We start from the raw sequence: 56992 nt of genomic DNA, 5'->3' as shown, positions 1-56992 counted from the left end.
CAGCTGCTCAGCGTGCGGAGTACCCGACCATCCCCCCGTGCATTCCCGCCATGCATCCACACGCCACCCGCTAGACTCCGCGACTCCGCGATCACGAGGGGCCACCGAATGCACCGAGGTCATCTGAAGCAGGCGCTGCTGCCGCTGCTCTGCGCACTGCCATTGGCCGTGCAGGCCCAGGCCGTGGATGAGGTGGCGTCGCCCACATCGCCCGAAGCCTGCGTCGCCATAGAGACCGCCGCCGAGCGCCTGGCCTGCTACGACAAGGCCATGCAGCGCGTCGGACCGTCGCCCGAGGACGCGGATGCGGCGGCCGCCCAGGCCCGGGTTGAGGTGCGCGACGCCACCCGTTCCCGCGGCGACACCAGCAGTGACGTGTTTCCCCACGACAACGACCCGCGCCGCGCGCTGGCCAATGCCGGCCGCGGTTCGCTGCTCGACAGCCGCTGGGAGCTGGCGCGCGACTCGAAACTGGGCACGTTCAACATGCGTGCGTACAAGCCCGTGTACCTGCTGCCGGCGTTCTGGAGCAGCAGCCCGAACACCACGCCGACGTCCTCGGCGGACGGCCAGGAGTTGCAGCTGCAGGGCGTGGACGACGTCGAGACCAAGTTCCAGCTCAGCTTCAAGACCAAGGCGGTGGAGAACCTGTTCGGCGACAACGGCGACATCTGGCTGGGCTACACCCAGAGCTCGCGCTGGCAGGTCTACAACACCGAGGATTCGCGGCCGTTCCGGGAAACGAATTACGAGCCCGAGGTGTTGCTGGTATTCCGCAACAACTACAGCATCGGCGGCTGGAAGGGGCGCATGGCCGCAGTGGGCATCAACCACCAGTCCAACGGCCGCGGCGATCCGCTGTCACGCAGCTGGAACCGGGTGATGTTCAACGTCGGCCTCGACCGCGAGGACTGGGCGATCACGTTCCGGCCCTGGATCCGCCTCTCCGACGGCAGCGATGACGACAACCCCGGCATCGAGGACTACCTGGGCCGTGGCGACGTCACCCTGGTGCACACCCGCGGCGACCAGACCTTCGCCCTGATGGCACGGCACTCCCTGCGCAGCGGCGACCGCTCCCACGGCGCCCTGCAGTTCGACTGGGGCTTCCCGCTCAGCAGCCACCTCCACGGCCACCTGCAGCTGTTCAGCGGTTACGGCGAGAGCATGCTCGACTACGACCACAAGGCGACCTACGTCGGCTTCGGCATCTCGGTCCTCGACTGGTTCTGACCGGTCCGGCTTCACGCGCCGCTGAATGCGCCTGCGGCACAGTGCGACCTCCGGCGCCTTGACGCCGAGGATCCCGATGAGCCGCAGAACCTGGAGCCGAAAGCGCATGGCGTGGACGATCGTGCTGACTGCCGCCATCACGGCGCTGGCCGTGGTGCTGGCGATGAACTTCTCCACGCCCGAGAAGAAGATCGAGCGCAAGATCGCGCACCGGCACGCGATCGCGGACCCGCAGTTCCGGCGCGAGATGTCGGTGCTGCTCGGCCCGGCCATCCTGCCCGGCAACCACGTCGTCGACTATGAGAACGGCGACGAAATCTTCCCGGCGATGCTCGAAGCCATCGCCTCGGCGCAGCAGACGATCACCTTCGAAACCTATATCTACTGGTCGGGCGACATCGGCCAGCGCTTCGCCGATGCGCTGTCCGAGCGCGCGCGCGCCGGCGTGGCCGTGCACCTGATGATCGACTGGGTGGGCAGCATCAAGATGGACGACGAGATGCTGGACGAGATGAAGGACGCCGGCGTGCTGGTCGAGCGTTATCGCCCGCTGCACTGGTACAACCTCGGCCGCATGAACAACCGCACCCACCGCAAGCTGCTGGTCATCGACGGCCGCGTCGGCTTCACCGGCGGCGTCGGCATCGCCGACCAGTGGACCGGCCACGCCCAGGATCCCGATCACTGGCGCGAGGCGCACTTCCGCATCGAGGGGCCGGCCGTGGCGCAGATGCAGTCGGCCTTCAACGACAACTGGATCAAGACCACCGGCACCCTGCTCAACGGCCCAGCCTATTTTCCGCCGCTGGAACCCGCCGGCGACATGGATGCGCACCTCTTCATTGCATCGCCCGCGGGCGGCAGCGAGAGCATGCATCTCATGTACCTGAGCGCGATCGCCGCTGCCGACCACACGATCGACCTCGCTGCTTCGTACTTCGTCCCCGACGAATTGATCACCAAGGCGCTGATCGCAGCACGCCAGCGCGGCGTCAAGGTACGGGTGGTGCTACCGGGCGAGCACATCGACTCCGAGACGGTGCGCCTGTCGTCGAAGGCCAGCTGGGGTCCGCTGCTGCAGGCGGGCATCGAGATCCACGAGTACGAGCCGACGATGCTGCACGTGAAGTTGCTGATCGTGGATGGTGAACTGGTCTCCCTCGGCTCCACCAACTTCGACATCCGCTCCTTCCGTCTCAACGACGAGGCCAGCCTCAACGTCTACAACCGCGACTTCGCGGCGCGCATGACCGAGGTCTTCGAGGCCGACCTCGAGCACGCAAAGCAGTATTCGTACGAGATGTGGGAACAGCGTCCGTTGCGCGAGAAACTCGCCGAGAAGTTCGTTCGGCCGCTTCGCTCCCAACTGTAGTTGGGCTTGGCGCTGTGGCGTGCGTCGGGGCCGCGACTGCGACGCGAAGCGTCGCCAACCCGCCCAACGGCCGCAGCGGGGGGGCGTGGGGTGCGCAACCGGCATAAGGACCACCACTGTGGTCAGCCGGCGGAGTACCCCACGCACTCTCCGCCGCCCGAAGCCCCAGCCGTAATAGCCTCCGCCGCCGTAGCCAGGCGGCTCAGGCGGTTTCGACCACCGTCAAAGGAATCATCCCGATGCGCGACTGCCACTCCCGCGGCCCGGTCTCGTGCACGGACTCGCCCGTGGAATCCACCGCCACCGTCACCGGCATGTCCTGCACCGTGAATTCGTAGATGGCCTCCATCCCCAGGTCTTCGAATGCGAGCACCTTTGCCGCCTTGATCGCCTTGGACACCAGGTAGGCCGAACCGCCCACCGCCATCAGGTAGGCCGACCTGTGCTTGCGGATCGCCTCGATCGCCGCCGGGCCGCGTTCGGCCTTGCCGACCATGCCGAACAGACCGGTTTCCGACAGGATCTGCTCGGTGAACTTGTCCATGCGCGTGGCCGTGGTCGGGCCGGCGGGGCCGACGACCTCACCCGCGACCGGGTCGACCGGACCAACGTAGTAGATGAAGCGGCCGGCCAGATCCACCGGCAGCGCCTCGCCCTTGTCGAGCATCTCGACCATGCGCTTGTGGGCGGCGTCGCGGCCGGTCAGGAGCCGGCCGTTGAGGAGCAGGGTCTCGCCCGGTTTCCACGAGGCGACCTCCTCGCGGGTGACCGTGTCGAGGTCGACGCGGCGGCCCTTGGAGGCGTCGTATGTGATCTGCGGCCAGTCTTCCAGCGAGGGCGGGTCCAGCATCACCGGGCCGCTGCCGTCCAGGGTGAAGTGTGCGTGGCGGGTTGCGGCGCAGTTGGGGATCATCGCCACCGGCAAGTTGGCGGCGTGGGTCGGGTAGTCCTTGATCTTGATGTCGAGCACCGTGGTCAGGCCGCCCAGGCCCTGGGCTCCGATGCCGAGCGCGTTGACACCCTCGAAGATCTCCAGGCGCATTTCTTCCAGCCGGTTCGACGGGCCGCGCGCCTTGAGGTCGACGATGTCGATCGGCTCCATCAGCGACTCCTTTGCCAGCAGCATCGCTTTCTCGGCGGTGCCGCCGATGCCGATTCCGAGCATGCCCGGCGGGCACCAGCCGGCGCCCATGGTCGGCACCGTCTTCAACACCCAGTCGACGACGGAGTCGGAAGGGTTGAGCATGGCGAACTTGGACTTCGCCTCCGAGCCGCCGCCCTTGGCGGCCACGATCACGTCGACCTTGGCGCCGGGCACTACCTTCACGTTGACGATCGCCGGGGTGTTGTCGCCGGTGTTGCGGCGCTTGCCGGCGGGGTCCGCCAGCACCGAGGCGCGCAGCTTGTTCTCGGGCAGGTTGTAGGCGCGACGCACGCCCTCGTTGACCATGTCTTCGACGCCCATGGTGGCATCCGACCAGCGCACGTCCATGCCGATCTCGAGGAAGACGGTGACGATGCCGGTGTCCTGGCAGATCGGGCGGTGGCCCTCGGCGCACATGCGCGAGTTGATCAGGATCTGCGCCATCGCATCCTTCGCGGCCGGGGATTCCTCGCGTTCGTACGCGGCCGCGAGGTTCCGGATGTAGTCCACCGGGTGGTAGTAGCTGATGTACTGCAGGGCGTCGGCGACGCTCTGGATGAAGTCCTGCTGGCGGATCTCGGTCACGGCGGGCTCGGAGTGCGGGCGTAGGCGCCCATTTTAAGCCGCGCCGGCCCGGGTGCTTAAACCTTTTGCCGCGACGCTGCATCCGACTGGGTATGCTCGATGCCGCCATGACCGATAGCCCGCAAGCCCCGGCCTCCGATGCCGGGGACGGCGACCACGCCCTGGCGCTGGCGGCAGCCGCCGGTGATACCGATGCCTTCGAGGCGCTCTACCGCCGCCATGCCGGCCGCGTTCACGGCGTGGTGTTGCGCCTGGCGGGCTGGCAGCGTGCCCGCGCCGAGGACCTGGTGCAGGAGGCCTTCCTGCGCGCCTGGCAGGCGCTGCCGCAGTGGCGCGGCGAAGCGGCCTTCGGCACCTGGCTGCATCGGCTGGCGGTGAACACCGCGCTGATGGACCTGCGTGCGCGGCGCGTGCGGCCGACGCTCGATGGCGATGACGACGCAGCGCTGGACGCCCTGCCCTCTACCGATGTCTCCGGCCACGGCACCGCCACGGCCATGGACCTCGGCAAGGCCGTCGCCACCCTGCCGCCCCGCGCGCGCGCCGTACTGGTGCTGCACGACATCGAAGGCTGGACCCACGGCGAGATCGCCGCCGCGCTGGACATGGCGGTCGGCAGCTCGAAGGCCCAGCTGCACCGCGCGCGCGGGCTGCTTCGCGCGCGACTTGGAGAGACCCCATGACCAGCGGCTCCCCCCGCCCCGACCACGACGACACGCCCCTGCCCCCGGACCTGGCTGCCGATCTCCGCGCCCTTCGTGGCGAGGTCCAGCCCACCCACGACCTGTGGCCGCGGATTGCCGCCCGCATAGCGCCGCGGGCGGACGCGTCAACATCCAGGTCCACGCCCCGGCCCGGAAAGGGGACTGGAACCGGGCCCGGATCCACGATCGCGGCGTCGGCCGGCCCGGCACGCCCGATTGCCGCGCGTCGCGACTGGCGCCGTTATTTCCGCCGCCGCAATGCCGGCTATGCCGCTGCGGCGACGGTAGTCCTGGCCGTCGCCGGCACCTGGCAGTTGCTGCCCGTGAAGACCGCGGTCGACCCCGCCGCCGACCCCACCAACGTGGTCGCCACCGCCGCCACGGCTGCCGGGGAAGCGCCGCTGCTGCGCGCCGCCGATGCCCTGGCCCGCGAATACCAGGGCGCCCTGCGCGAGGTCCAGGCCACGACGGGCAGCAGCACGGCGCGCGCCAGCGATGACCACGCGACCGCCGCGACGATGCCCGACGGGCTCGACGCCGAACTTGAACGCAGCGCCGTCGAAGTCCGCGCCGCGCTCGCCCGCGATCCCGATGCGCTGCACCTGTTCCACCGGCTGCAGCGCATCTATGCCCACCGCCTGGCGCTCAGCCTGCGCCAGGCCTGACCCGAGGAGTCATCCATGAACCGCCATCTCATCGGCCTTGCCCTTGCCGGCCTCGCCTTCCCCGCATTGGCCGCGACGCCGATCAACGAAACCCGCCCGCTCGACGCCCGCGGCGAAGTCGAGGTTTCCAACCTCAAGGGCCACATCGAAGTCCGCACATGGGACCGCAACGAGGTGCGCATCACCGGCAGCCTGGGCGAGGGCGTCGAGCGCCTGGAGATCGGGGACGGTGGAGCCAAGCTGGTGGTCCGCGCGCGCTACCCGCGAAACAGCCGCAACAGTGAACCGACCTCGCTGATCCTCGAGATCCCCCGCCACGCAAGCCTTGACGTCGATTCGGTCGCGGCCAACGTCGACGTGCAGGGCGTGGCCGGTGCCGAGCTGGAGATCGAAAGCGTCAGCGGCGACGTGGTCGCGGTCGGGGCGCCGCACAAGGCCAGCATCGACAGCGTCAGCGGCGACCTGAAGCTGACGCTCAACAGCCGCGACGTCGACATCGAGAGCGTCAGTGGCACGGTGTCGCTGCGCGGGCGCATCGCCGGCAGCATCCAGGCGGAGACCGTGTCCGGGAACATGGACATCGATACCCGTGGCGAGCGCCTGGCGCGGCTGGAGGTCAGCACCGTGTCCGGCGACACCGGTGTCCGCGGCGGCATCGCCGATGGCGCCCGCTTCAGCTTTGAATCCGTGAGCGGCGACATCCGCCTGGCACTCCCCGCCGACGCCTCCGCACGCGTGGAAGCCACCACCTTCAGCGGCGACATCGACGCCCCCGGTGCCAACGTGGTGCGCAAGCGCTACGGGCCGGGTGCCAGCCTCGAGCACAGCTACGGCACCGGCAGCGGCTCGATCGCCATCGAGACCTTTTCCGGCAGCGTGAAGCTGCTGCTTGACTGAGCTCCGCGAGGCCCGCGGCCAGGCGCCGCGGGCCGGGTAGTCGCGTCCTGCACGACAGTCGCGGCATGATGGCCCGATGTCGACCGCCACCCGCGCTGCAGCCGCCCCCGATCCGCAGGCAGGACGCCCCTCGTTCCGAGAGCGCCTGAACGCCCTTCGCAACCTGCCCCCGTTCCTGCGTGAGATCTGGCGCACCAGCCGCCCGCTCACGGTCGCCACCCTGGGCCTCCGCCTGATCCGGGCGCTGCTGCCGGTGGCGATGCTGTACCTGGGCAAGCTGATCATCGACGAAGCGATCCGCCTGGTCGGCACCGGCGTGATCGGCGACGGCTTCGCCCAGGCATGGGCCAGCGGCCAGCTCGACCACCTGGCGTGGCTGCTGGCGGCCGAGTTCGGGCTGGCGATCCTGTCCGACCTGCTCGGCCGCGTGGTGGCCTATTGCGACCAGGTGCTGTCGGAGATGTTCACCAACGCCGCCAGCGTGCGCCTGATGGAACACGCGGCCACGCTCGACCTCGAGGACTTCGAGGATCCCGAGCTGCAGGACAAGCTCGACCGGGCCCGCCGCCAGACCATGGGGCGCATGAACCTGATGGGGCAGCTGTTCGGCCAGGCCCAGGACATCGTCACCATCATCAGCTTCTCGGCCGGCCTGCTGGTCTATGCGCCATGGCTGATCCTGCTGCTTGCCATCGCGCTGATCCCCGCCTTCATCGGCGAGTCGCACTTCAACGCCCTGAACTACTCGCTCAACTTCCAGTGGACGGCGGAGCGGCGCCAGCTCGAATACCTGCGCCAGACCGGCGCCAGCGTCGACACCGCCAAGGAAGTGAAGATCTTCGGCCTGCACCACTTCCTGGTGGAGCGTTTCCGCACGCTGTCACAGGCCTTCCTGGTCGCGAACCGCAAGCTGGCGCGCAAGCGCGCCTTCTGGGGCACCCTGCTCGCTGCGCTGGGCACGGCGGGCTATTACGTGGCCTATGCCTATATCGCCTGGCGCACCGTGCACGGCGATTTCAGCATCGGCGACCTGACCTTCCTGGCCGGCAGCTTCCGGCGCCTGCGCCAGCTGCTGGAAGGCCTGCTGGTGGGCCTGTCGCAAGTCGCCGGCCAAGCGATGTTCTTGGACGACCTGTACTCGTTCTTCGAGATCCAGCCTGAAATCGTGTCGAAACCGGGCGCCGCGGCGATCCCGCGCCCGATCGCCACCGGCTTCGTGTTCGAAAACGTCGGCTTCCGCTATCCCGAGGCCACGCGCTGGGCGCTGCGCGGTGTCGACCTCGAGCTGCGCGCGGGCGAGGTGTTGGCCCTGGTCGGCGAGAACGGCGCCGGCAAGACCACGCTGGTGAAGCTGCTGGCGCGCCTGTACGACCCCGACGAAGGCCGGATCCTGCTCGACGGCCGCGACCTGCGCGACTACGACCTCGACGACCTGCGCGCCAACATCGGCGTGATCTTCCAGGACTTCGTGCGCTTCCACATGACTGCCGCCGAGAACATCGGTGTCGGCCAGATCGAAGCCATGGACGACCGCGCCCGCATCCAGGCCGCCGCCCGCCGCGCCATGGCCGAAGAAGTCATCGCCGGCCTGCCCGCCGGCTACGACCAAGTGATCGGCCGCCGCTTCAAGACCGGCGTGGACCTCTCCGGCGGCCAGTGGCAGAAGATCGCCATCGCCCGCGCCTACATGCGCGAGGCCCAGGTGATGATCCTCGACGAACCCACCGCCGCGCTGGACGCGCGCAGCGAGTACGAAGTGTTCCAGCGCTTCCGCGAGCTCTCCGACAACCGCACCGCGATCCTGATTTCCCACCGCTTCTCGAGCGTGCGCATGGCCGACCGCATCCTGGTGATGGCCGACGGCCGGATCGAGGCCAGCGGCACCCACACCGAGCTGATGGCCGCCAGCGGCCGCTACGCCGAACTCTTCGAACTCCAGGCCGCCGGCTACCGGTAGCTCCCGCGGCGTACAATAGGCAGGTTTCCCTCCCCGACCAAGATCGCCGCATGTCCTCCGCGTTTGGCACCGAGACGGTGCTGGACGTCCGTCACTGGACGGACGACTACTTCAGCTTCACCACCACCCGTGACGACGGTTTCCGTTTCGACAACGGCCAGTTCGTCATGATCGGACTGGACCTGCCGCGCCCCGAGGGCGGCAGCAAACCGCTGATGCGCGCGTACTCGATCGCCTCCGCGAACTGGGAAGAGCAGCTCGAGTTCTTCAGCATCAAGGTCGCCGAAGGCGCCCTGACCTCGCGCCTGCAGCATGTCAAACCGGGCGACGAAGTGCTGATCGGCCGCAAGCCCACCGGCACCCTGCTGATCAGCGACCTCCATCCCGGCCGCAACCTGTACCTGCTGGGCACCGGGACCGGCCTGGCGCCGTGGATGTCGATCATCAAGGACCCGGAGACCTACGAACGCTTCGAGCGCGTGGTGCTCTGCCATGGCGTGCGCCGCGAGGCCGACCTCTGCTACCGCGACTACATCGTCAACGAACTGCCGCGCCACGAACTGCTTGGCGACATCCTCGGCGAGCGCCTGCTGTACTACCCGGCAGTGACCCGCGAGGACTTCGTGTTCGACGGCCGCCCGCACCGCGGCCGCCTCACCGACCTGATGGCCAGCGGCCAGATGATGGCCGACCTCGGCCTGGAACCGCTGGATCCGGCCCGCGACCGCGCCATGGTCTGCGGCAGCCCGGCCATGCTCGCCGACTTCCGCACCCTGCTCGACGGCCGCGGTTTCACCCCGTCGATGCGCATCGGCGTGGTCGGCGACTATGTCTTCGAGCGCGCCTTCGTCGAGAAGTAAGCCCGCGCGCGCCGCGCCCGCGGGCCGGCCACCGCGTAGAATCCCGTGTTTACGCACCGAGTTGAGGACACCTGCATGAAGATCCTGGTCGCCGTCGACGGCAGTGAGATCAGCGTCCGCGCCGCCAAGCACGCCAACGTACTCGCCAGGAGTCTCGCCAAGCCGGCGAAGATCTTCCTGGTCGCGGTGGACGCGGCACCGTTCCCGGGCGTGGTGAGCAAGATCGGCAAGGAAACGATGGACAGGATCCACGCCGAGAACCACCAGCGCATGCTGGCGCCGGTGCGCAAGGCGCTCGCCCGCAGCAAGGCCGACGTGCGCGAACTGGCCGTGGTCGGCGAACCGGCCGAAGCCATCCTCGCCGCCGCACGCGACAACAAGGCGGACATCGTGGTGATGGGTTCCCACGGCCGAGGCTCGGTGAAGGGTCTCCTCCTGGGCTCGGTGTCGAGCAAGGTCATCGCCCAGACCGAACTGCCGGTCACCATCGTCCGCTGAAGAAACACGCCCATGCCATTCGTCACGGGAGGCCTCCGCCCGGGCGGGGTACCCTAGGGGACTCAGTCCTGCTAGGAACCACCCGATGAAGCATCCGCTGACGCTCGCCCTGGCCGTCGCCCTCGCCGGCGCCATGTCGCCCGCCCTTGCCCAGTCCACCCCCGATGCGGAGCCGGCCATGTCCGCCAGTGCCGACGCCCTCAAGGGCAATCCGTTCGCGGTCGAAAGCACGCTGCCGCTGCAGTACCCCCATTTCGACCGCATCCGCGACGAACACTTCGCCCCGGCCTTCGACGCCGGCATGGCGGAGCAGCTGGCCGAAGTGCGTGCGATTGCCGACAACCCCGAGCCGCCGACCTTCGAGAACACCATCCTGCCGCTGGAAACCAACGGCAAGACGCTGGGCCGCGCGATGCGCGTGTTCTTCAACCTGGTGGGCACCGACACCAACGACGCGCGCAAGAAGCTGCAGGCCGACTATTCGGCGAAGTTCGCCGCCCACCGCGACGCGATCTCGCTGGACCCGAAGCTGTTCGCGCGCATCAAGACGCTGCATGACAACCGTGCCGACCTGGGCCTGGACGCCGAAGGCGTGCGCCTGGTCGAGGAGTACTACAAGGACCTGGTGCGTGCCGGCGCCGCGCTGGACGAAACCCAAAAGGCGCGCCTGAAGGAGATCAACGGCGAGCTCGCGCAGCTCGGCACGACCTTCAGCCAGAACGTGCTGGCCGAGGTCAACGATTCCGCCGTGGTGGTCGATACCGCGGCCGAACTCGACGGCCTGACGCCCGAGCAGATCGAAGTCGCGGCCAATGCCGCCAAGGCCCGTGGCCACGAGGGCAAGTACGTCATCACCCTGCTCAACACCACCGGCCAGCCGCCGCTGCCGCAGCTGAACAACCGCGAGCTGCGCCAGCGCATCCACGAGGCCTCGGTCGTGCGCGGCGCGCGCGGCAACCAGTGGGACAACCGCGAGATCGTGGCCACCGTGCTGAAGCTGCGCGCCGAGCGCGCGAAGATGCTGGGCTTCGACACCTACGCCGATTACGTGCTCGACGGTGAAACCGCCAAGACCACGGACGCCGTGAACGCCATGCTCGGCCAGCTGGCCCCGGCCGCGGTGGCCAACGCCCGCAGCGAGGCCGCCAAGCTGCAGGCGATGATCGACGCCGAGCAGGCCGCCAAGGGCAAGCCGACCTTCCAGCTCGAAGCCTGGGACTGGGCCTACTACACCGAGAAGGTGCGCAAGGCCGAGTACGACTTCGACGAATCGCAGCTCAAGCCCTACCTGGAGATGAGGAACGTGCTGGAGAACGGCGTGTTCTTCGCCGCCACCCAGCTGTACGGCATCACCTTCAAGGAACGCACCGACCTGCCGAAGTACCACGCCGACACCTGGGTGTACGACGTGTTCAACGCCGACGGGAGCCCGCTGTCGATCTTCATCTTCGATCCCTACGCGCGCGACTCCAAGCGCGGCGGCGCCTGGATGAACTCCTACGTGTCGCAGTCGGGCCTCGAGGACACCCTGCCGGTGGTGGCCAACCACCAGAACATCCCGAAGCCGCAGGCTGGCCCGACCCTGCTGACCTGGGACGAGGTCACCACGATGTTCCACGAGTTCGGCCATGCGCTGCACGGCATGTTCTCCGACGTGAAGTACCCGTACTTCAGCGGCACCAGCGTGCCGCGCGACTTCGTCGAGTTCCCGTCGCAGGTCAACGAGATGTGGGCTGACTGGCCGTCGATCCTGGCCAACTACGCCAAGCACCACGAGACCGGCGAACCGATGCCGCAGGCGCTGCTGGACAAGGTGGTCGCGACCGCCAAGTTCAACCAGGGCTTCGCCACCACCGAGTACCTGGGCGCGGCGATGCTCGACCAGTACCTGCACCAGCTGCCGGCCGACAAGCTGCCCGCCGCAAAGGACGTGCTGGCGACCGAAGCCGCGGCGCTCGAGGCCGCTGGCCTGGACTTCGCCGCGGTGCCGCCGCGCTACCGCACCACGTACTTCAGCCACATCATGGGCGGCTACGCGGCCGGCTATTACGCCTACATCTGGTCCGAGGTGCTGGACGCCAACACCGTGGCCTGGATCGAGGAGAACGGCGGCCTGACGCGCGCCAACGGCGACCGCTTCCGCGCCACGCTGCTGTCGCAGGGCGGCAGCAAGGACGCGCTGCAGCTGTTCACGGACTTCTCGGGCAAGGATCCGGACATCCAGCCGCTGCTGGTGAAGCGGGGCCTGGACGGCGCCGTCGAGGACGGCGCGCCCCCGGCCGGGGCCACCCAGTCCGAGTAACAACGAGCCACATATCCTTCCCCCGCTCCGGCGGGGGAAGTTTTTCGGGGCCTGCAGTCATCAGCCTGCCGCGGGGCCGGCTTCAGCTGCTGGTGAACAGGGCCCGGTATTCCGGCGCCAGATGCGGCAGCAGCACGGCCGCCGGCACTTCGACCGTCTGCACGCCGTCCGAGTACGGCCCCACCTGGTAGGGCGGGAACACGAAGCGCAGCCCACGCAGGCGGCCACCGGTGCTCGGCACCGGCTCGAAGTGCGCGAAGTTCCCGGCCTCGGGCGCGGTGCCCTCGTCGATCATCCGGGCACCGGTACGCATCAGGCGGACGCGATCCTGCGGGTCGATGTCGTCCGCGTCCAGGCGTTGGGACAACGCCGCGTGCAGCGATTCGCGCACGAAGGCGGAAATGTCGTCCCAGCCCCCCTGCCCTTGGAACAAGGCCTCGGCCCGGAGCATCTCTCCGCGGGTGGGCAGCCAGGTGAAGCGCGCCACCAGGGGGTTGCCATGCGCACCACCGGTGTAGCTGGTGCCGGTGGCCTGCACGGCCACGATCTCGGGCGTCTCCATCACCATGTCGAAGGGCAGCGCGAGGTCATAGGGGGCAGCGGCGGCATCGGTCGACGTGGGTTCCCGCGCTTCCACCGCCTCCATGAGGTCGGTGCGTGCGGCGTCGGCATACCGCTGGAGTTCAGCGGCCAGTTCCGGATAGCGGTTGATCCCCGGCGGATAGCTGATGCCGATGATGTAGCGCGGGTCGGACTCCATCACGTCGTCAAGCACCACGGGGGAGTCCGCCTTCGAATCCGCGGAAGGCGGCGCTTGCGCGCTGCCGTCGACGGCATCGCCGGGCACCTCGGCCTCGCGGCGGCAGCCGGCAAGCGCGAGCGCCACCAGCAGCGCCAGCGGCACGATGCGATAGCGGATACGGCTCATCCGGGAACTCCCCCTGTCCAGTGCACGAGGCGCACAGGCTAGCGGCCCGCGCGTGATGCCGACGCTCACGCAACGGCCCGCGCGCCGCACACGAAAAAGCCCCGGACGTTGCCGTCCGGGGCTCTTGGTCCAGCGGTGCGAGCCTTACTCGGGCTGCACTTCGTCGGCCTGCAGGCCCTTCTGGCCCTGCACAACCTTGAACGAAACCTTCTGGCCTTCCTGCAGCGACTTGAAGCCGGTGCCCTGGATCGAACGGAAGTGGACGAAGAGGTCCTGGCCGCTCTCGGGGGTGATGAAGCCGAAGCCCTTGGCGTCGTTGAACCACTTGACGGTGCCGGTCTGACGATCGGACATGGTGTTACTCCTTGGAACAGTTTTTGAAATGGCACGGTCCGCCCGGCGGATCCGAGACTGCGAAGCAAGGGGTAACACAGGAACGATGGAGCGGATCGTCGGACGCAGCCGTTGCCGGCCTTGAAACCTTTGATCTACCGCACCGGAGCCACGATGTACCGTGATCCCGCTTTGAACAGTGGGCGAACCATACCCTACTTTCCATTGCAAATGTGAATTGCCGCCGGCCGTTCATCGGCAGCCCGGGCCATTCAGTCCCCTACCACCCCTCGTGGCGTGGCAGCAGGGCGGCCAGTTCGGCGTCGCCCAAGTTGCGCCAGCCCCCCGGCTTGAGGTGCCCCAGCTTGACCGGACCGATGCGGACCCGGACCAGCCGCTTCACCCGATAGCCGAAATGCGCGGCCATCAGGCGGACCTGGCGGTTGAGCCCCTGCACCAGGGTGACCCGGACTCCATAGCGGCCGAGCTTGCCGGTCCGGCATGGCAGGGTGAGCTCGCCGTGCACCGGCACCCCGCGGGCCATGCCGCGCACGAACTCGTCGGTGACGGGGTTGTTCACCGCCACCAGGTACTCCTTCTCGAGCTTGTTTTCCGCGCGCAGGATGGCGTTGACGATGTCGCCGTTGCTGGTCAGCAGGATCAGGCCTTCGGAATCCTTGTCCAGGCGGCCGATCGGGAAGATCCGCTCCTGGTGGTCGACGAAGTCGGTGATGTTCCCCGCGACACCGGTGTCGGTGGTGCAGGTGATGCCGACCGGCTTGTACAGCGCGATATAGACGTGGCGGCGCTTGCCGGGCGCGGCGCTTCGCGCGCGCAGGGGACGGCCGTCGAGGAGGACCTCGTCGCCCTCGCCCACCTCGGCGCCGATCCCGGCGCGCTGGCCGTTGACCGTCACCCGGCCCTCGCCGATGAGGCGGTCGGCCTCGCGACGCGAGCATGCGCCGGTCTCGCTGATGTGCTTGTTCAGGCGCATGGGTGGCAGATAGACCTCGAAAAGGGGCGCAAGTCTGCCAGATTGCGCGCCCGGCCGTTCACTCCAGCAGGTCGGCGTACTCCGCGTGCCGCTTCACCCAGGCCTCGGCATAGTTGCACAGCGGCCGGACCTTCCAGCCCTCCGCCCTGGCGTGGTGGAAGGCCGCCTCGACCAGCTTTCCGGCAATCCCGCGCCCGCCGATCGCCTCGGGCACATGGGTGTGGGTGATGTGCATGATGCCGTCGGCCATCTCGTAATCGAGGTTGGCGACGTGGCCCTCGACCTCGGTCACGAAGCGACCCGGGATGCCGTGGTGGGTGATATCGGGTCCGCTCATCTGCGTGTCTCCTTACTCGCTGCCGCCATTGCGATGGTCGCGCTTGCCCTGGTTGCGGCGATCTCGCGTGGAGATGCTGCCATGGATCGGGACCAGCCGCGCCTCGCCCGCGTGCAGTTCCTTGGCCTTGCTGGCGGCCTGCGGCGACTGGTAGCCGGGTTCCGGGGTGTGGTCGGCGACGGGGTCCAGCGACTGCCACGGCTGCGGCGTGCGGTCGCGCTCATGCTTGGCCTCGAGCAGGCTGCGGGTGTTCTCGAGCGCCCGCTCCGGGGTCAGGGCGCGGCGCGAGGCGCGCTTTTTCGCCGGTATCTTTTTCACGGCGGGCTTTCTGGTGGTGGCCTCCTTCGTGGCGGCCCCGGCCCCGGTCGCGGCCTTCCTGGCCACCACCTTCTTCGACGCGGACTTGCCGGACGCAGCTTTCGCAGCCTTCGCAGCCACCGTCGCCTTCTTTGCAGGCGCGTTCTTTGCAGCGGCCTTCTTCGTGGCGGCCCCGGTTCCTGTCGCGGCCTTCCCGGCCACCTTCGCGGGCGCCTTCTTTGCGGGTGCCTTCGTCGCCTTCTTCGCCGCCTTCTTCGCCATCACCGCCGGTGCGTCGCGGCGCGCCTCGACGAATCGCTGCAGCAGTTCGACCAGCAGCGCCTCCTTGCGGGCCGTGCGCGCGGCGATGCCGTCGGCCTTGCCCTCGCCACGCTTGCGCGCCGCCAGCCGCTGGCGCTTCAGCAGGTCGCGCGCCCGGTCGCGCGCGGCCCGCGTGCGTTCGACCCGCCCGGCCAGCGCAGGGCGATCCAGGCGGCGCAGGGCGTTGGCGCGGCTGTCGTCGAACAACGCCATCTCCGACTTGTTGAGCAGGGCGCTCGCTTGGGCACGGGTGAAGGCCATCTGCACTCTCCATATTGGGGATGTGCCAATGGGTATCACGGCAGGGATTCAGGCGCGGTGAGCGGCGCCAACCCGCGTCGATTGCCGCCGGACGGTGCGCGCGACTGACCAAACGCGTCACCCGCCGCCCTTGGACCGACGGCCCCGGAGCGGTTGGCACGCTTGATGCATGCACTACGGGCACGCACCCAACGTATGGAGACCACCATGCCGCCCATCGCCGACACCAGCGCCGGACACGAGGCCGTCACCCGCCTGTTCGACCTCGTCCGTTCCGGGGACGTGGACAACGTCGAATTCAACCAGCTCGACTCACTGGTCTATTCGCGCCTGCTCGAGACCTACGCCTGCGACCAGGGCGGGCTGGGCTGCGGCGGCGAGTCGATCTCCTGAGTCAGGACATCGGGGACATGAGCCGCGCGAGGAAGACACTGACCACGCGCGGCTCCATCATCACCGTGAAAAGCAGGCCGTAGCCCGCGCCCCAGAGATGGGCGCTGTGGTTGATGTTGTCGCCGCCCCGGCGATCCATCCAGATCGAGTAGCCGACGTACAGCACGGCATAGACGATCGCCGGCACCGGGATGAAGAACACGAAGATCAGTGCCCAGGGCTGCACCAGGATGAAGGCGAACAGCACCGCCGATACCGCGCCCGACGCGCCCAGGCTGCGGTAGTTCGGATCGCGGCGGTGGCGCAGGTACGTCGGCAGGATCGCCACGACGATCGCCGACAGGTAGAACAACGCGAAGCCGATCGGGCCGATATAGGGCGCGAACATCCGTTCGACATGGCGCCCGAAGAAGTACAGCGTGATCATGTTGAACAACAGGTGCTGCCAGTCGGCGTGCACGAAGCCGTGCGTGACCAGGCGGTCGTACTGGCGATGCCGTTCGATCGCCGGCGGCCACAACAGCAGCCGGTCGAGCAGGCGCCGGTTGCCAAAGGCCTGCCACGAGACCAGCACAGTCAGCGCCAGGATCGCCAGGGTGACCATGCCCCCGCCGCTCATGCCGCCACTCCGCCGGAGACGCGGTAGTTGTCCTGCATCGGGTATCTGCGCGCATAGGCCGCGAACGCCAGCGCCGCCACGAACGCGAACAGTGCGAAGAAGAACATCAGGAACGCGTTCTCGCTGAGCCCCGTGGAGGCGATAGCCGACGTCACCGCATCGTTGCGCACACCGGCATTGGTCAGCAGCACCCAGAGGCTGCCGAAGGTGCTGGTGAGGTACCAGAACGCCATGATCACGCCCTTCATCGCGTGCGGCGCCTGGCTATAGGCGAACTCCAGCGCGGTGGCCGAGACCAGCACCTCGCCGAAGGTCAGCAGCAGGTAGGGCAGGCTCTGCCATGCCAGCGAGACCTCGGCGCCGCCGTCGAGCCACAGCTGCAGCACGCCGGCGGCGATCCAGGCGACGCCCGAGAACACGATGCCCCAGCCCATCCGGCGCAGCGCGGTGACGGTAAAGCCCATCCGGCGCAGCAGCGGGTACAGCACCAGGTTGTTGAACGGGATCAGCAGCATGACCAGCAGCGGGTTCAGCGCCTGCATCTGCGCCGCTTCCTTCACCAGCCAGCTCGGCCACCACCAGGCGGCGTGCGGGATCAGCATCGCGTTGCCCTGGATGATCCAGGTCGATGCCTTCTGGTCGAACAGCGACCAGAACGGCGTCACCAGCGCGAACACGATCAGGATCCGCAGCACCGCTCGCACGCCGTCGACCGCCGCGTCGGGGTGCAGGCCCCGCGCGCGCTCGAGCTGGAGCGACGCGCCCCAGCCGACGCAAGCGATCACCACGCCCAGCGCCAGGCACGCGGTGATGACGAAGCCGAAGGAGTCCGGCCAGGGCAGCGGCACGCCAATCGCGTCCAGCGCCCACAGGGCCAGCATCAGCACCGCGAGCGTGATGCCCGCGCGCGCGATCAGCGTGCCGGAGCCGCCCTGCCCTGCGCTGCCCCGCAGCGCGGTGCGCACGACGTTGAGGAAGGAATCGGGATCGCGCCCAGACGGCGGCACGTTGACGTACTCCTTGCGGCCCAGCCAGAACACGACGGTGGCAATGAGCATCAGAACGCCCGGCACGCCGAAGGCCACCGCCGGCCCGTAGCTGCGCAGCAGCAGCGGCGCCAGCAGCGAGGCGAAGAACGAGCCGAAGTTGATGATCCAGTAGAAGGCGTCGAAGACCACCTTCGCCTTCGACTTGTTGGTCTGGTCGAACTGGTCGCCGCAGAACGAGACCACCAGCGGCTTGATGCCGCCCGAGCCCAGCGCGATCAGGAACAGGCCGGTGTAGAAGCCGTTGCGGCTGTCCTCGAACAGCGCCAGGCAGGCGTGGCCCGCGACGTAGATCAGCGAGAACCACAGCACGGTGTTGTACTTGCCGAAGTAGCGATCCGACAGCCAGCCGCCGAGCAGCGGGAAAAAATACACGCCGATGACGAAGCTGTGGAAGATGTCCTTGGCGGCGCCCTCGCGCTCCGGGCCCGCGGGCAGGTAGGCCAGCAGCATCGAGCTGATCAGGAACGGGATGAGGATGTTCCTCATGCCGTAGAAGCTGAAGCGCTCGCAGGCTTCGTTGCCGATGATGTAGGCGATCTGGCGCGGCATCCTGCCGGCGTCGGGGGCAACGGGTGCTGTGCTCATGCGGGTCGGCTGTCTTGCGGTCGAAAGCGTGAAGGCTAGCGTATCCATGGCCCCCGCGCTTTGGCCGGAAGCCATGGGCCGGGCATCATGGGCGACCTTGCCGCCCTCCGATGCCCACGCCATGTCGCGATCCCTCGTTGCCGCCCTGCCCCTGGTCCTGCTGCTGGCCGTCGCGGTCGCACCCCTGGCCGCTGCCCATCAGGCACCCGCCCCGTCCGCCAAGAGCCCGCCGCCGTTGTCCACGATCGCGGAACGCTCGGGATTCCTACGCACCGGCCGCTACGAGGAGGTCGCCAACCTCTGCACCACGTTCGCGCAGCGCTACCCCGATGCGGTCCGCTGCATCGACTTCGGCACCACCCCCGAGGGGCGACCGATGAAGGCCCTGGTGGCTTCGCGCAGCGGCGCGCTGACGCCCGAAGCCGCGCGCGCGGCGGGGCTGCCGGTGCTGCTGGTCCAGGGCGGCATCCATGCCGGCGAGGTGGACGGCAAGGACGCCGGCTTCCTGGCCCTGCGCCAGGCGCTCGATGGCGAGGCCGCCGCCGGCACGCTGGAGAAGCTGGTGCTGGTCTTCGTGCCGGTGTTCAACGTCGACGGCCACGAGCGCTTCGGGGCCTGGAACCGCCCCAACCAGCGCGGCCCCGAGAAGATGGGCTGGCGCACCACGGCGCAGAACTACAACCTCAACCGCGACTACCTGAAGGCCGACGCACCGGAGATGCGGGCAATGCTCGCCCTGGTGGAGGCCTGGGATCCGATCGCGACCGTCGACCTGCACGCCACCAACGGCGCCCAGTTCGAGCACGACATCTCGGTCCAGATCGAGCCCCTGCACTCCGGAGACGCGGAGCTGGCCGGCGCCGGCCTGGCACTGCGCGACGCGCTGCTCGCCGATCTCGCCGCACAGGGCTCGCTGCCGCTGCCTTTCTACCCCTCGTTCGAAACCTATGACGACCCCGCCTCGGGCATCGTCGACGGCGTCTCGCCGCCCCGGTTCTCGCACGGCTATTTCCCGCTGCGCAACCGCTTCGGGATCCTGGTCGAGACCCATTCCTGGAAGGAGTACCCGGTCCGGGTGGGCATCACCCGCAACCTTGTCATCGGGATGCTGGAGCAGACCGCCGCGCACGGCCGGGAATGGCTGGATATCGCCGCCGCCGCGGATGCGCGCGCGAGCGCGCTCGCCGGCCAGGACGTGCCGCTGGACTACGTCGCCACCGACCGCGTGCGCACCGTCGACTTCCGGGGCTACGCCTGGACGCGGACGCCGTCCGAGATCTCCGGCGCACCGGCCACGCGCTACGACGAAGCCACGCCCCAGGTCTGGAAGATGCCCCTGCGCGACGAGATCGTGCCCGGCCGCAGCGTGACCGCACCGGCCGCCGGTTACATCGTGCCGGCGCGGCATGCCGACCTGGCCTCGCGCTGGCTGGACGTGCACGGGGTGCAGTACCGCCGGCTGGAGTCACCGCTCACCGGCGCGGCACTGGAAACATTCCGCGCCGACGCCACCCGCCTGGCCGCCGCTTCCACGGAGGGCCACCAGCGGCTTGAGCTGGACGGCGAATGGCGGCCCGAGACCCGCGACCTCGCGGCGGGGGCGCTGTTCGTTCCCATTGCCCAGCCGCGCGCACGCCTGGCGATGGCGATCCTCGAACCGCAGGCACCGGACTCGATGGCAGCCTGGGGCAGGTTCAACAACGCGTTCGAGCGCAAGGAATACATGGAGGCGTACGTCGCCGAAGCGGTCGCCGCCGAGATGTTGCGCGACCGCGCCGTACGCGACGCCTTCGAGGCCCGGCTCGCGGAGGATCCCGCGTTTGCCGCCAGCCCGGGGGCGCGACTGGACTGGTTCTACCGCCGCCACGCCAGCTGGGACGAGCGCTTCGGCCTCTACCCCGTCTTCCGCACCGCCAGCGCGCCGCGCTGAGGGCAGTCCGGCTCGACCCGGTTCCGGCCACCGGCCTTCGCCCGGTACATCGCCGCATCCGCGCGCTGGAGCCACTCGTCGGCGGTGATGACTGAAAGGTCGACCTCCGCCAGGCCGATGCTGAGCGTGCACTCCAGCGCCGCTGCTTCGGCCGGCCGCTGGTCGAGGAAGGCGATGCGCACGCGCTCGGCCACGCGCATCGCGCCCACCAGGCTGGTCTCGGCCAGCAGCACCCCGAATTCGTCGCCGCCGTAGCGCGCCGGGGTGTCGATGTCGCGGGTGCAGGCGGCCAGCACGCCGGCGACGCTGCGCAGGACGTCGTCACCGACGACGTGGCCGTGGTTGTCGTTGACCGCCTTCAAGTTGTCGACGTCCACCAGCATCAGCACGGCGGGCCTGCGCGTGCGCGCGTGGCGTGCGAGCTCCGCGATCAGCGCTTCGTTCCAGCCACGGCGGTTGCGAAGCCCGGTGAGCACGTCGATGCGGTTGAGGCGTTCGAGCTGGCGGTTCTTGGCGGCCACGCTGCCCCCAAGCGCATAGGCGATCGTGGCCAGCGCCACCGGGTAGACGAACAGGAACGGAAGCGTGGCCAAGACCACCGGCATGCTGCTGTGAAGCTGCACCGGGAACCCAAGCGCAGCGGAGACCAGTACGCAGGCCGCCACCAGCGCGGGCGCGGTGCGGCCCAGGAAGCGCCAGCCGCCCACGGCGACCTTGTCCGTGGTCACCATCGCCAGCAGCACCGCGCTCGGCACCAGGTTGAACTCCATGATCGCGATCCAGGCGCCCGCGGCCGCGGAATCAAACACCAGGTGGCGATGCGCGGCATGCGCGGGGTCCGCCGAGCGCAGCATCAGCCAGCGTGCCAGCAGTGGCCAGGCGAAGCCGTTGAATGCCCAAAAGGCCCAGATCCACGGCGTTGCGTCATTGGATGCAAGCACGGAGGCCACCAGCAGTGCCGACAACGCTCCCCCGAGCGTACGCATCTGGTGGACGCGTCCAGCGAAACGCAGTTCACGCTCGCGCACGTTGGCTGGGTCGGACAATTGCATCATCTCAGGGTGGCCGCTATCCGCGCCGCCAGCAAGTGCGCGCGCCAAGGCGCGAACGCAATCCTGAACTGCGTCACGCTCCTGCTGCGGTCGATGCCGTCCATCCCTGCTCGCCTTGCGACCCGCGGCGTCAGGCGGACGACGCGTCGAGCGCTTCCCAGCGTGCGTACGCGCCGTCGAGTTCCGCCTGCACGTCCGCCATCGCCGCGTTGTGTGCGGTGATGGCGGCGCCTTCCCCGCGGAAGAACGCCGGATCGGCCAGCTTCGCGGTCATTTCAGCCAGCCGCGTTTCCAGGGCCTCGATCCGCGCAGGCAGCTGCTCGAGTTCCCGCGCCTCCTTGAAGCCGAGCTTGCGTCGCGCCGGCTCCGCCGCGACCGGGGGCGCAACGCTGGCGGGGGGGCTGGCGGCGTCGACACGCGCTGGCGCTCCGGCACCGGCACCTGTCGCCTGACCGCCCTGCGGCTTCTGCCGCAGCCAGTCGCTGTAGCCGCCAACGTATTCGCCGATGCGGCCTTCGCCGCCGTCCTGCATCACGATCGTGGAGGTCACCACGTTGTCGAGGAAGTCACGGTCGTGGCTGACCAGCAGCAGCGTGCCCGGATACTCGCCCAGCAGCTCTTCAAGCAGCTCCAGGGTCTCGACGTCGAGGTCGTTGGTCGGTTCGTCCATCACCAGGAGGTTGGACGGCTGCGCGAACAGTTTGGCCAGCAGCAGGCGGTTGCGCTCGCCGCCGGACAGGCGGGTGATCGGCGCGCGCGCGCGTTCGGGGGTGAACAGGAAGTCCTGCAGGTAGCCGATGACGTGCTTGCGCTTGCCCCCGACCTCGACGAAATCCTGGCCCTCGGCCACGTTCTCAAGCGCGTTCCAGTCCTCGCGCAGGGTGGCGCGGTACTGGTCGAAATAGGCCACCTGCAGCTGCGTGCCGATGCGGATCTCGCCGGCCTGCGGCTGCAGCTGGCCGAGCAGCAGCTTCAGCAGCGTGGTCTTGCCGCTGCCGTTGGCGCCGATGAGGCCGATGCGGTCGCCGCGCATGATGGTGGTGGAGAAGTCGCGCACCAGCGGGCGGCCATCGAACGCGAACGACACCTCTTTCGCCTCGATCACCTTCTTGCCCGAGGAGCCGGCCTGCGCGGTGTCCATGCGCACGTTGCCCGTCTGCTCGCGGCGCGCGGCGCGCTCATTGCGCATCGCCTCGAGCCGGCGCACGCGGCCTTCGTCGCGGGTGCGACGCGCCTTGATGCCCTGGCGGATCCACACCTCCTCCTGGGCCAGCAGCTTGTCGAAGCGCGCGTTTTCCTGCGCCTCGGCGTTGAGCCGCTCTTCCTTGCGGCGCAGGTAGTTGTCCCAGTCGCCGGGCCAGCTGGTCACCTGCCCACGGTCGATCTCGACGATCCGCGTGGCCAGCTGGCGCAGGAAGCGCCGGTCATGGGTGATGAACACCAGGGCGCCGCTCCAGCCCTTGAGGAAGCCTTCCAGCCAGTCGATCGCAGCGATGTCGAGGTGGTTGGTCGGCTCGTCGAGCAGCAGGACATCGGGCGCCGACACCAGCGCGCGCGCCAGCAGCACGCGGCGCTTCATGCCGCCGGACAGGCGAGCGAAGGCAGCATCGCCGTCGAGGTCAAGCCGCGCGAGGGTTTCGACCACGCGCTGGTCCAGGCTCCAGCCGTCGGCGGCCTCGATGCGCTCCTGCACCGCGGCCAGGCGGTCCATGTCGACGTCATCGGCGTGGATCAGGTGGTGGTACTCGGCCAGGTCCGCACCGATGCCGCCAAGGCCCTCGGCCACGACGTCGAACACGCTGCCGTCGGCCGAAGCCGGGACTTCCTGCTCCAGCCGCGCCACGCGCACCGCGCCTTCGCGGCGGACCTCGCCGTCGTCGGGTTTGAGTTCGCCGTCGAGCAGGCGCAACAGGGTGGATTTGCCGGCGCCATTGCGGCCGATCAGGGCGATACGCTCGCCGGCGTCGATCGCGAGGTCGACGCGTTCGAGCAGGAGCGGGCCGCCGACGCTGTAGTCGACGGCATTGAGGGTCATCAGGGGCATCCGCATATTCTACCGGTGCGGGACGCCCCGATCCGCGTTCAGGAGCTGCAGGACAGCATCGAGCAGCCGGGGCGGTTAAGCGCCCAGTCCGGGCGCAGCGCCGCGAACGCCTCGCGGCCGGGCTGCTCTGCATAGGGATCGCGCAGGACATCCAGCAGTTCGCCGATGCCGGCCTCGTCGCCTGACTCCGCGCGCTCGATCGCCTGTTGCGCCAGGTAGTTGCGCGGCACGTAGCGGGGGTTGGCGGCGTGCATATGGGCCACCCTCGCCTCCCGCGGCAGGCCGTCGGCGCGGCAGCGGGCGGCGTAGCGAGCCAGCCAGTCGCCCATGGCATCGGCGTTGGCGGCCAGGCGTGCCGACTCGTAGAAGGCACCCTCCAGGGGTTCCAGCGACGGCTCGATGGCGTCCACGTCGATATCGGCCAGCGCGCGAAAGAAGCGCGTCATGTCGGCACCCGAGCGCTGCATCAAGGCCTGCAGCTCCCGCATCAGCGCCAGGTCGCTGTCGTCGCACTGCTCGAGCCCAAGCTTTGCGCAGGCGTTGTCGCGCTCGCACTCGGCCCAGGTCGCGGCGTAGGCATCCAGACCTGCCTGCAGCGGCGCCGCGTCGGCAAACAGCGGCGACAACGCGCCGGCCAGCCGCCCCAGGTTCCAGTGCGCCACCCGCGGCTGCCAGCCGAAGCGGTAGCGACGGCCTTGGGCATCGGTGGTGTTGGGTGTCCAGTCGGGATCGTAGTCGTCGATCCAGCCGTACGGGCCGTAGTCGATCGTGAGCCCGAGGATCGACATGTTGTCGGTGTTGAGCACGCCGTGGACGAAGCCGATTCGCATCCAGTGGCCGACCAGCGTCGCGGTGCGCATGCAGACCTCGCGGAACCAGGCCGTGAACAGCGTCTCGTCAAAAGCGCCGTCCGCGCGCAGCCGCGCCAGAGGTTGCGCGGCGCGGTCGCCCAGCAGCCAGGGAAAGTCACGCCACACGCAGAATTCGGCCAGCGCGCGCAGCAGGTCGATGTCGCCCCGCGACGCCGGCAGCTCGAAGCTGCCGAAGCGGATGAACGACGGCGCCACCCGGCAGACGATGGCACCGGGTTCCGGCCCGGCGTGGCCGTCGTAGAACATGTCCCGCACCACCGCATCGCCGGTGGCCACCAGCGAGAGCGCACGCGTGGTCGGCACGCCGAGATGGTGCATGGCCTCGCTGCAGATGAACTCGCGGACCGAGGACCGCAGCACCGCGCGCCCGTCGGCGCCGCGGGAATATGGCGTCCGTCCAGCGCCCTTGAGCTGCAGCTCGTGTCGCGTGCCGTCGGCTGCTATCGCCTCGCCCAGGCTGATCGCGCGGCCGTCACCAAGCTGGCCGGCCCAGTGCCCGAACTGGTGGCCTCCATAGTTCGCCGCCCAGGGATCCATGCCCTCCAGCAGGCGGTTGCCGCCGAACACCTGCGCAAACGCGGGCGCGGCAAGCGCTGCCTGGTCCAGCCCCAGTTGCGCCGCCACCTCAGTGGAATGTGCCACCAGCCGGGGCGCTGCCACCGGAGTGGGCACGACACGCGACCAGGCCGCACCGTGCACCTGGCGTACGTCCGCGCCGGAGTCCGGATCGCCGGGCAGCTCGCGGAGGAACGCGTTGTCGAAGTCCAGGTGCATGCGGGCAGTGTGGCAGGCACCGCGCGATGGCACCGTGCCGGTCAGCCGCCGCAACCCTCCAGGCGCAGGCGCTGGCCAGCGCGGATCGCATACGACGGCGCCTTGAGCCCGTTGGCCTGGGCCAGCTGGCGCGCCTCGCAACCGTAACGCCGCGCGATCGCGACCAGGGTGTCACCGCGCGCCACGCGGTGCTCGCGCGGGGACCGTGCCGCTGCGGGCGCGGGCGTGCCCGTCGTCGCGGTGGGCCGCACCACCTCGATCGGCCCGGTGCGCACCAGCGCGGCGTCGACGCGGCTGCCCACCAGCTGCCTGGCGAGGTCCGCACGGCGGCCCTGGGCGCACCAGCGCTTGTACAGCGCGGCCATGCGCGTGGTGCCTTGGAGCACGGCACCCGCGGGGATCACCTGGTCGGCTTCGAAGCGCGGGTTGAGGTTGCGCAGCTGGCGCATGTAGCCATGCCGGCTGCCGCTGTCGCCCATGCACACGGTGAGTTCGTAGATCGAGGCCGGGCGCGCCAGCACGAAGTTCGCCGGCCGCGCGTCGACCTTGGGAAAGCTCAGGCCGTACTCCCTGGGATGCAGGTACAGCCAGGCCGCGGCGATCACCATCGGCACGTAGTCGCGGGTCTCCGCGGGGAACTGGTTGTAGACGTCGGCGTCCCAGAACTGCCGCCCGCCGCTGGCATCGTGGATGCGCCTGGCCCGGCCCTCGCCGCCGTTGTAGGCAGCCAGCCACTTCTCGACCTCGTCGCCGAACTCCGCGAAACGCTCGCTGAGATACATGGCAGCGGCATCCGCGGACTGCGCCGGGTCGTAGCGGGTGTCGAAGCCGCTGGCATCGGGCCCGAGCCCGAAGCGGCGCCCGGTGGCCGGCATGAACTGCAGCGGGCCGACGGCACCGGCGCGCGAGCCCACATGCACGCGACCCGTCGATTCCTTGGCCATGATCCCGAACAGCAGCGCCTCGGGCAGGCCACGCTCCTCGAACGCGGGCGCCATCAGATGGCGCATGTACTGATAATTCTCGTGGCTGGTGATGAGCGACACGCGCATGTCGGTCAGCCAGCGGCGGATGCCTTCCTGCACCGCGGGATTGAACTGCACCATGCGCACGAAGCGCTGGCCGTCCTCGCTGAGCAGGGCCGCGGCGCTGGCGCCCTCGGGCACGTCGCCGGTGGGCAGCTCGCCTTCGGCAAGGAGCTCGGCATCGAGATCCTCGCCTTCCGCGCCTGAAGCCTCGTCCGCCTGCGCCTTCAGCAGGCGCTTGAACGCCGGCATCAGCGTCGAGACCTGGCAGCCGCGCTGCTTCTCGCAGTCCAGCATCACGTCTTCCATGTCCTCGAGCGCGGCATCGCCCTGGGCAATGGCTTCGGGGTCGGCGTTGGCCGCCTTCACCAGCGACTCGCGATAGCGGGCCTCGGCGGCAGCCATGCGCTCGGTCAGCTCGGTGGCGGCGGCGCGGTCGCGCCTGGACTGCGCGGACGCATCGGGAACGTGGAGGGCGAGCACCGCGACGGCCGCGGCGAGCGCCAGCCTCGGCAGGACAGCGGAAAGTGGGGGCATTCTTGGACCGGGGACTGCGACTGCGAGCAGGCAGGGTAACGACCGCCCGCAGCCAGCGCAAAGCCCTTGTCCGCAACCGCACCGTGGCCCCTTGTCGCTAGAATCCGCTCTTCACGCACAGGAGCTTCCATGGACCCGATCCTCGTCGGCAAGGCCGTCACCCAGCCAGACGCGCTCCCCGAAACCGGCGGCCGCGTCTTCCTGCAGCCGAAGTTCGGCAACCGCCACGGGCTGGTTGCCGGCGCCACCGGCACCGGCAAGACGGTGACCCTGATGACGCTGGCCGAGGGCTTCTCGCGGATCGGCGTGCCGGTGTTCCTTGCCGACGTGAAGGGCGACGTGGCCGGCCTCGCGGTGCCCGGCGAGATCGGCGACAAGCTGCGCGAGCGCGCGGAGATGATCGGGGTCGACGCCTACGGGCCCGAAGCCAGCCCGGTGGTGTTCTGGGACATCTACGGCAAGTCCGGCCACCCGGTGCGGACCACGGTCAGCGAGATCGGCCCGACCCTGCTGGCGCGCATGCTCGAACTCAACGATACCCAGTCGGGCGTGCTCGACATCGTGTTCAAGCTCGCCGATGACCGCGGCCTGCTGCTGCTCGACCTCGCCGACCTGCGCGCGCTGCTCGGCCTGGTGGCCGAGGAACGCAAGGCAGTGTCGACGCAGTACGGCCTGGTCAGCACGCCATCGATCGGCGCCATCCAGCGCGCCCTGCTGCGCCTGGAATCGGACGGCGGCGAGGCCTTCTTCGGTGAACCCGCGCTGGAGCTGGCCGACATCATGCGGACCACCACCGACGGCCGCGGCGTGGTCAGCATCATGGCCGCCGACCGCCTGATCCTGAAACCGCGCCTGTACTCGAGCTTCCTGCTGTGGCTGCTGTCGGAGCTGTTCGAGACGCTGCCGGAAGTCGGCGACCTCGACAAGCCGAAGCTGGTGTTCGTGTTCGACGAAGCGCACCTGCTGTTCAGTGATGCGCCGTCCGCGCTGCTGCAGCGCATCGAGCAGGTGGTGCGGCTGATCCGCTCCAAGGGCGTGGGCGTGTACTTCTGCTCCCAGTTCCCCGATGACGTGCCCGACAACGTGCTGGGCCAGCTCGGCAACCGCGTGCAGCACGCCCTGCGCGCCTACACGCCGCGCGACCAGAAGGCGGTGCGCACCGCGGCCGAGACCTTCGTGTCCAATCCTGGGCTGGACGTGGCCAAGGCCATCGGCCAGCTCGGCACCGGCGAGGCCCTGGTGTCGACACTGCAGGGCAAGGGCGCGCCGATGCCCGTGGAACAGACCCTGGTCGCGCCGCCACGCTGCCGCATGGGCGCGATCACCGATGCCGAGCGCGCGCGCGTGCGCTCCGGCAGCCCGGTGGGCGCGAAGTACGACACCGCGGTCGACCGTGAATCCGCCTTCGAGATCCTGGCGAAGAAGGCGGAAGACCTGTCCGCACATGCCGATGCGCCAAAGGCGCGTACCGCGAAGCAGGACGAAGAGGAATCGGGCGGCGGCTTCGCCCAGTCGGTCAAGGACGCGGTGTTTGGCACCAAGCGCCGGCAAGGCATGATCGAAACCATGGCCAAGCAGTCCGCGCGCACGGTGGGCAACCAGATCGGCCGGCAGATCCTGCGCGGGATCTTCGGCGGCATCACGGGCAAGAAGTGAGCCCGTCCCGCAATGCTGGCGGGCGCTGAGGCGGCGATGTCTCGCTGGCGCCCCCCGCCCGAGAAATCCACCGCGCTGGTCACTCCGGAGGGCCACGCGCGCCTGAAGGCCGAGCTCGACGATCTCTGGCGCGTGCGACGCCCGGAGGTGGTGCGCGCGCTGTCGGCGGCCGCCGCCGAGGGCGACCGCTCCGAGAACGCCGAGTACACCTACCGCAAGAAGCAGCTGGGCGAGATCGACCGCCGCGTGCGCTACCTCAGCAAGCGCCTGCAGGCGCTGCGGGTGGTCGACACCGTGCCCAGCGATCCCGCGGCGGTCTACTTCGGCGCGCTGGTGGAGGTGGAAGACATCGACAGCGGGGAGATCGCGCGCTACCGCATCGTCGGACCCGACGAAACCGACGCCGTACGCGGCTGGATCAGCATCGACTCGCCGCTGGCGCGCGCGCTGCTGAAGAAGCGGGTGGACGACGAGTTCGAAGCCGAACTGCCCGGCGGGCGCCACGCTTTCGCCGTGGTCGCAGTGGACTATCCCGCAGGTTGAGAGCGTCGCGGGTGGGCTCGCGGTACGGCGGGTTGGTGGGTACTCCGTGGGCTGACCACGTGGTGGTCTTTATGCCCACTGCGTACCCACCAACCCGCCTTGCAGCGCGTCCCTGCAGGCCGAGAGAAAAAAACAGAAGCGCGATGCTCTCCCCTCACCCCACGCACCCTCCGCCTCAAGCGCTGTATTCAACCTCGCCGTAAAGATCGTGCTCGTCGCTGCCCATGATGCGGATGTCGGCGAACTCGCCGGGGCGCAGCCCTGCTTCGCGGCCGTCCTGCACCTGCACCAGGCCGTCGATCTCAGGCGCGTCGGCCATCGACCGGGCGATCGCGAGGTCGCCGTCGATGGCATCGACGATGCAGCGCTGCACCGTGCCGACCTTGGCTTCAAGGCGCGCGGCCGAGATATCCGCCTGCCGCGCCATGAAGCGCGCCAGGCGCTCCTGCTTGATCTCCTCGGGCACCGGGTCGGGCAGCGCGTTCGCGGCCGCGCCCTGCACCGGCGAATACGCGAAGGCGCCGACGCGGTCGAGCTGCGCCTCGTCCAGGAAATCGAGCAGGGATTCGAACTCGGCCTCGGTCTCGCCCGGGAAACCGACGATGAAGGTCGAGCGCACGGTCAGCTCCGGGCAAGCGGCGCGCCAGGACTGCACGCGCTCAAGCGTGCGCTCCACGGCGCCCGGCCGCTTCATCAGCTTCAGGATGCGCGGGCTGGCATGCTGGAACGGGATGTCGAGGTAGGGCAGCAGCCGCGGCTGGCCGTCGGCGCGGCGCGCGGTCATCAGCTCGATGATGCCGTCCACGTGCGGGTACGGGTAGACGTAGTGCAGGCGCACCCAGGCGTCGAGCTCGGACAGGCCTTCGCACAGTGACTTCATGCGCGTCTGGTAGGCCTTCCCGCGCCACTCGCGCTCCGCGTAGCGCACGTCGACGCCGTAGGCCGAAGTGTCCTGCGACACCACCAGCAGTTCGCGCACGCCGCCGCGCACCAGGCGCTCGGCCTCGCGCAGCACGTCGTCGACCGGGCGCGACACGAGGTCGCCGCGCATCGAGGGGATGATGCAGAAGCTGCAGCGGTGGTTGCAGCCCTCGGAAATCTTCAGGTAGGCATAGTGCTTCGGCGTCAGCTTCACGCCGTCCGCGTAGTCCTCGCCGCCCAGCCGCGGGGCCGGCATGAGGTCGACGAAGGGGTCGTGGCGCGGCGGCAGCGCGGCGTGGACCGCGGCCATGACGCTGGCATAGTCCTGAGGGCCGCTGATCGACAGCACGCCCGGATGCGCTTCGCGGATCACGTCTGCGCGCTTGCCCAGGCAGCCGGTCACGATCACCTTGCCGTTCTCGGCCATCGCCTCCCCGATCGCGTCCAGCGATTCCGCAACGGCCGAGTCGATGAAGCCGCAGGTGTTGACCACCACCACGTCGGCGTCGTCATAGTTGGGCGACAGCGCATAGCCCTCCACCCGGAGCTGGGTGAGGATGCGTTCGGAGTCGACGAGGGCTTTCGGGCAGCCGAGGCTGACGAAGCCCACGCGGGGGGCGGTCGGGGTGGCGATATCGTTCATGCGCTGCAGCGGGCTCGGCGTGGGTCCGCGCGGCGGCGGAGGGGTCTGGCGGTTTTCGCGCCGCGATTATACCGGGGCGCTAGAATCGCCCGAGGGCCGGAACCTGAACCGGCCGCCCACCCGGAGGCGACGATGGGGACGCGAGTCAGGCTGGACAGCGCGGAAGTCGGCGAGGTCGGCGGCTGGTTGGCGCGCCCCGAAGCGGCGCCTCGCGGCGGACTGGTCGTGGTCCAGGAGATCTTCGGCGTCAACGCGCACATGCGCGCGGTCACCGAACGCTATGCCCGCGACGGGTTCCTGGCGCTGGCGCCGGCCCTGTTCGACCCCGTCCAGCGCGATGCCGAACTCGCCTATGACGAAGCCGGCTTTGAAGGTGGCCGCGCGCTTGCCGCGGCCCTGGGCTTCGACCGCGCCGTGGCCATCGTGGATGCCGCCGCGGCGCAGCTTCGGACCCTGCTGTCCGAAGAGGCGCTCGACCGGAACGCCGGGATCGGGGTGGTCGGCTTCTGCTGGGGCGGCAGCGTGGCCTACCTCGCCAACGCGCGCCTGGGCCTTCCGGCGGTGAGCTATTACGGTGCGCGCACCGTGCCCTTCCTCGACGAACCGCTGCGTGCGCCGATGCTGTTCCACTTCGGCGCCCGCGACCACAGCATCCCGGAGGCCGACCTCCAGGCGCACCGCCGCGCCCGGCCCGAGGCCGAGCTGCATGTCTATGACGCCGGCCACGGCTTCAACCGCGACGTCGACCCCCGCCACTTCGACGAGGCCAGCGCCCGCCTGGCCCACACCCGCACACTGGACTTCCTGCACCGTGCACTCGCGCCCGCAGGCCGCGCCTGAAAGGAACCCGCCATGTCCCGGCACCGCAACACCCAGCCCGAACCCTATGCCCTGCACCCACAGCTCGCCGCGGACAGCCACCCGCTCGCCGCGTTCGAGCTGTGCGACCTGCAGCTGATGGACGACAGCAACTATCCGTGGCTGGTGCTGGTGCCGCGCGTGCCGGGCGCCCGCGAGCTCCTCGACCTGGACGCCGCCCAGCGCGCGGCGCTCATGGAGGAGGTCCTCCGTTGCGAACAGCTGCTGGTCGATGTGTTCCAGCCGCACAAGCTCAACGTGGCCGCGCTGGGCAACCTGGTGCCGCAGCTGCACGTGCACGTCATCGCCCGCTTCGAGAGCGACCCGGCCTGGCCGGCGCCGGTCTGGGGCCGGGTGGCCTCGCGGCCCTATCCACCCGAGGCCCTGGTCGACCGCGTGCGCGACCTGCAGGCCGCGCTCGTCGCCTGAGCCCGCTCAGGTGCGGGGCAGCGTGACCCCGGTCTGTCCCTGGTATTTGCCACCACGGTCCTTGTACGAGGTCTCGCAGACATCGTCGGCCGCGGCCTGGAAGAACAGCATCTGCGCCACGCCCTCGTTGGCGTAGATGCGCGCCGGCAGCGGCGTGGTGTTGCTGAACTCCAGCGTCACATGTCCTTCCCACTCCGGTTCCAGCGGCGTGACGTTGACGATGATCCCGCAGCGCGCGTACGTGCTCTTGCCCAGGCACACCACCAGGGTGTCGCGCGGGATGCGGAAATACTCCACCGTGCGCGCCAGCGCGAAGGAGTTCGGCGGGATGATGCATTCGTCCGCCTCGATGTCCACGAAGCTCTTCGGATCGAAGTGCTTGGGATCGACGATGGTCGAGTTGATGTTGGTGAACACCTTGAACTCGCGCGAGCAGCGCACATCGTAGCCGTAGCTCGATGTGCCGTAGCTGACGATACGCTCGCCGTTTCCGGCGTGCTTGACCTGGCCGGGCTCGAAGGGCTCGATCATGCCCCCTGGAGTTTCGGACATGCGGCGGATCCAGCGGTCGGACTTGATGCTCATACGGTTCCCGGATGCGGCGTCCCGGCGGCGCGGCGCCCCGGGGCAAGACCCGCGATTGTAGGGACTCGCCGCCGCCACGGCACCCCGCCGCGCACCGGGAACGCCTGCCGCCGGGCTACAGCAGCGATGCCGAGATCGTCGCGGGCGCGCGCGGCCGCTTGGCGAGCTCGGCGGCGACGTTGCGCGCCAGTTCCCGATAGGCATCGGCGGCAGCCGAGTCCGGCGCCGAGATGACCACCGGCGTACCGGCGTCGCCCTGCTCGCGGATCGTGCGTTCCAGCGGCAGCGATCCCAGCAGCGGCAGCCCGTACTGCGCGGCCATCCGCGTCCCGCCGCCATCACCGAAGATGTGTTCGGCGTGGCCGCAGTTCGAGCACACGTGCACCGCCATGTTCTCGACCAGGCCCAGCACCGGCACCTCGACCTTCTCGAACATCTTCAGCGCCTTGCGCGCGTCGAGGGTGGCCACGTCCTGTGGCGTGGTGACGATGATGGCCCCGGCCACCGGGATCTTCTGCGCCAGGGTCAGCTGGATGTCGCCGGTGCCGGGCGGAAGGTCGATCAACAGGTAGTCCAGGCTGTCGTCCCCACCCCAGCGGGTGTCGTTGAGCAGCTGGGTCAGCGCCGAGGTGGCCATGGGGCCGCGCCAGATCATCGGCGTGTCCTCCTCCACCAGCAGGCCGATCGACATCGCCTCCACGCCGTGCGCGCGCATCGGGGTGATCGACTTGTTGTCGGGGCTGTCCGGCCGGCCCGACAGGCCGAGCATGGTCGGGATGCTGGGGCCGTAGACGTCGGCGTCCAGGATGCCGACCCGTGCGCCATCGGCGGCGAGCGCCAGCGCGAGGTTGACGGTGGTGGTCGACTTGCCCACCCCGCCCTTCCCCGAACCCACCGCGATGATGTTGCGCACCCTCGGCAAGGGCCTGAGGTCCCCCTGCACCGCGTGCGCCGGCATGCGGCCGGGCGTTGCCGCCGTGTCCGGCTCCTTCCTGAAAAATGCCACTCGACCTTCTCCGCTTCGCTTTTTGACAGACGGCTAGCTTGCGCCAAAGCGCGCATGCAGGCGAGACGAGTGGGCCTATTGCGGGCTTTTGAGTTCTGTTAACGTCGGGTGAACAGCGCCATTCGACGTACGCACGCAACAGGACACTGCCAGATGACAAAGAAGCCACTCCTCATCCTCGCCTGCGCCACCCTGTTCGCGGGCGCGGCAGAGGCCGCCAAGCCGATTCCGATCCAGGACCTCGCGCAGGTTCCCATGATCCAGTCGCCCTCCATGAGTGCCGACGGCAAGCAGCTGGTGGCGATCGTCGCGCTGCCCGGCAGCGACCGCCAGGACACGGCCTTGGCCACCTGGAACCTGGACGACATGTCCAAGGGCGCAACAGTCACTCCTTCGGGAGACCGCATGAAGTTCATCTATGCCAGCGCCCTCAAGGCTGACCGCCTGCTGGTCCTGGGACGGCAGGAATGGACCGGCCAGCTGGGCGGCTGCGGGGAAGGCAGCGTCTCGGGGGCGACCCGGACCTTCGTTTCCAAGGCCTACCTGACCGACGCCACGCACGCCAAGTTCGCCGACGCCTTCGCGGACAACACCCGCCGGATCGGCGTGAGCGAACAGACGCAGCGTTGCCTCGAGATCGCAGGCACCGCCTCGCTGGTGCACTTGCTGCCGCTGGATCCCGAGCATGTGGTCGTGGCGCAGACCAACGAGATGACGCTGTCGGCCAACTACTACAAGTACAACCTCCGCACCGGGGCCACGGAACTGCTGCTGCGCGCCGGCGGCCGGACCAGCCCGGGGCTCTTCCATCCGCGCACCGGCGAGGCGGTCACCCGGGTGGAACTCGTCTCGGCCGGCACGGACGAGTACGAGCAGAAGGTCTCGGTCCGCAAGCCCGGGACCAGCGAGTTCGTGGCACATCCGGAGCTGAGCCAGCGCCTGAGCGAACGCTACACGGTCGATGTCGTCGGCATCGACGAGACGTCTGGAAAGCTCTATGTGCTTACCGACAAGTACTCAAACCTGGTCCAGGCCCGGATGTACGACCCGGAATCCCGCCGCTTCGACCCGGAACCGCTCGCGGCCCATCCCGAGTTCTCGATTGGCGGCCTGATCTTCGGGGACACCCCAAGCAACTTCAACAAGGTCCTGGGGTTCGTCGTCGATGGACTGAGCCGCGAACAGGTGTTCGTGGACCCGGAGATGAAGGCGATCCACGACGGCCTCGTTCAGGCCTACCCGGGCCAGCGGGTCAGCATTGGCGGTTACAACGACGACCGCTCCAGGGTCCTGTTCACGACGTCGAGCAACCGCAAGCCGCCCTCGCATCACCTGCTGGTCGACCGCAAGCAGGTCATGCCGCTGGGCGAAGAGCGCCCCGGGCTCGACACCAGCGGCGTGGGCGAGCAGCGCCTGGTGAAGTACAAGGCACGCGACGGTCGCACCATCCCGGCCATTCTTGACCTTCCTGCGGGTTGGAAGAAGGGCGACGCGCCTCTTCCGGCGATCGTGCACCCGCACGGTGGCCCATGGGCGCGAGACTACGGCGGCTGGGATGTCTCGGGCTGGGTGCCCTTCCTGACATCGCGCGGTTACGCCGTGTTGCGTCCGCAGTACCGCGGGTCGATGGGTTTGGGCCGCGACCTCTGGCTGGCAGGAGACAACCAGTGGGGCCTGCGGATGCAGGACGACAAAGACGACGGGGCCGCATGGATGGTAGCGGAGGGCATCGCGGCCCGGGACCGGATCGCGATCTTCGGCTATTCGTATGGTGGCTTTGCCGCCGCCGCCGCGGTGGTCCGGCCGAACTCTCCGTATCAGTGCGCCATCTCTGGCGCTCCGGTAACCAATCTCGGCCGGCTCGGCACGACCTGGAGCGAAAATCGCATCCAGCGCATCCTGCAAGGCCGCACGGTGACGGGCATGGATCCGATACGGCAGACGACGCAGGCGGCAATCCCGGTCCTCCTGTTCGTAGGCGACCGTGACGTGCGCACGCCCGCGTTCCACGCAAAGGATTTCTACAACGGCGTGAAGGGCAACGTGGATGCCAAGTTCGAACTGATCGCCGACATGCCCCACTCGATGCCCTGGTACCCGCGGCACCAGGTGACCTCGCTGGGGCTGATCGACTCGTTCTTGCGCGAGGATTGCGGGGAAGGTGGCCTGTGAGGAGAGGCCAGCCGGCGCGGGTCAAGAAGCCCGCGCGATGTTACAGGGGGTGTGTTGCGTAACCGTTAATTGCCTCATATAGTCATTAAGTTCCAGTTAAAACCACCTAGGGGAGTCATCAAGCATGCGTAGTTCCCGTCAGGCGTTCCGTCGCCTTCCGCTGGTCGTCGCCATTGTCGCCGGCCTGAGCATCACCGCTGCACAGGCCCAGGAGCAGCAGCCCGCTCCGGCCGAGGAAGAGCAGCCGCAAGAAACCAGGGCCAACGCCACCCAGCTCGACACGATCACGGTCACCGGCTCGCTGCTTCGCCGCACCGAGTACGAATCGACCTCGCCTATTCAGGTGATCACTGCGGATACGAGCATCGCCCTGGGTCAGGTTGACACCGCGGAATTCCTGCAGAAGTCGAGCATTGCGGCGGGCTCCATGCAGATCAGCCAGCAGTTCTCCGGCTTCGTGGTCGAAGGCGGCACCGGCGTGCAGTCCCTGTCCCTGCGTGGCCTGGGTGCCAACCGCACCCTGGTCCTGCTGGACGGCCAGCGCCCCGGTCCTGCCGGTACGCGCGGCCAGGTCGGCGCATTCGACCTCAACGTGATTCCCTCCTCGATCATCCAGCGCGCCGAGATCGTGAAGGACGGCTCGTCCTCGATCTACGGTTCGGATGCCGTCGCCGGCGTGGTCAACGTGATCACCCGCAAGACGGTGGATCGTCCGGAAATCACCGTCAACGCCCGCGTTCCCTTCGAAACCGGCGGCGAGATTTTCACCGTGTCCGGCGCCACCGGCTGGAACTTCGACAGTGGCAGCATCGTGTTGGCCGGTGAGTACTACCTGGCCGAAGCCCTCAAGGATGGCGACCGCGACTTCTTCCGCTGCCCGCAGGAACTGGTGTGGGACGCGGACGGCAATCGCATCGACCGCGAAGACCGCTCGATCCTCGCCGGCACCTCGCTCGGCGGCTGCACCACCACGCGCCTCTATGCCAACTCGATCAACGACGCCATCACGGGCGTGCGCTACATCCCGTCGCCCGACGGCGTGACCATCGGTCCGTTCCCGGGCTACCGCCCGCGCACGAACCAGAACTTCACGGCCACCAATCCGCAGGCGTACTACGAGGACGTCACCAACTTCGACTTCCTCAACACCGCGGACATCATCAACCGCCAGGAGCGCTTCAACCTCTTCGCGTCGTCCGACTTCGGCTTTGACTCGTTCAACTGGAAGACGACGTTCCTGTACAACCACCGCGAGACCGAAGCACGTGGCTTCCGCCAGTTCTTCCCCTACGTCGGCGGTCAGAACGGCCCGTACCAGTATGCGAATTCGCCCGGCTTCGTGAACCCGCTCGCCGGCGGCCTCGCGCAGGTCATCATGCCGTTCCGGTCCGACCAGGACATCTCGATCGATTACATGTACCTCGCCACCAAGCTCGACGGCCTGCTGTCGTTCACCGACACCTGGGCGTGGGAAGCCAACGCCACGGGTTCGCGTTCGGACGGCGACTACAGCGCCTTCTCGATCGTCGGCTCGCGCACCGGTGACTGGCAGTGGAGCGACGATGCCCCCACCCTCGACTACTTCGATCCCGGCTTCCTGAGCGGCGAGCGGATGGACGAGCTGGCTTCCGTCATCGGCGAGTGGCACACCGGCAACACCGTCTATGACCAGTACACCGTCAACGGCCTGGTCACCGGCGAGGTGTTCGAGCTGCCGGCCGGCCCGGTAGCGGCCGCCGTCGGCTTCGAGTACCGCCGGTACAGCATCGACGACCAGCCGAGCGCCCTGTCGCGCAACGGCGACCTGTGGGGCCAGAGCTCCGCCCAGGTCACGAAGGGCAAGGACTCGGTGAAGGAAGCGGTCCTCGAGTTCGAGGTTCCGGTGCTCAAGGGCGTCCCGGGCTTCGAGTCGCTGACGTTCAACGGTTCGACCCGCGTATTCCAGTACGACACGGTCGACGGCACCGACAACGTCTGGAAGATGGGCCTCAACTGGCAGATCATCCCGTCGCTGCGGGCGCGCGCCACTCGTGGCACCTCGTTCCGCGCACCGGGCCTGTACGAGCTGTACCTGGGCAACCAGACCGGCTTCCTCGCGCAGACCGCGGTCGATCCCTGCGTGGAGTGGGGTGACAGCACCAACGACTTCATCCGCGCCAACTGCCAGGCCGCGGGCATTGCCCCGACCTACACCGGCCTGGGTACGTCTTCGGCGACGGTCGTCTCGGGTGGTGGTGTCGGCATCCTGAAGCCGGAAACGTCGATGGCGAAGACCGTCGGCGTGGTGTTCACGCCCGAGTTCGCGAACATCAGCATCGCCGTCGACTATTTCGACATCGATGTCCGGGATCAGATCGCGCAGCTGGGCGCCTATGACATCCTGTTCGGCTGCTACGGTTCGCCTGTTTACCCGAACAACTTCTGCGACCTGTTCGAGCGCAACCCGGCCAACCACGCTTCCGAGCCGAACAAGATCACGACCATCGACAGCCAGTACGTCAACGTCAACCGCCAGCGCACCCGTGGCTACGACCTGATCGTGAACTACGACGACGACTTCTCGTTCGGCAAGCTGCGTTTCGAGAGCCAGCTGACCTACACCAAGGAAGACGTCTCCCAGCTGTTCGACTCCGCTGCCGCGAGCGGCCAGTCGAAGTCGGACAACCTCGGCTACATCGGTCGTCCGCGCCTCGTGGGCTCGCTCTCCGCGCAGCTGGTGCGTGGCGACATGACCTACACCTGGGGTACCGAGTACGTCGGCTCGACCAAGAACCTCGACATCAACGAGGAGTTCATCTACCTGGGCCGTCCGAACAGCTTCCGTGACATCACCGCGGAAGACGCGTTCTACCATTCGGCCTCGGTGCGTTACGACCAGACCGACTGGAGCCTGCTGGTTGGCATCCGCAACGTGTTCGACAAGCAGCCGCCGCAGGTGTCGACCGGTACCGCCACGCGCTATGGCAACGTGCCGGCGTTCGCGACGCAGTACGACTACTTCGGCCGCACCGCGTTCGCACGCGTGACCTACCGCTTCTGATCCAAGCAACACGGCAAGACCGGAAGGGCGACGGCAACGTCGCCCTTCTTTTTTTTGGCAATCGACGGCGTGGCGTGCGCGCCGCAGCGCGAAATGCAATTCCCTCGAGCCAGCTGTTTCAAGGCCGTTCTCTTCGGTCCACGCAGCGGGTATAACGGGCGTAGCCGCCACGGCGGCGCCGCACCCACTGGAGGCAACAATGCGTACCCCCCACCTTTCCTGCCTTGTGTTCGCACTGGCGGCGCTCTTCGCCACTGGCGCCAACGCGCAGACCACCGCCCCCACCGGACGCTGGAAGACCATCGACGACGAGACCGGCAAGGTGAAGTCGATCGTGGAGATCACCGAGTCCGGCGGCACGTTGCGGGGCCAGGTGGTGGACATCCTGCAGTCGGACCGCGGCCCCAATCCGACCTGCGACAAGTGCAAGGGTGCGAACAAGGACAAGCCGATCAAGGGCATGACCATCCTCTGGGGCCTGGCCCCGGGTGGTGACGGCTGGGAGGGCGGCACCATCCTCGACCCGGCCAAGGGCAAGACCTACAAGTCCAAGCTCAAGCTCATCGACGACGACAAGCTCGGCGTTTCGGGCTGCGTGGCCTTCATCTGCCGCGAGCAGGTGTGGATCCGCGAGTGACACGGCCTCCGCGCTGAGTCGCCTTCAAGGGCCCGGCAATCGCCGGGCCTTTTCTGTTCCCGGGCGTCCCAGGTACTCTTGGGACCGCGTGCGATAATCACCGGCCGTCCGTCACCGACTGCCCACATGCCCCGCCCCGCGCTCGTCACCAACGCCCTGCCCTACGCCAACGGTCCCCTGCACATCGGCCATCTGGTCGGTTACGTGCAGGCCGATATCTGGGTGCGCGCGCGGCGAATGGCCGGCGGCACGGTGCACTACGTCTGCGCCGACGACACCCACGGCACGCCGATCATGCTGGCCGCGGAAAAGGCCGGGACCACACCGGAGGCTTTCGTCGCCGGGATCCAGACCGGGCATGAACGTGATTTCGCCGACTTCGGCGTCGCCTTCGACCACTACGACTCGACCCATTCCGAGCGCAACCGCGCCCTGACCGAGGCGATCTACACGCGCCTGGACGAAGCCGGCCACATCGCCAGGCGCTCGGTCGCGCAGCTCTATGACCCGGTCAAGGGCATGTTCCTGCCCGACCGCTACGTCAAGGGCACCTGCCCGCGCTGCGGCACCGCCGACCAGTACGGCGACAACTGCGAGCACTGCGGCGCGACCTATTCGCCCACCGAGCTGATCGACCCGACCTCGGTGGTCAGCGGCGCCGCGCCCGAGTTGCGCGAAAGCGAACATTTCTTCTTCGAACTGGGCCGGTTCGAGTCCTTCCTGCGCGAATGGCTGGCCGGCGATGTGGCCGTGCCCGGAGTCAAGGCAAAGCTGCAGGAATGGCTCGACGGCGAGGGCGGCCTGCGCGCCTGGGACATCTCGCGCGACGCGCCCTACTTCGGCTTCGAGATCCCCGGCCACCCGGGCAAGTACCTTTACGTCTGGATCGACGCGCCGATCGGCTACCTGGCCAGCTTCCAGGCGCTGTGCGAGCGCGACGGCCTGGACTACGACGCGTTCACCGGCGCCGACAGCCAGGCCGAGATGCATCACTTCATCGGCAAGGACATCATCAATTTCCACGGCCTGTTCTGGCCGGCGGTGCTGCACGGCAGTGGTCACCGCGCGCCGACGCGGCTGCACGTCAACGGCTACCTGACCGTCGACGGCGCCAAAATGTCGAAGTCGCGCGGTACCTTCGTGATGGCCCGCAGCTACCTCGACGCGGGCCTGCCGCCCGAAGCGCTGCGCTACTACTTCGCCGCCAAGTCGGCCGGCGGCGTCGACGACATCGACCTCAACCTCGCCGACTTCGTGGCACGCGTGAACTCCGACATCGTCGGCAAGTTCGTCAACCTCGCCAGCCGCTGCGCCGGCTTCATCGGCAAGCGCTTCGACGGCATGCTGGCGGACGCGCTGCCGGAGCCGGCGATGTACGTGCGCTTCGTGGAGGCGTTGGCGCCGGTGCGTGAAGCCTACGAGCGCAACGAGCCGGCCAGCGTGCTGCGCCAGGTGATGGCGCTGGCCGACGAGGCCAACCGCTACATCGACGAGCGCAAACCGTGGGTGATCGCGAAGCAGGACGGCGCCGACGCCGAACTGCAGGCCGTGTGCACGCAGGGCCTGAACCTGTTCCGCGTGCTGGCCGGCGCCCTGCGTCCGGTGCTGCCGGCAATGAGCGCACAGATCGAGGCCTTCCTCGACGCGCCGCTCGCCCGGTGGCAGGACCTCGACGCACCGCTGACCGGCCATCGCATCCAGGCCTACCAGCCGCTGTTCACCCGCATCGACCCGAAGCAGATCGCCGCCATGACCGAAGCCAGCAAGGAAGACCTCAAGCCGACCGCTCCCACCGCTACCCCGGGGGGAGCGGCTATAGCTGCGATCGCGCCCCCCGGAATTGCAACCGCGAAATCCAACGCCGCCGCGACCCCTGCCGCGAAACCCGCCACTGGCACGGGTACCGACGCCGCTGCCCCAACCATCACCATCGACGACTTCACCAAACTCGACCTGCGCATCGGCAAGGTGCTCGCCTGCGAGTTCGTCGAAGGCTCCGACAAGCTGCTGCGCTTCGAACTCGACGCTGGCGAACTCGGCACGCGGCAGATCTTCTCCGGCATCCGCGCCAGCTACGGGGAACCTGCTGCGCTGGTTGGCCGCAACGTCGTCTTCATCGCCAACCTCGCGCCGCGCAAGATGCGCTTTGGCCTGAGCGAGGGGATGATCCTGTCGGCGGGCTTCGATGCCGGCGAGCTGGCCCTGCTGGGCGCCGATCCCGCGGCCGCGCCCGGGATGCCGGTGCGCTGAGGCCAGTGGGCGGCCACGACGCCCTGATCGAACGCCTCGACCGGCTGCTGCCGCAGACCCAGTGCGGGCAGTGCGGCTATGCCGGCTGCCGTCCCTATGCCGAAGCCATGGCCGCGGGCCAGGCGGATACCGACCGGTGTCCGCCCGGTGGCGACGCCGGCGCCCGCGCCCTGGCGAAGCTGCTGGCGGTGCCGGCCCTGCCCTACGATCGCGGACTCGGCGAGCATCGCCCGCCGGAACTCGCGCTGGTGGTCGAGGCCGACTGCATCGGCTGCACCAAGTGCATCCAGGCCTGCCCGGTTGACGCCATCATCGGCGGCAGCAAGCGCATGCACGTGGTGCTGGAACCGCTGTGCACCGGGTGCCGGCTGTGCCTGCCGGCCTGCCCGGTGGACTGCATCGTCATGGTGCCGCCCCGGCCCTAGGGCGACGCGCAGGCCGAGCACACGCGCTCGACCGCATACCCCTTCGCGCGCAGCTTTTCGACCACGCCGTCCTCGCCCAGCAGGTGCATGGCGCCCACGACCACCAGGGTGTCGTCCTCGCCGTCCTCGCGCAGGCGCGCCTCGAGCTTCGGCAGCCAGGCGTCGTTGCGGCCGACGTTGATCGCCTGGTACAGCGCCGGGAAGTCGCGCCGCATCTCGGTCACGGTGCCGTCGAGGATCGCCTGTGTGTCGCCCGCGCGCCACGCGCCGTGGAGTTCAAGCATCAGGTCCGCGCCGGCTTCGGCCTGGTCGAGCGCCTGCTCCAGCATCTGCAGCTGCTCGGCCGGATCCATGCCGTCCAGGAAGGTGATCTGCTGGGCACCGGTTTCCAGTCCGGCGGTCGGCTTCTGCGCGTTCTGCGCGAGTCCGCCCATGTGCGCGTCCAGACCGATCGAGGGATCGAAGCCGAGCGCCATCATCTGCGACACCGTGATCATCGTGCCGACGAACCACGGCTCGAAGCGCTGCAGGACCTCGACGTTCATGCCGGTCGCGGCCAGCTGCGCCGCGTTCTCCCTGCCCCAGCTCGCGAGCTTGGCGGCAAGCTCCGGACCGAGTTCATCGTTGAGCGTGCGGCCGTCGGTGCGCAATGCCGCCTGCGCCATCTGCAGGCCGAGCTGCGGCGAGGCCAGTTCGTCGGGGGATATCTCGAACAGCAGCTTCTCGGCGTCGGCAAAGGCCATGTCGACGTCGCGCGACAGCGGGTAGTCGTCGGGCAGCAGGAGGTGGAACGAGCCCAGCAGGTACAGCGAGTTGTTGTCGTCGGACACCTTCCACAGCAGGGGCACCGGCGGCGCCTTGGCGGTGGCGGTGGCGGCCGGGACCGGCTTTGATCCGGCCTGCGGGGCGGCCACGGCCGCGGCAGTGGCGCCAATGGCGACGCTTGCGGCCAGGGCCACGATCAACATGGGCGAACGCGCCCGATTCCCTGTCTTGGTCATGGAAGTCCTTGGTGGTGTTGTGTCAGCTGCCGGATGCCGCGGATGCGGGCCTGGCATAGGCCTGTTCGCCCGCGGTCACGGCGAGGTCGAGGCGGTTGTCCGGCGGCGGCAACGGGCAAGTGGCGAAGTCGGTGAACGCGCACGGTGGATTGTAGGCACGGTTGAAATTGAGCGTGACGCGGCCCTGCGCGTCGGGGGCCGCGGTATCGAGATAGCGGCCGGCACCGTAGCTGTCGTGGCCGCTGGTGCGGTCGGCGAGGATCAGGAACAGTCCGCCATCGCTGCCTTCCAGCGCTTCGAGCCGGTAGTCCACGCCGTCCCGGCTGAACTCGACCACGCCCGGGTTGGGCATCGGATCCGTGCCGCCGACGATGTTGGCTATCTCGATCGTGCGGCCTGCGGGATGCGGGACGAAGCGTGCGTCCAGCACCCAGCCGGCATCGACGGGCCAGTAGGCGATCGTGCCGAAGCCGGTACGCGCAGGCGCATCGGCGTGCTTCACGCGAAGTGCGCGGCGGCCGGCGCGGCTGATCATCGACAGCCTGCCGCGGCCTTCGTCGAACACCAGTTCGACCGGACCGGTATCGGGTTCGTCCCGCAGTTCGATGCGCCCTTTGACCGGCGCTTCGTCAACGGTGACCGCCACGTCGCGTTCGGGCGTGAAGTACACGCGCCCCGCGTCCTGCTGTACCAGGCCGAGCTTCTCCGGCCCGTGTGCCAGGCGGATGCCGCTGGTCTGGCTGCTGCCGATGTAGTGCGCCCTCAGCTCCAGCCAGTGCAGGCCGACCACGCTGGCCCAGCCGTCTTCGGCCAGCAGGCCTTCGCGGCGTTCGTCGCGCCACTGCTGCTCGGCAGCGCGCAGCTCGGGGCTGGCCTCCGGCACGGGGGCGGCATCGTCGTCCGCCTCGAGGGATGGGGCACCGGAGCCGCAGGCGGCGAGTACGGCGGCAAGAACGAGACAAGTCGCGGCGGTGGCCGCGCGCAGCGTGGATCTGGTCATCAACGTCCCCTCATGAACCAGCGATCGATGTCGGCTAACGGAATGCGCGTCCAGGTGGGACGGCCGTGGTTGCACTGCCCGGAGCGTTCGGTTGCTTCCATGTCGCGCAGCAATGCGTTCATCTCGGCAATGGTCAGCCGCCGGTTGGCGCGCACCGAACCGTGGCAGGCCATGGTCGACAGCAGCTCATCGCGGGCGGCGCGGACGCGACGGCTCTCGCCGTGTTCGCGCAGGTCGGCGAGCACGTCGCGCAGCAGTGATTCGGTGTCGCCCTGCGCCAGCAGCGCGGGCACGCCGCGCAGCAGCAGCGACTGCGGGCCGGTGCGCGAAACTTCGAAGCCGAGTTCGGCAAGCGTGGCCGTCTCGCGCTCGGCGATGTCGGCCTCGCGCTCGCTCACCGCCACCGCCTGCGGCACCAGCAGCGGCTGCACGCGCAGGCCGGCGCCGTCGTGCGCGGCCTTCAGCTTCTCGTAGCCGATGCGCTCGTGGGCGGCGTGCATGTCGACCACGACCATGCCGTCGGCGGCCTCGGCCAGGATGAAGATGCCGTGCAGCTGCGCGATCGCGAAGCCGAGCGGCGGGATGCCGTCGTCGCCGGTGTCCGGCATGGGCACCTGCGTGGCGGGCATCTGCGCCCACGCGGCGTGCGTCGCGCCGGGCACGGCGGTTCCGCCCTCGCCGATCGCCGCACCGGCGCCGTCCACGACGCTGCCTGCGGCACCGTAGAGCAGCGCGTAGGCATCGCGCACGCCATCGCCGCGCAGCGACAGGTTCGACTGCTCGGCCACGCGCGCGGCCAGTTCGCGCGAGACCTGGGCCTGGGTGGTGACCGCGGCCACCAGCGGCGCGTTGCCGGCGCGCGTGCCGGCCAGGGCCTCATGCAGGGCGCGATAGACGAAGTCGTGGACCATGCGCGCGTCGCGGAAGCGCACCTCGTGCTTGGCCGGGTGCACGTTCACGTCCACCCGTGCGGGGTCGAGTTCGAGGAACAGCACGTAGGCGGGCTGGCGACCGTGGAACAGCACGTCGGCATAGGCTTGCTTCACCGCGTGCGCGACGCTTCGGTCGCGCACGGCGCGGCCGTTGACGTAGAGGTACTGCTGGTCGGCGCTGGCACGCGAGTACGTCGGCTGCGCGATCCAACCGTGCAGGCGCAGCGCGGGGGCGGCGTCGCGGCCTTCGTCCACAGGGCGTGGCAGGGTCGCGTGCTCGACCCGCAGCGCGGCCTGCGCAAAGCCCTCGCCCAGGGTCTCGACCAGGCGCGCGGCGCCATCGTCCAACGCCAGGCCTTCGCCTTCGCCCCCGCGATAGCGGCGCGAGGCGCGGCCGTTGTGCGACACCCGCAGCTCGACGTCGGGGCGGGCCAGCGCCAGCGAGCGCAGCCACTCTTCGATATGGCCCAGCTCGGTACGCTCGGCACGCAGGAACTTGCGCCGCGCGGGCACGTTGTAGAACAGGTCACGGACTTCCACCGTCGTGCCCTGTGGATGCGCCCTGGGCGCGACCTCGCCCACCCGCCCGCCATCCACGGACAGCGCGGCCCCATGGTCGGCATCCACGCGGCGCGAGCTGATCGTGAAACGGCTCACCGATGCGATGGAAGGCAGCGCCTCCCCGCGGAAGCCGAGCGTGGCCACCACTTCCAAGTCATCGAGCGATGCGATCTTGCTGGTCGCATGCCGCGATACCGCCAACGTCAGTTCATCGGGCGTGATGCCAAGGCCGTCGTCGCGCACGCGCACCAGGCGCACGCCGCCTTCCTCGAGGTCGATGTCGACGCGGCGGGCGCCTGCGTCAAGCGCGTTCTCGACCAGTTCCTTGACCACCGACGCCGGGCGTTCGATGACCTCGCCTGCGGCGATCTGGTTGACGAGGGTGTCGGGAAGCTGCCGGATGCTCAAGAAGCTGCGGGGGTCCGGCGCGGTGCGCCGGCCTGGTATGGGCCAGCCACGATGATAAGCGAGCTTGCCGCCCTCAGCGGCTGCCGCCGCTCGCCGCCACCGAGGATGCGCCGCCGGTTGCGGCCCGCGTCGCGAACAGCGTGCCCGGGGGCGGCTGGCTGGTGAAGTAGGTGTTGACCCCGTCCAGCACCGCGCGCGCCACCTTGGACTGGAACGCCGGGTCGATCAGCCGACGCTCTTCCTCGGGATTGGACAGGAAGGCGGTCTCGACCAGCATCGCCGGCATGTCGGACGTGCGCAGCACCGCGAAGTTGGCGCGTTCGATGTGCGGCTTGTGGTTGTTGCCGATGCGCTTGAGGCCTTCGAGGATGTGGTTGCCCGCGTCCTCGGACGCCTTCATCTGGCCGCTCTGGGTGAGGTCGAGCAGGACGTTGGTGAGCATGCTGTCGGAGGTGGCGATCTTGCCGCCACCGATCAGGTCGGCCGCGTTTTCCTTGTCGGCCAGCCAGCGCGCGCGCTGCGAGGACGCGCCCTTCAGCGACAGCACATAGACCGAAGAGCCCTTGGCATTGCGGTTTTCCGCGGCGTCGGCGTGGATCGAGATGAACATGTCCGCGCCCGCCGCGCGCGCCAGCTGGGCGCGGCGGTTGAGCGGGATGAAGACGTCGGCATCCCGCACCAGGTGGGCCTGCAGGCCCGGCGTGGCGTTGACCTGACGCGCGAGTTCGCGGGCGATGGCCAGGGTGATGTCCTTCTCGCGCTTGCCGGTGGGTCCGACGGCGCCCGGGTCCTGGCCGCCGTGGCCGGCGTCGATGGCGATCACCAGCGGACGCGTGGCGCCGCTGGCGGCCGACTGCACTGCGTTGGCGGGGGTGGGCGGCTGCGCGGCGGGCGCGCGCTGCACCGGCGTGGGTACACCAGTGGCGATGGTGGTCGGCACCGCCTGCCGCGGCGACGGGTCGCTCGATGGCTGCGGCCGCTGCGGCGATGCCGTGGACGGGGCCGCGGGCGAACGTGCGCCGGCGGCGGGAAGGTTTGCGATCAGACGCGAGGTGGCGTCGTTGGACGCCTGTGCGGCGCCGGCCTGGTTGGCGGCTGCGATCTGCGCGATCGGGTCGGCCGTCGACGTGGACGCGGGCGATGGCGTGGCTGCGGCAGGTACCGCGGCCGTCGTCGCTGCGCCGTGGTCACCCGGCCATTCCAGCACCAGGCGCACGCCGCCGCTGCCGGTCTCGAAGCGGGGCGCAAGCGCGACCACCGGCATCGCCAGGTCGAAGACCACGCGGGTCGTTCCGGGCGTCGGCTGGCCCGTGCGCACGGCCTTGATGACGCCGGCGGCGGCCGGGACCGTCAGCTTCGGCGCGACCCGGCTGCCCGGGAAGTCGACCACGAGGCGGTCGGGGTTGGACAGCGGAATGAGCGTGTACTCGGCTTGCGCGTCGAGCCCGAGTTCTGCCCGGGTCCCCGTTGGACCTGCACTCAATCGCAAGTCATTGATCTCAGCCGACTTGGCCACGTTCCAGACCAGTGCGGCCAGCAGGGCCGCACCGAGCAGGATTTGCTGGAGATGGATGGCCCGGACGCGCATGGCCGCTAGTCAAGCACCAAGTCGCGTTCTTTGCAACAGGTTTTTCCCTTATGAATCCGGCACCTGCCCGCCCTTCCTGTGGTTACGGTTCAGGAAGCCCCTGCAAACGTCGCTGCTCGTCCAGTGCGGCCACCCACGCGTCGCCCGCGGCGCTCCGGAAGCGCAGGCGGCATGCCCGACCCTGCCCCAGCACCACGAGGCCGACCTCCAGGTCGGGTGCCGGCAACGCACCCAGGCCCCGTTCGGGCCACTCGACCAGCCAGAGCCGGGGATCGGCGTCGTCCAGGCCGAGGAATTCCAGTTCGCCGGCGTCGCCGATGCGGTACAGGTCCAGGTGCAGCGCTTCCCCGCCGGTCGCGAGCGGATACCGCTCGACCAGGGTGTAGGTCGGGCTGCGCACCGGGCCGGTCACGCCCAGGGCGCGCAGCCAGGCGCGGGCCAGGGTCGACTTTCCGGCCCCGAGATCGCCCTCGAGGTGCACGACGGCACCGGCCGGAGCCGTGGCCGCGAGGGCTGCAGCCAGGGCGGCCGTGGCCTCCGCATCGGGAAGGACCGCACTGCGTACCGCGGCCATCAGTCCCGCTCCCGCTGGCGCAGCGCCGCGATCAGGTCACTGGGCAGCATGCCGCGGGCACCCCCGTCCGCCGCCGCGCGATCACCGGCGACTGCATGCTGCAGCGCACCGGCCACGGCCGCGTCCGCCGCTGGCAGCCCCTGTGCGCGCAGCGCCGCGATGATGCCGGTGAGCGCATCGCCCATGCCGCCGACGGCCATGCCTGGGTTTCCCGCATCGATGATCCAGGTGCCGGCGCCGGGCGCCACAACGACCGTCCCCGCGCCCTTGAGCACCACCACGCAGGCGTAGCGCTCGGCCAGCGCGCGTGCGGCGGCGATGCGGTCACGCTGGACGTCGGCCACGCTGCGCCCGAGCAGGCGCGCGGCTTCCCCCGGGTGCGGGGTCAGGATCGCGGTCGCGGGCATCTTCCCGGGGCTGGCAGCGAGGAGGTTCAGCGCGTCCGCGTCCACCACCAGGGCCCTGGCCTTGGCCATCGCCGCATCGAACACGTCACTCGCCCACGCGTCGCGGCCCAGTCCCGGCCCCACGGCGCAGACCTCGGCCGCCTCCAGCAGTGGCGTCATGCCTGCGGGATCCTCGAGCGCGTGCGCCATCACTTCCGGCGTGCGGGCCAGCAGGGGCGCCACGTGCGCCGTGCGGGTGGCGACGCTGACCAGTCCTGCGCCCGCCCGCAGCGCTGCGCCCGCCGCCAGCAGCACCGCGCCACCCATGCCGTGGTTGCCACCGGCCACCAGCACATGGCCGGCTGTGCCCTTGTGTGCGGTGCGCGTCCGCCGCGGCAGCAGCGATTCCAGCGCAGGGCCGCGCAGGCGCCAGGCCACCGGGTCCACCCCGGCGAACGCTTCGGGCGGCAGATCGAGCGAGGCCACGTGCAGCGCGCCGACATGGTCGAGCGCGGCACCCGTCGCAAGACCCGCGTGGTCGCCGATGAATTGCAACGTGCGGGTGGCCCGCACCGCGCTGCCGGGCACGTCGCCGCAGGTGGCGTCGACGCCCGAAGGCAGGTCGAGCGCCAGCACCGCGGCGCTGCTGGCCGTAATGGCTGCAAGCAGTACCTTGCCTTCATCGTCCGCCCGATTGTCGAAGCCCAGGCCGAAGACGGCATCGACCAGGACATCGCACTCCGGCAGCTGCGCATCCGCGATCGCCACCCTGCCCCCGGCGTCGCTGAAGGCCGCGGCCGCCCGCCGCGCCAGCGCCGTGCGCGGGGCGTGGCCTTGCGCGTGCAGCACCTGCACGTCGCGTCCACCCGCGAGCGCGTGGCAGGCCAGCACGTAGCCGTCGCCGCCGTTGTTGCCGGGGCCGCAGGCGACCACGATGCGCTGCGCGTCCGGCCAGTGTTCGAGCAGGCAGCGCCAGGCGGCCAGGCCCGCGCGCTCCATCAGGATCGACGCATCGCCGCCAAGCAGCGCGATCGCCTGCGTCTCCACGCGGCGCATCGCGGCGACGTCGTACAGCGGCGTGGCGGCATCGGTCCCGGTTGCGTGCATCGCGCTGATTCTATACTCGCGCCACCATGCCCACGCGCACCGCCGACGCCAGCGGCGCGGTGCCTCCACAGGCCCACGCCAACCCGCCCGACCCGACCGCACTCGCGGCGCGGATCCGTGCCCTGGTGCGCGAAGCCGGCTTCCAGCGCTGCGGCATCACCGGCATCGACCTGGGCGACGACGAAGGACACCTGCGCGACTGGCTCGCGCGTGGCTTCCACGGATCGATGGACTGGATGGCGCGCCACGGCGACAAGCGCTCCCGCCCGCAGGAACTGGTGCCGGGCACGATCAGCGTGCTGTCGGTGGGCCTCGACTACGGCCGTCGCGACGACACCGAGGCCTGGGAGACGCTGGCCGACGGCGAGCGCGCCTATGTCGCCCGCTATGCCCTGGGCCGCGATTACCACAAGCTGATGCGCAACCGCCTGCAGAAGCTGGCCGACCGCATCGCCGCCGAGATCGGCCCGTTCGGCCACCGCGTCTTCGTCGACTCGGCGCCGGTGCTGGAGCGGGCACTGGCGCGCAACGCCGGGCTGGGCTGGATCGGCAAGCACACCTGCCTGATCGACCGCGACGGCGGCTCCTGGTTCTTTCTCGGCGAGATCTACCTCGACGTCCCGCTGCCGCCCGACCCGCCGGCAACACCGCACTGCGGCAACTGCACGCGCTGCATCGACATCTGCCCGACCCAGGCGATCCTTGGCCCGAACGTGCTCGATGCGCGCCGCTGCATCAGCTACCTCACCATCGAACACGAAGGCGCGATCGACGAGGAACTGCGGTCGCTGATGGGCAACCGCATCTTCGGCTGCGACGACTGCCAGCTGGTCTGTCCCTGGAACAAGTTCGCACGGCGCAGCGATGAGCCGGACTTCCGCGCGCGCAACGATCTCGACACCGCGACCCTGGCCGAACTGTTCGCGTGGGAAGAGGACGAGTTCCTGCGCCGCACCGAAGGCACCGCCCTGCGCCGCAGCGGACACGCGCGCTGGCTGCGCAACATCGCGATCGCGCTGGGCAATGCGCCGACCACGGCGGAGGTGCTGCAGGCGCTGGAGACGCGCCGGGACCATTCCGATCCGGTCATCCGCGAGCACGTGGCCTGGGCGATCGCGCAGCACGGAACCGGCTGACGGCTGGGCACGACGGCGCTGCTGGGCACTGCGGCGGCGTCTCCCACAGCTCCGCGCCCCTGGCATCTCCTGTAGGAGCAGCCGTGGCTGCTCCTACCGGGGTGCGGCGAAGGACATGGAATGGGCCAGTCCGATCCGCATGCTTAGTCGACTGTGACGGGCCAGCAACCGGCGGTCAGCGGCGCGAGCGGATCTCTTCAAGCAGGGCCCGGGTCACCACGTCGCCCGCCTCGCCCTCGCCGCGCAGCGCGGGCAGCAGCTCGCCGGCAATGCGCTTTCCAAGCTCCACGCCCCACTGGTCGAAGGCATTGACGCCCCACAGCACCGACTGCGCGTAGACGCTGTGCTCGTACATCGCCAGCAGCGCACCCAGCGAATGCGGCGTGAGTTCGTCCAGCAGGAAGAGCGTGGATGGACGGTTGCCCGGATACGCCTTCTGCGGATCGTCCGCAGCGTGGCCGTTGCCCAGGGACTCGGCCTGCGCCAGCAGGTTCGCCAGCAGCGCGTCGTGGTTGCCGCGATAGCCATGGGCCGGTCGCACGACACCGATGAAGTCCGCGGGCACGACGTCGGTGCCCTGGTGCAGCGCCTGGAAGAAGCTGTGCTGGGCCCCCGTGCCGGCGCCGCCCCAGACCACGGGCACCGTCGCCACGCCGGGTGCACGGCCGTCGCTGCGCACCGACTTGCCGAGGCTCTCCATCACCAGCTGCTGCAGGTAGGCCGGCAGGTGCGCGAGGCGCTGGTCGTAGGGCAGCACCGCCTGCGTGGGCAGGCCCAACGCGTTGCGGTTCCACACCGCCACCAGCGCGTGGCGGATCGGAAGGTTCGCCTCCAGCGGCGCCTCGACCGCATGCGCATCCATCTCCGCCGCGCCGGCCAGCAGCGCCTCGAAGCCATCCATGCCGACCGCCAGCGCGATCGCGAAACCCACCGCCGACCACAGCGAATAGCGTCCGCCGACCCAGTCCCACATCGGCAGCACGCGGCCGGCCTCGACGCCAAAGGCCTCGGCCGCGGCCACGTTGGCACTGACCGCGTACAGACGCTCGCCGCCACCCAGCCAGTCGCGGACCAGGGCACCGTTGAGCAAAGTTTCCTGGGTACCGAAGCTCTTGGACACCAGGATCGCCGCGGTGCGCGCCGGATCCAGCCCACGCAGTGCGTGCTGCACCTCGCTGCCATCGACGTTGCTGACGAAATGCAGGCGGAAGCGGCCGTCGTTGAAGTCCTTCAGCGCATCGACCACCAGCCGCGGGCCGAGGTCGGAGCCGCCGATGCCGATGTTGATGATGTCGGTGACGCCCGATTCCCGCAGCGAGGCGACGAGTCCGGCCATGCGCTCACGCGCAGCCAGGGCGGCGGCGTGCGCCGCGTGCGCGATGTCGCCTCGACCAATGCCTGAGCGCAGCGCGGTATGCAGCGCGGGACGGCCTTCGGACGCGTTGACCTCGGCGCCATCGACCAGCGCGCGCAGCGCCAGCGACAGGCGCACGTGTCCGGCCAGCTCGCCGAGCGTGGCCAGGGTGGGTGCATCGATGCGCTGCCGCGCGAAGCTCGCGTACACCGGCCCGACGCGCAGCGCCATGGTTCCCGCTCGCGCGGGGTCCTCCGCCACGAGGTCGGGAATGCGGGCGCCGGCGAGGCGCTCTGCGTGGTCGAGGAACTGCCGGACGAGCGCTTCGCCGGCCACGCCTCAGGCGGCCTGTGCCGGGATGGCGTCGTTGGTGTGGGTCATCCGGTTCTGGCGGTCGACGTAGACCAGGCTCGGCTTGAACTTCGCCGCCTCGGCTTCGTCGCAGGCGCCATAGGCGCAGATGATCACGAGGTCGCCGGGTTCGGCCTGGTGGGCGGCGGCACCATTGACCGAGATGATCCCGCTGCCGTCTTCGCCGCGGATCGCGTAGGTCGCGAAGCGCTTGCCGTTGTTGATGTTGTAGATCTCGATGCGTTCGTACTCGCGGATGCCCGACAGGTCGAGCAGGCGGCCGTCGATCGCGCAGGAGCCTTCGTAATGGAGCTCCGCATGGGTGACGGTGGCGCGGTGGATCTTGGCTTTGAGCAGGGTCAGGAGCATCGTGGGGAACCGCGTGGGGCCGTGGGAACCGGCGTCAATCGGGATTCTACAAGATGGCGTCCGGGAGGCTTTGCCGTGGGGCGCCGCACTTGAAGACTGTTCAGCGTGGCTGCGGAGGCGTGAGGGGAACGCGTCGTGCTTTTGTCTTTCCCGGCGGGTCGCGGGGAGGCGCTGCGAGGCGGGTTGGGGGGTACGCAGTGGGCATAAAGGCCCGCGCAGCGGGACAGCCCACGGAGTACCCACCAGCCCGCCGTCTAGCCGCCGGCTGCCGCCCACCTCCCGTACGAAGATCAACCTGCGGTGGAGAACTCGAGGTTGTCGATCAGCCGCGTGCGCCCAAGGCGGGCGGCGACAAGTGCGACGCGCTCGCCGTCGGCGCCGGGCGTGGGCGCGCCGGAAGGCTCTGCCAGTAGCGGCGTGCGGATCACTGCGTAATCGACGGCGAAGCCGGCTGCCTGCAGCCGGGCCGTGGCGTTGGCCTCGGCGCGCTGCCAGTCCTGCCCGCTTTGCAGGGCATCGCGCATGGCGAGCAGCGTGCGGTGGATCTCCGGTGCGAGCGCGCGCTCGTCCGGGGACAGGTACTGGTTGCGCGAGCTGCGTGCCAGGCCGTCGGGCTCGCGCACGATGTCCGCGCCGAGCACGTCCAGCGGGAACGCGAGGTCGAGGACCATGTGGCGGATCACGGCGAGCTGCTGGTAGTCCTTGCGGCCGAACACGGCCAGGTCGGGGCGGACCTGGTTGAACAGGCGCGCCACCACGGTGCATACGCCGTCGAAGTGGCCGGGGCGGTAGGCGCCGTCGAGCACGTCGGTGATGCCAGGCACCTGCACGCGCACCGCGCGCGCGGTGCCCAGGGGATACATCTGCTCGGGCGTGGGCATCCAGGCGAGGTCGCATCCCGCGCCCTCGAGGCCGGCCACGTCGGCCTCGGGTGTGCGGGGGTAGCTGTCGTAGTCCTCGCCCGGGCCGAACTGGGTGGGATTGACGAAGATGCTGGCGACCACGCAGTCGGCGTTCGCACGCGCCTGCCGGACCAGGCTGAAGTGCCCTTCGTGCAGGTTGCCCATGGTGGGCACGAAGCCGATGCGCAAGCCGTCGCGCTTCCAGGTGTCGATGCGGGCGCGAAGCGCTGCGATGTCGTGCGCGACTTCGATCGCGGCGCTCATGCGTAGGAGTGGGCCGCGTCGGGGAAGCTGCCGTCGCGTACTGCGGCCACGAAGGCGCGTGCGGCGCCTTCGACCGAGCCGCCTTGGGCGAGGAAATCCTTCACGAACTTCGGGCGCCGATGACCGGAGTCGAGTCCGAGCATGTCGTGCATCACCAGCACCTGGCCGTCGCAACCGGCACCGGCGCCGATGCCGATGGTCGGCACCGTGCTGTCGCGGGTGATGGTGGTGGCCAGCGGCGCCGGCACGCCCTCAAGCACGATCAGCGCCGCGCCCGCCTCGGCGACGTCGCGCGCTTCGGCGCGCAGGCGTTCGGCCGCGGCCTCCTCGCGCCCCTGCACCTTGAAGCCGCCGAAGCGCAGTACCGACTGCGGCGTCAGGCCGAGGTGCGCGCACACCGGGATCTCGCGCTCGGCCAGGAAGCGGATGACGTCGAGCTTCGGGCCGGCGCCTTCGAGCTTCACCATTTTCGCGCCCGCCTGCAGGAAGCGGGTGGACGCATCCAGGGCACGCTCGGACGTGGCGTCGGCCTGGAACGGCAGGTCAGCCACCAGCAGCGCGTTCGTGAGGCCGCGGGCGACGCAGGCGGTGTGGTAGGCGATGTCGTCGACGGTCACGGGCAGCGTCGAATCGCGGCCCTGCACCACCATGCCCAGCGAATCGCCGATCAGGATCAGCTCCACGCCCGCGGCGTCGAACACCCGCGCGAAGCCGGAATCGTAGGCGGTCAGCATCGAAAGTTTGCGCCCTGCGGCGCGCGCCTCGGCCAGGCCGGGCACGGTCATCGGCCGGCGGTCGTCCCGCGCTGCAGGCGTGTTCTTGCTCATGGGGTTTCGCGTCCGGAATGTGGGGATGGACCGTGCAATCTTACGCCGCAGCGGTGACGTCGAGGCTTCAGGCCGGGTGGATCCCGCCGGCGTCGACGGTCGCGAGCAGCGCATCGACGCGGCCATGTCCAGGTACCTCAGCGTCCGGCATGACCTCTGCCAGCGGCACAAGCACGAACGCGCGCGCATGCAGGTGTGGATGCGGAACGACCAGGCCGGGCTCGTCGATCACCGCGTCGCCATACAGCAGCAGGTCGAGGTCGAGCGTGCGCGGCCCCCAGCGGCGGCCGTCGGCGGCGCGCTCGCGGCCGTGGGCGCGCTCGATACCCAGCAGTGCTTCAAGCAGCGCGTGCGGCGACAGCGCGGTGTCCAGCACGGCCGCGGCGTTCACGAAGTCCGGCTGCGCTTCCAGGCCCCAGGCGGGCGTGCGGTAGAAGCCCGAAGCGCTCAGCAGGCGCGTGCCTGGCAGCGCATCGAGCGCGGCCAGCGCCTCGCGAAGCACCGCGGCAACGTCGCCGATGTTGCCGCCAAGCCCGACGCAGGCCCGGACGGGCGCGCTCATCCCGTCGCCGTGGACCGGCGCCGGCGGCGACGCGGGGCGGGCGCGCTGCCGTCGTCCTCGTCGTGCGGGGTGTGGGCGATGGCCATGTCGGGATCGAGCTGGGCCTCGCGCCAGAACGCGATGTCCTCGGCATGCTCGTTCGAACCCGCCTGCCGCACCTGCAGGAAGTCGAAGGCGGCACGGAAGCGCGGGTGCGCCAGCATGCGCATCACGCGCTTGCGCTGGCGCAGGCCGAAGCGCGATTGCAGCAGCCAGATCTCCTGCATCGGGATCGAGAACCGCCGTGGCACGGCGATCGTCGCCAGCTCGTGCACCGTGACCCGGTCCGCGGCGCGCCGCTGCGCCTCGGCCGCCGGCATGTTCTGTGCCTGCAGCGCCATCAGCGTGCGGCAGTAGGCCGGCCACAGCAGGAGCGCGAACAGGAACGCCGGCGATACCGGTTCGTCCTCGGACACGCGCTTGTCGGTCCCGCGCAGGCCTTCCAGCACCACCGTGCGCAGCGCGCCGCTGCGGTTGGCCTTCATCGCCGCGGCCGCCTCGGGCAGCATCACGTCCAGCAGGCCGTGGCGCTCGAGGCTCTCGAAGCTGGCCACGGCATGCCCGGACAGGAACATTTTCAGGCACTCCTCGAACAGGCGCGCGGGCGCGGCTTCGGACAGCAGCGGTGCCAGTTCGCGGATCGGCGCCGCGGTGGCCGGCTCGATGCTGAAGTCGAGCTTTGCCGCCAGGCGCGCCGCGCGCAGCATGCGCACCGGATCCTCGCGGTAGCGGGTCTCCGGATCGCCGATGAGCCTGAGCACGCGGTTGCTCACGTCCTCGAAGCCACCGGTGTAATCGCGGACCGAGAAGTCCTCGATCGTGTAGTACAGGGCATTGGCGGTGAAGTCGCGGCGGACCGCGTCGTCCTCGACCGTGCCGTAGACGTTGTCGCGCAGCAGGCGGCCGTCCTCGTGGGTCTGGCGGTCCCCGCTGCCGTCGTCGACATTGGCGCGGAAGGTCGCCACTTCAATGATCTCGCGGCCGAAGACCACGTGCGCCAGCCGGAACCGGCGCCCGATCAGGCGGCAGTTGCGGAACAGCGCCTTGACCTCCTCGGGCGTGGCGCCGGTGGCGATGTCGAAGTCCTTGGGGCTCCCGTCGACCAGCAGGTCGCGCACGGCGCCGCCGACCAGGTAGGCCTCATGCCCGCCTTCGCGCAGGCGATAGAGCACCCGCAGCGCGTTGGGGCTGATGTCCTTGCGGGAAATGGAGTGCTGCTCGCGCGGGATCGTCCGCAGCAGCGGTGTGTCGGATGGTGTGTCGTTGCGCATCTGCAAAAAAGTACCTGCTCTGGTTGCCCAGTGGCAGCCTGTGGTTGCTATACTAGCAAGCCGCATCGCAGCCTGGCTGCAGCGGGTCCGGTCGTCCAGCCGGTGTCGCCCCACGAAGGCGGCAAAGCAACACCGCTCCCTTCGTCTAGAGGCCCAGGACGTGGCCCTCTCAAGGCTAAAACACGGGTTCGAATCCCGTAGGGAGCGCCATATCCCCAGGGCCCGCACCGGCAACGGTTGCGGGCCCTGCTCGTTTGCGGCGCCCACGGGACGCAGTGAACCCCGGCGCGCGGCTTTGGCGGCGCCCGCGGGCGCTACAATATGCGGCCTTCACACAGCCAGCGCCGCGAACCATGCCCTTCGTCGTCACCGAGAACTGCATCAAGTGCAAATACACCGACTGCGTCGAGGTGTGTCCGGTCGACTGTTTCCACGAAGGCCCGAACTTCCTGGTGATCGACCCCGACGAGTGCATCGACTGCACGCTGTGCGAACCGGAGTGCCCGATCGGCGCGATCTACGCGGAGGATGACGTCCCCGCCGGCCAAGAGGGCTTCGTCGCGCTCAACGCCGAGCTGTCGAAGGAATGGCCGGTGATCACCACCCGCAAGGACGGACCGCCCGACG

49 protein-coding genes and 1 tRNA gene (1 of these 50 only partly in view) are annotated in these 56992 nt (G+C 69.3%); 23 read left to right on the top strand and 27 right to left on the bottom strand.

Annotated features, from left to right (window positions below; translation table 11 throughout):
• Positions 1-108: 108 nt before the first annotated feature.
• Together ACW5F0_RS01295 and ACW5F0_RS01290 are read left to right on the top strand one after the other, a co-directional pair.
• Complete coding sequence (locus tag ACW5F0_RS01295) at positions 109-1233, top strand: phospholipase A (protein WP_456964231.1); 1125 nt, start codon at positions 109-111, stop codon at positions 1231-1233.
• A gap of 106 nt (positions 1234-1339) precedes the next feature.
• Positions 1340-2605, top strand: a complete 1266-nt coding sequence (locus ACW5F0_RS01290) for a phospholipase D-like domain-containing protein (protein WP_456965241.1) — start codon at positions 1340-1342, stop codon at positions 2603-2605.
• Positions 2606-2807: 202 nt separating this feature from the next.
• Here ACW5F0_RS01290 and ACW5F0_RS01285 read toward each other — a convergent pair whose 3' ends face one another.
• A complete protein-coding gene (locus ACW5F0_RS01285) occupies positions 2808-4334 on the bottom strand; it encodes a fumarate hydratase (RefSeq protein ID WP_456964230.1) in 1527 nt (508 codons plus the stop codon).
• A gap of 92 nt (positions 4335-4426) precedes the next feature.
• Here ACW5F0_RS01285 and ACW5F0_RS01280 point away from each other — a divergent pair, with 92 nt between their 5' ends.
• The 7 genes from ACW5F0_RS01280 to ACW5F0_RS01250 all read left to right on the top strand — a co-directional run bounded on the left by ACW5F0_RS01280 (position 4427) and on the right by ACW5F0_RS01250 (position 12217).
• Entirely contained in the window at positions 4427-5017 is a 591-nt protein-coding gene (locus tag ACW5F0_RS01280) for an RNA polymerase sigma factor (RefSeq protein ID WP_456964229.1), read from the top strand.
• Positions 5014-5703 (top strand): hypothetical protein, encoded by a 690-nt coding sequence (locus ACW5F0_RS01275; RefSeq protein WP_456964228.1) that lies wholly within the window; start codon positions 5014-5016, stop codon positions 5701-5703. The genes ACW5F0_RS01280 and ACW5F0_RS01275 overlap by 4 nt, the downstream gene beginning before the upstream one ends.
• A 15-nt stretch (positions 5704-5718) precedes the next feature.
• Positions 5719-6600, top strand: coding sequence for a DUF4097 family beta strand repeat-containing protein (locus tag ACW5F0_RS01270; protein WP_456964227.1), 882 nt, complete (start codon positions 5719-5721; stop codon positions 6598-6600).
• A 76-nt stretch (positions 6601-6676) separates the two neighbouring features.
• Complete coding sequence (locus ACW5F0_RS01265; RefSeq protein WP_456964226.1) at positions 6677-8557, top strand: ABC transporter ATP-binding protein; 1881 nt, start codon at positions 6677-6679, stop codon at positions 8555-8557.
• Between the two features lie 50 nt (positions 8558-8607).
• Positions 8608-9417: a ferredoxin--NADP reductase gene (locus tag ACW5F0_RS01260; protein WP_456964225.1), complete on the top strand. Its 810-nt coding sequence runs from the start codon at positions 8608-8610 to the stop codon at positions 9415-9417.
• A 75-nt stretch (positions 9418-9492) separates the two neighbouring features.
• Positions 9493-9915 (top strand): universal stress protein, encoded by a 423-nt coding sequence (locus ACW5F0_RS01255; protein ID WP_456964224.1) that lies wholly within the window; start codon positions 9493-9495, stop codon positions 9913-9915.
• Between the two features lie 97 nt (positions 9916-10012).
• The gene (locus ACW5F0_RS01250; protein ID WP_456965240.1) at positions 10013-12217 is read left to right on the top strand and encodes a M3 family metallopeptidase; all 2205 of its coding nucleotides are present in this window, start codon (positions 10013-10015) and stop codon (positions 12215-12217) included.
• Between the two features lie 82 nt (positions 12218-12299).
• Here the strand turns inward: ACW5F0_RS01250 and ACW5F0_RS01245 are convergent, their stop codons facing one another.
• From ACW5F0_RS01245 to ACW5F0_RS01225, 5 genes are all read right to left on the bottom strand, one after another.
• Positions 12300-13145 (bottom strand): PdaC/SigV domain-containing protein, encoded by an 846-nt coding sequence (locus ACW5F0_RS01245; protein ID WP_456964223.1) that lies wholly within the window; start codon positions 13143-13145, stop codon positions 12300-12302.
• A gap of 144 nt (positions 13146-13289) precedes the next feature.
• A complete protein-coding gene (locus tag ACW5F0_RS01240; protein WP_345295318.1) occupies positions 13290-13499 on the bottom strand; it encodes a cold-shock protein in 210 nt (69 codons plus the stop codon).
• Positions 13500-13758: 259 nt separating this feature from the next.
• A complete protein-coding gene (locus ACW5F0_RS01235; RefSeq protein WP_456964222.1) occupies positions 13759-14472 on the bottom strand; it encodes a pseudouridine synthase in 714 nt (237 codons plus the stop codon).
• A 58-nt stretch (positions 14473-14530) separates the two neighbouring features.
• On the bottom strand, positions 14531-14809 hold the full coding sequence (locus tag ACW5F0_RS01230; protein ID WP_456964221.1) for a GNAT family N-acetyltransferase: 279 nt from the start codon (positions 14807-14809) through the stop codon (positions 14531-14533).
• A 12-nt stretch (positions 14810-14821) separates the two neighbouring features.
• Positions 14822-15688 carry a hypothetical protein gene (locus ACW5F0_RS01225; protein ID WP_456964220.1) on the bottom strand — a complete coding sequence of 289 codons (867 nt, stop codon included), beginning with the start codon at positions 15686-15688 and terminating at the stop codon, positions 14822-14824.
• Positions 15689-15895: 207 nt separating this feature from the next.
• Here ACW5F0_RS01225 and ACW5F0_RS01220 point away from each other — a divergent pair, with 207 nt between their 5' ends.
• On the top strand, positions 15896-16081 hold the full coding sequence (locus ACW5F0_RS01220; RefSeq protein WP_456964219.1) for a hypothetical protein: 186 nt from the start codon (positions 15896-15898) through the stop codon (positions 16079-16081).
• A 1-nt stretch (position 16082) separates the two neighbouring features.
• Here the strand turns inward: ACW5F0_RS01220 and ACW5F0_RS01215 are convergent, their stop codons facing one another.
• Positions 16083-16685 (bottom strand): rhomboid family intramembrane serine protease, encoded by a 603-nt coding sequence (locus ACW5F0_RS01215; protein ID WP_456965239.1) that lies wholly within the window; start codon positions 16683-16685, stop codon positions 16083-16085.
• A gap of 11 nt (positions 16686-16696) precedes the next feature.
• A complete protein-coding gene (locus ACW5F0_RS01210; protein WP_456964218.1) occupies positions 16697-18334 on the bottom strand; it encodes a POT-type proton-dependent oligopeptide transporter in 1638 nt (545 codons plus the stop codon).
• 145 nt (positions 18335-18479) lie between these two features.
• Here ACW5F0_RS01210 and ACW5F0_RS01205 point away from each other — a divergent pair, with 145 nt between their 5' ends.
• Positions 18480-20264, top strand: a complete 1785-nt coding sequence (locus ACW5F0_RS01205) for a M14 family metallopeptidase (protein ID WP_456999155.1) — start codon at positions 18480-18482, stop codon at positions 20262-20264.
• Here the strand turns inward: ACW5F0_RS01205 and ACW5F0_RS01200 are convergent.
• The 4 genes from ACW5F0_RS01200 to ACW5F0_RS01185 form a co-directional block, all read right to left on the bottom strand.
• Positions 20228-21316 carry a diguanylate cyclase gene (locus ACW5F0_RS01200; protein WP_456998858.1) on the bottom strand — a complete coding sequence of 363 codons (1089 nt, stop codon included), beginning with the start codon at positions 21314-21316 and terminating at the stop codon, positions 20228-20230. The genes ACW5F0_RS01205 and ACW5F0_RS01200 overlap by 37 nt on opposite strands.
• Positions 21317-21446: 130 nt before the next feature.
• Positions 21447-23360, bottom strand: coding sequence for an ATP-binding cassette domain-containing protein (locus ACW5F0_RS01195; protein WP_456964215.1), 1914 nt, complete (start codon positions 23358-23360; stop codon positions 21447-21449).
• Positions 23361-23398: 38 nt separating this feature from the next.
• Positions 23399-25006 (bottom strand): protein adenylyltransferase SelO, encoded by a 1608-nt coding sequence (locus ACW5F0_RS01190; RefSeq protein ID WP_456964214.1) that lies wholly within the window; start codon positions 25004-25006, stop codon positions 23399-23401.
• A 41-nt stretch (positions 25007-25047) separates the two neighbouring features.
• Entirely contained in the window at positions 25048-26568 is a 1521-nt protein-coding gene (locus ACW5F0_RS01185; protein ID WP_456998857.1) for a transglycosylase SLT domain-containing protein, read from the bottom strand.
• Positions 26569-26697: 129 nt separating this feature from the next.
• Here ACW5F0_RS01185 and ACW5F0_RS01180 point away from each other — a divergent pair, with 129 nt between their 5' ends.
• Together ACW5F0_RS01180 and greB are read left to right on the top strand one after the other, a co-directional pair.
• Positions 26698-28224 carry a helicase HerA-like domain-containing protein gene (locus ACW5F0_RS01180; RefSeq protein WP_456964212.1) on the top strand — a complete coding sequence of 509 codons (1527 nt, stop codon included), beginning with the start codon at positions 26698-26700 and terminating at the stop codon, positions 28222-28224.
• A gap of 36 nt (positions 28225-28260) precedes the next feature.
• Positions 28261-28767 carry a transcription elongation factor GreB gene (greB, locus tag ACW5F0_RS01175; RefSeq protein ID WP_456964211.1) on the top strand — a complete coding sequence of 169 codons (507 nt, stop codon included), beginning with the start codon at positions 28261-28263 and terminating at the stop codon, positions 28765-28767.
• Positions 28768-28942: 175 nt separating this feature from the next.
• On the opposite strand, the gene rimO is transcribed toward greB, so the two are convergent.
• The gene (gene rimO / locus ACW5F0_RS01170; RefSeq protein ID WP_456964210.1) at positions 28943-30331 is read right to left on the bottom strand and encodes a 30S ribosomal protein S12 methylthiotransferase RimO; all 1389 of its coding nucleotides are present in this window, start codon (positions 30329-30331) and stop codon (positions 28943-28945) included.
• A gap of 132 nt (positions 30332-30463) precedes the next feature.
• Between rimO and ACW5F0_RS01165 the strand changes: the two genes are divergently transcribed.
• Complete coding sequence (locus tag ACW5F0_RS01165) at positions 30464-31171, top strand: dienelactone hydrolase family protein (protein ID WP_456998856.1); 708 nt, start codon at positions 30464-30466, stop codon at positions 31169-31171.
• Between the two features lie 12 nt (positions 31172-31183).
• A complete protein-coding gene (locus tag ACW5F0_RS01160) occupies positions 31184-31618 on the top strand; it encodes an HIT family protein (RefSeq protein WP_456964208.1) in 435 nt (144 codons plus the stop codon).
• A gap of 6 nt (positions 31619-31624) precedes the next feature.
• On the opposite strand, the gene dcd is transcribed toward ACW5F0_RS01160, so the two are convergent.
• Together dcd and apbC are read right to left on the bottom strand one after the other, a co-directional pair.
• The gene (gene dcd / locus ACW5F0_RS01155; RefSeq protein ID WP_456964207.1) at positions 31625-32203 is read right to left on the bottom strand and encodes a dCTP deaminase; all 579 of its coding nucleotides are present in this window, start codon (positions 32201-32203) and stop codon (positions 31625-31627) included.
• A gap of 115 nt (positions 32204-32318) precedes the next feature.
• Complete coding sequence (gene apbC, locus ACW5F0_RS01150; RefSeq protein ID WP_456965238.1) at positions 32319-33161, bottom strand: iron-sulfur cluster carrier protein ApbC; 843 nt, start codon at positions 33159-33161, stop codon at positions 32319-32321.
• A 201-nt stretch (positions 33162-33362) separates the two neighbouring features.
• On the opposite strand from apbC, the gene ACW5F0_RS01145 reads away from it, so the two are divergent.
• The 5 genes from ACW5F0_RS01145 (at position 33363) to rnfB (ending at position 41733) form a co-directional block, all read left to right on the top strand.
• Positions 33363-35381, top strand: coding sequence for an alpha/beta hydrolase family protein (locus ACW5F0_RS01145; RefSeq protein WP_456964206.1), 2019 nt, complete (start codon positions 33363-33365; stop codon positions 35379-35381).
• A gap of 124 nt (positions 35382-35505) precedes the next feature.
• A complete protein-coding gene (locus ACW5F0_RS01140; protein WP_456964205.1) occupies positions 35506-38421 on the top strand; it encodes a TonB-dependent receptor domain-containing protein in 2916 nt (971 codons plus the stop codon).
• A gap of 187 nt (positions 38422-38608) precedes the next feature.
• Entirely contained in the window at positions 38609-39058 is a 450-nt protein-coding gene (locus ACW5F0_RS01135; RefSeq protein WP_456965237.1) for a DUF2147 domain-containing protein, read from the top strand.
• 126 nt (positions 39059-39184) lie between these two features.
• Entirely contained in the window at positions 39185-41308 is a 2124-nt protein-coding gene (gene metG / locus ACW5F0_RS01130) for a methionine--tRNA ligase (RefSeq protein ID WP_456998855.1), read from the top strand.
• A gap of 5 nt (positions 41309-41313) precedes the next feature.
• Complete coding sequence (gene rnfB, locus ACW5F0_RS01125) at positions 41314-41733, top strand: Rnf electron transport complex subunit RnfB (protein WP_456964203.1); 420 nt, start codon at positions 41314-41316, stop codon at positions 41731-41733.
• Here rnfB and ACW5F0_RS01120 read toward each other — a convergent pair.
• The 6 genes from ACW5F0_RS01120 to ACW5F0_RS01095 form a co-directional block, all read right to left on the bottom strand.
• Positions 41730-42734 (bottom strand): TraB/GumN family protein, encoded by a 1005-nt coding sequence (locus tag ACW5F0_RS01120; RefSeq protein ID WP_456964202.1) that lies wholly within the window; start codon positions 42732-42734, stop codon positions 41730-41732. The genes rnfB and ACW5F0_RS01120 overlap by 4 nt on opposite strands.
• A 22-nt stretch (positions 42735-42756) precedes the next feature.
• On the bottom strand, positions 42757-43734 hold the full coding sequence (locus tag ACW5F0_RS01115; RefSeq protein ID WP_456964201.1) for a DUF1684 domain-containing protein: 978 nt from the start codon (positions 43732-43734) through the stop codon (positions 42757-42759).
• Positions 43734-45635 (bottom strand): DNA mismatch repair endonuclease MutL, encoded by a 1902-nt coding sequence (gene mutL / locus ACW5F0_RS01110; protein WP_456998854.1) that lies wholly within the window; start codon positions 45633-45635, stop codon positions 43734-43736. The genes ACW5F0_RS01115 and mutL overlap by 1 nt, the downstream gene beginning before the upstream one ends.
• A gap of 73 nt (positions 45636-45708) precedes the next feature.
• Entirely contained in the window at positions 45709-47223 is a 1515-nt protein-coding gene (locus tag ACW5F0_RS01105) for an N-acetylmuramoyl-L-alanine amidase (protein ID WP_456964199.1), read from the bottom strand.
• Between the two features lie 82 nt (positions 47224-47305).
• Entirely contained in the window at positions 47306-47797 is a 492-nt protein-coding gene (gene tsaE / locus ACW5F0_RS01100; protein WP_456964198.1) for a tRNA (adenosine(37)-N6)-threonylcarbamoyltransferase complex ATPase subunit type 1 TsaE, read from the bottom strand.
• Complete coding sequence (locus tag ACW5F0_RS01095) at positions 47797-49290, bottom strand: NAD(P)H-hydrate dehydratase (RefSeq protein WP_456964197.1); 1494 nt, start codon at positions 49288-49290, stop codon at positions 47797-47799. The genes tsaE and ACW5F0_RS01095 overlap by 1 nt, the downstream gene beginning before the upstream one ends.
• A 26-nt stretch (positions 49291-49316) precedes the next feature.
• Between ACW5F0_RS01095 and queG the strand changes: the two genes are divergently transcribed.
• Entirely contained in the window at positions 49317-50426 is a 1110-nt protein-coding gene (gene queG, locus ACW5F0_RS01090; protein ID WP_456998853.1) for a tRNA epoxyqueuosine(34) reductase QueG, read from the top strand.
• Between the two features lie 175 nt (positions 50427-50601).
• On the opposite strand, the gene pgi is transcribed toward queG, so the two are convergent.
• The 6 genes from pgi to pcnB all read right to left on the bottom strand — a co-directional run bounded on the left by pgi (position 50602) and on the right by pcnB (position 56365).
• Positions 50602-52116: a glucose-6-phosphate isomerase gene (gene pgi, locus ACW5F0_RS01085; protein WP_456998852.1), complete on the bottom strand. Its 1515-nt coding sequence runs from the start codon at positions 52114-52116 to the stop codon at positions 50602-50604.
• Positions 52117-52119: 3 nt separating this feature from the next.
• A complete protein-coding gene (gene panD, locus ACW5F0_RS01080) occupies positions 52120-52500 on the bottom strand; it encodes an aspartate 1-decarboxylase (protein WP_456964194.1) in 381 nt (126 codons plus the stop codon).
• Positions 52501-52790: 290 nt separating this feature from the next.
• The gene (gene panC, locus ACW5F0_RS01075) at positions 52791-53666 is read right to left on the bottom strand and encodes a pantoate--beta-alanine ligase (RefSeq protein WP_456964193.1); all 876 of its coding nucleotides are present in this window, start codon (positions 53664-53666) and stop codon (positions 52791-52793) included.
• Positions 53663-54493, bottom strand: a complete 831-nt coding sequence (gene panB, locus ACW5F0_RS01070) for a 3-methyl-2-oxobutanoate hydroxymethyltransferase (protein WP_456964192.1) — start codon at positions 54491-54493, stop codon at positions 53663-53665. The genes panC and panB overlap by 4 nt, the downstream gene beginning before the upstream one ends.
• A gap of 67 nt (positions 54494-54560) precedes the next feature.
• Complete coding sequence (gene folK / locus ACW5F0_RS01065) at positions 54561-55055, bottom strand: 2-amino-4-hydroxy-6-hydroxymethyldihydropteridine diphosphokinase (RefSeq protein WP_456964191.1); 495 nt, start codon at positions 55053-55055, stop codon at positions 54561-54563.
• A complete protein-coding gene (gene pcnB / locus ACW5F0_RS01060) occupies positions 55052-56365 on the bottom strand; it encodes a polynucleotide adenylyltransferase PcnB (RefSeq protein ID WP_456964190.1) in 1314 nt (437 codons plus the stop codon). The genes folK and pcnB overlap by 4 nt, the downstream gene beginning before the upstream one ends.
• Positions 56366-56499: 134 nt before the next feature.
• On the opposite strand from pcnB, the gene ACW5F0_RS01055 reads away from it, so the two are divergent.
• Both ACW5F0_RS01055 and fdxA read left to right on the top strand, forming a co-directional pair.
• Positions 56500-56575: transfer RNA gene (locus ACW5F0_RS01055), tRNA-Glu, on the top strand.
• Between the two features lie 143 nt (positions 56576-56718).
• Positions 56719-56992, top strand: partial view of a ferredoxin FdxA gene (fdxA, locus tag ACW5F0_RS01050; protein ID WP_132986407.1) — the 5' portion only. 50 nt of this gene lie beyond the right edge of the window; 274 of the gene's 324 nt are visible here — the first part of the coding sequence; the start codon lies at positions 56719-56721; its stop codon lies off the right edge, out of view.

The sequence above is a fragment of the Luteimonas sp. A534 genome, assembly GCF_054072805.1.
Note: the sequence above shows the minus strand (reverse complement) of the source record. Positions and strands in the feature narration are given on the sequence as shown.

What these genes read in the sequence shown, in the direction of transcription:
- ACW5F0_RS01235 (WP_456964222.1), bottom strand. Translation starts at nt 14,472, where the DNA reads ATGCGCCTGAACAAGCACATCAGCGAGACCGGCGCATGCTCGCGTCGC.
- ACW5F0_RS01190 (WP_456964214.1), bottom strand. Translation starts at nt 25,006, where the DNA reads ATGCACCTGGACTTCGACAACGCGTTCCTCCGCGAGCTGCCCGGCGAT.
- ACW5F0_RS01195 (WP_456964215.1), bottom strand. Translation starts at nt 23,360, where the DNA reads ATGCCCCTGATGACCCTCAATGCCGTCGACTACAGCGTCGGCGGCCCG.
- queG (WP_456998853.1), top strand. Translation starts at nt 49,317, where the DNA reads ATGCCCACGCGCACCGCCGACGCCAGCGGCGCGGTGCCTCCACAGGCC.
- ACW5F0_RS01225 (WP_456964220.1), bottom strand. Translation starts at nt 15,688, where the DNA reads ATGGCCTTCACCCGTGCCCAAGCGAGCGCCCTGCTCAACAAGTCGGAG.
- ACW5F0_RS01220 (WP_456964219.1), top strand. Translation starts at nt 15,896, where the DNA reads ATGCCGCCCATCGCCGACACCAGCGCCGGACACGAGGCCGTCACCCGC.
- apbC (WP_456965238.1), bottom strand. Translation starts at nt 33,161, where the DNA reads ATGCCGGCGCACGCGGTGCAGGGGGACCTCAGGCCCTTGCCGAGGGTG.
- greB (WP_456964211.1), top strand. Translation starts at nt 28,261, where the DNA reads ATGTCTCGCTGGCGCCCCCCGCCCGAGAAATCCACCGCGCTGGTCACT.
- ACW5F0_RS01120 (WP_456964202.1), bottom strand. Translation starts at nt 42,734, where the DNA reads ATGACCAAGACAGGGAATCGGGCGCGTTCGCCCATGTTGATCGTGGCC.
- ACW5F0_RS01210 (WP_456964218.1), bottom strand. Translation starts at nt 18,334, where the DNA reads ATGAGCACAGCACCCGTTGCCCCCGACGCCGGCAGGATGCCGCGCCAG.
- dcd (WP_456964207.1), bottom strand. Translation starts at nt 32,203, where the DNA reads ATGAGCATCAAGTCCGACCGCTGGATCCGCCGCATGTCCGAAACTCCA.
- ACW5F0_RS01260 (WP_456964225.1), top strand. Translation starts at nt 8,608, where the DNA reads ATGTCCTCCGCGTTTGGCACCGAGACGGTGCTGGACGTCCGTCACTGG.
- ACW5F0_RS01185 (WP_456998857.1), bottom strand. Translation starts at nt 26,568, where the DNA reads ATGCCCCCACTTTCCGCTGTCCTGCCGAGGCTGGCGCTCGCCGCGGCC.
- ACW5F0_RS01115 (WP_456964201.1), bottom strand. Translation starts at nt 43,734, where the DNA reads ATGACCAGATCCACGCTGCGCGCGGCCACCGCCGCGACTTGTCTCGTT.
- ACW5F0_RS01145 (WP_456964206.1), top strand. Translation starts at nt 33,363, where the DNA reads ATGACAAAGAAGCCACTCCTCATCCTCGCCTGCGCCACCCTGTTCGCG.
- panC (WP_456964193.1), bottom strand. Translation starts at nt 53,666, where the DNA reads ATGAGCGCCGCGATCGAAGTCGCGCACGACATCGCAGCGCTTCGCGCC.
- ACW5F0_RS01240 (WP_345295318.1), bottom strand. Translation starts at nt 13,499, where the DNA reads ATGTCCGATCGTCAGACCGGCACCGTCAAGTGGTTCAACGACGCCAAG.
- tsaE (WP_456964198.1), bottom strand. Translation starts at nt 47,797, where the DNA reads ATGGCCGCGGTACGCAGTGCGGTCCTTCCCGATGCGGAGGCCACGGCC.
- ACW5F0_RS01230 (WP_456964221.1), bottom strand. Translation starts at nt 14,809, where the DNA reads ATGAGCGGACCCGATATCACCCACCACGGCATCCCGGGTCGCTTCGTG.
- ACW5F0_RS01095 (WP_456964197.1), bottom strand. Translation starts at nt 49,290, where the DNA reads ATGCACGCAACCGGGACCGATGCCGCCACGCCGCTGTACGACGTCGCC.
- ACW5F0_RS01180 (WP_456964212.1), top strand. Translation starts at nt 26,698, where the DNA reads ATGGACCCGATCCTCGTCGGCAAGGCCGTCACCCAGCCAGACGCGCTC.
- folK (WP_456964191.1), bottom strand. Translation starts at nt 55,055, where the DNA reads ATGAGCGCGCCCGTCCGGGCCTGCGTCGGGCTTGGCGGCAACATCGGC.
- ACW5F0_RS01275 (WP_456964228.1), top strand. Translation starts at nt 5,014, where the DNA reads ATGACCAGCGGCTCCCCCCGCCCCGACCACGACGACACGCCCCTGCCC.
- ACW5F0_RS01105 (WP_456964199.1), bottom strand. Translation starts at nt 47,223, where the DNA reads ATGCGCGTCCGGGCCATCCATCTCCAGCAAATCCTGCTCGGTGCGGCC.
- panB (WP_456964192.1), bottom strand. Translation starts at nt 54,493, where the DNA reads ATGAGCAAGAACACGCCTGCAGCGCGGGACGACCGCCGGCCGATGACC.
- panD (WP_456964194.1), bottom strand. Translation starts at nt 52,500, where the DNA reads ATGCTCCTGACCCTGCTCAAAGCCAAGATCCACCGCGCCACCGTCACC.
- ACW5F0_RS01160 (WP_456964208.1), top strand. Translation starts at nt 31,184, where the DNA reads ATGTCCCGGCACCGCAACACCCAGCCCGAACCCTATGCCCTGCACCCA.
- rimO (WP_456964210.1), bottom strand. Translation starts at nt 30,331, where the DNA reads ATGAACGATATCGCCACCCCGACCGCCCCCCGCGTGGGCTTCGTCAGC.
- ACW5F0_RS01295 (WP_456964231.1), top strand. Translation starts at nt 109, where the DNA reads ATGCACCGAGGTCATCTGAAGCAGGCGCTGCTGCCGCTGCTCTGCGCA.
- pcnB (WP_456964190.1), bottom strand. Translation starts at nt 56,365, where the DNA reads ATGCGCAACGACACACCATCCGACACACCGCTGCTGCGGACGATCCCG.
- ACW5F0_RS01245 (WP_456964223.1), bottom strand. Translation starts at nt 13,145, where the DNA reads ATGAGCCGTATCCGCTATCGCATCGTGCCGCTGGCGCTGCTGGTGGCG.
- ACW5F0_RS01215 (WP_456965239.1), bottom strand. Translation starts at nt 16,685, where the DNA reads ATGGTCACCCTGGCGATCCTGGCGCTGACTGTGCTGGTCTCGTGGCAG.
- ACW5F0_RS01265 (WP_456964226.1), top strand. Translation starts at nt 6,677, where the DNA reads ATGTCGACCGCCACCCGCGCTGCAGCCGCCCCCGATCCGCAGGCAGGA.
- ACW5F0_RS01200 (WP_456998858.1), bottom strand. Translation starts at nt 21,316, where the DNA reads ATGCAATTGTCCGACCCAGCCAACGTGCGCGAGCGTGAACTGCGTTTC.
- ACW5F0_RS01255 (WP_456964224.1), top strand. Translation starts at nt 9,493, where the DNA reads ATGAAGATCCTGGTCGCCGTCGACGGCAGTGAGATCAGCGTCCGCGCC.
- ACW5F0_RS01270 (WP_456964227.1), top strand. Translation starts at nt 5,719, where the DNA reads ATGAACCGCCATCTCATCGGCCTTGCCCTTGCCGGCCTCGCCTTCCCC.
- ACW5F0_RS01290 (WP_456965241.1), top strand. Translation starts at nt 1,340, where the DNA reads ATGGCGTGGACGATCGTGCTGACTGCCGCCATCACGGCGCTGGCCGTG.
- ACW5F0_RS01165 (WP_456998856.1), top strand. Translation starts at nt 30,464, where the DNA reads ATGGGGACGCGAGTCAGGCTGGACAGCGCGGAAGTCGGCGAGGTCGGC.
- ACW5F0_RS01280 (WP_456964229.1), top strand. Translation starts at nt 4,427, where the DNA reads ATGCTCGATGCCGCCATGACCGATAGCCCGCAAGCCCCGGCCTCCGAT.
- metG (WP_456998855.1), top strand. Translation starts at nt 39,185, where the DNA reads ATGCCCCGCCCCGCGCTCGTCACCAACGCCCTGCCCTACGCCAACGGT.
- ACW5F0_RS01140 (WP_456964205.1), top strand. Translation starts at nt 35,506, where the DNA reads ATGCGTAGTTCCCGTCAGGCGTTCCGTCGCCTTCCGCTGGTCGTCGCC.